This window comes from Streptomyces sp. NPDC051940, from assembly GCF_040680895.1.
In the GTDB taxonomy this organism is placed as follows: Bacteria; Actinomycetota; Actinomycetes; order Streptomycetales; family Streptomycetaceae; genus Streptomyces.
The window spans coordinates 57,672-113,434 of sequence record NZ_JBFAXR010000010.1 but is presented as its reverse complement, the minus strand read 5'-3'; the positions used below and the strand labels follow the sequence as shown (position 1 = coordinate 113,434).

Annotated in this window: 53 protein-coding genes, 1 tRNA gene and 1 pseudogene (2 of these 55 cut by a window edge); 35 read left to right on the top strand and 20 right to left on the bottom strand. The window is 72.0% G+C overall.

What is annotated here, in order from left to right; genetic code table 11:
• A protein-coding gene (locus AB0M28_RS07125) for a class E sortase (RefSeq protein ID WP_365399048.1) crosses the window boundary here: on the top strand, positions 1-329 show its 3' portion. It extends 865 nt beyond the left edge of the window; only the last 329 of its 1,194 coding nucleotides appear in the window; the start codon falls outside the window, past its left edge; it ends in the stop codon at positions 327-329.
• A gap of 102 nt (positions 330-431) precedes the next feature.
• Positions 432-1,088, top strand: coding sequence for a class E sortase (locus AB0M28_RS07120; protein ID WP_365399099.1), 657 nt, complete (start codon positions 432-434; stop codon positions 1,086-1,088).
• A 119-nt stretch (positions 1,089-1,207) separates the two neighbouring features.
• On the opposite strand, the gene AB0M28_RS07115 is transcribed toward AB0M28_RS07120, so the two are convergent.
• Together AB0M28_RS07115 and AB0M28_RS07110 are read right to left on the bottom strand one after the other, a co-directional pair.
• On the bottom strand, positions 1,208-2,638 hold the full coding sequence (locus tag AB0M28_RS07115; protein ID WP_365399045.1) for a DUF2252 domain-containing protein: 1,431 nt from the start codon (positions 2,636-2,638) through the stop codon (positions 1,208-1,210).
• A gap of 64 nt (positions 2,639-2,702) precedes the next feature.
• Positions 2,703-3,095, bottom strand: coding sequence for a helix-turn-helix domain-containing protein (locus AB0M28_RS07110; protein ID WP_365399042.1), 393 nt, complete (start codon positions 3,093-3,095; stop codon positions 2,703-2,705).
• Between the two features lie 129 nt (positions 3,096-3,224).
• Between AB0M28_RS07110 and AB0M28_RS07105 the strand changes: the two genes are divergently transcribed.
• On the top strand, positions 3,225-3,875 hold the full coding sequence (locus AB0M28_RS07105) for an NAD(P)H-dependent oxidoreductase (RefSeq protein ID WP_365399039.1): 651 nt from the start codon (positions 3,225-3,227) through the stop codon (positions 3,873-3,875).
• A 116-nt stretch (positions 3,876-3,991) separates the two neighbouring features.
• On the opposite strand, the gene AB0M28_RS07100 is transcribed toward AB0M28_RS07105, so the two are convergent.
• Together AB0M28_RS07100 and AB0M28_RS07095 are read right to left on the bottom strand one after the other, a co-directional pair.
• Entirely contained in the window at positions 3,992-4,567 is a 576-nt protein-coding gene (locus AB0M28_RS07100) for a TerD family protein (RefSeq protein ID WP_365399036.1), read from the bottom strand.
• A 284-nt stretch (positions 4,568-4,851) separates the two neighbouring features.
• Positions 4,852-5,814: a helix-turn-helix domain-containing protein gene (locus AB0M28_RS07095; protein ID WP_365399034.1), complete on the bottom strand. Its 963-nt coding sequence runs from the start codon at positions 5,812-5,814 to the stop codon at positions 4,852-4,854.
• Positions 5,815-5,928: 114 nt separating this feature from the next.
• Here AB0M28_RS07095 and AB0M28_RS07090 point away from each other — a divergent pair, with 114 nt between their 5' ends.
• Positions 5,929-10,233: a S8 family serine peptidase gene (locus AB0M28_RS07090; protein WP_365399031.1), complete on the top strand. Its 4,305-nt coding sequence runs from the start codon at positions 5,929-5,931 to the stop codon at positions 10,231-10,233.
• Between the two features lie 86 nt (positions 10,234-10,319).
• Here the strand turns inward: AB0M28_RS07090 and AB0M28_RS07085 are convergent, their stop codons facing one another.
• Together AB0M28_RS07085 and AB0M28_RS07080 are read right to left on the bottom strand one after the other, a co-directional pair.
• A complete protein-coding gene (locus tag AB0M28_RS07085; protein ID WP_365399096.1) occupies positions 10,320-11,297 on the bottom strand; it encodes a glycoside hydrolase family 5 protein in 978 nt (325 codons plus the stop codon).
• A gap of 15 nt (positions 11,298-11,312) precedes the next feature.
• Positions 11,313-12,155, bottom strand: a pseudogene (locus AB0M28_RS07080) (carbohydrate-binding protein); the annotation flags it as partial.
• A 323-nt stretch (positions 12,156-12,478) separates the two neighbouring features.
• On the opposite strand from AB0M28_RS07080, the gene AB0M28_RS07075 reads away from it, so the two are divergent.
• The 3 genes from AB0M28_RS07075 (at position 12,479) to AB0M28_RS07065 (ending at position 15,640) form a co-directional block, all read left to right on the top strand.
• Complete coding sequence (locus AB0M28_RS07075; protein WP_365399028.1) at positions 12,479-12,907, top strand: peptidoglycan-binding protein; 429 nt, start codon at positions 12,479-12,481, stop codon at positions 12,905-12,907.
• Positions 12,908-13,186: 279 nt separating this feature from the next.
• Entirely contained in the window at positions 13,187-14,413 is a 1,227-nt protein-coding gene (locus AB0M28_RS07070) for a SpoIIE family protein phosphatase (protein ID WP_365399025.1), read from the top strand.
• A gap of 312 nt (positions 14,414-14,725) precedes the next feature.
• Entirely contained in the window at positions 14,726-15,640 is a 915-nt protein-coding gene (locus AB0M28_RS07065) for a TerD family protein (RefSeq protein WP_365399023.1), read from the top strand.
• Between the two features lie 143 nt (positions 15,641-15,783).
• Here AB0M28_RS07065 and AB0M28_RS07060 read toward each other — a convergent pair whose 3' ends face one another.
• Both AB0M28_RS07060 and AB0M28_RS07055 read right to left on the bottom strand, forming a co-directional pair.
• Positions 15,784-16,473 (bottom strand): hypothetical protein, encoded by a 690-nt coding sequence (locus AB0M28_RS07060; RefSeq protein WP_365399020.1) that lies wholly within the window; start codon positions 16,471-16,473, stop codon positions 15,784-15,786.
• Positions 16,470-17,138, bottom strand: coding sequence for a hypothetical protein (locus AB0M28_RS07055; RefSeq protein ID WP_365399017.1), 669 nt, complete (start codon positions 17,136-17,138; stop codon positions 16,470-16,472). The genes AB0M28_RS07060 and AB0M28_RS07055 overlap by 4 nt, the downstream gene beginning before the upstream one ends.
• Before the next feature lie 258 nt (positions 17,139-17,396).
• Between AB0M28_RS07055 and AB0M28_RS07050 the strand changes: the two genes are divergently transcribed.
• Positions 17,397-17,903, top strand: a complete 507-nt coding sequence (locus tag AB0M28_RS07050) for a hypothetical protein (RefSeq protein ID WP_365399014.1) — start codon at positions 17,397-17,399, stop codon at positions 17,901-17,903.
• Between the two features lie 243 nt (positions 17,904-18,146).
• Here AB0M28_RS07050 and AB0M28_RS07045 read toward each other — a convergent pair whose 3' ends face one another.
• Positions 18,147-18,443, bottom strand: a complete 297-nt coding sequence (locus AB0M28_RS07045) for a helix-turn-helix transcriptional regulator (protein ID WP_365399011.1) — start codon at positions 18,441-18,443, stop codon at positions 18,147-18,149.
• Between the two features lie 153 nt (positions 18,444-18,596).
• Here AB0M28_RS07045 and AB0M28_RS07040 point away from each other — a divergent pair, with 153 nt between their 5' ends.
• Genes AB0M28_RS07040 through AB0M28_RS07030 form a run of 3 tightly spaced genes read left to right on the top strand, consistent with a single transcriptional unit; the run spans position 18,597 to position 21,568 of the window.
• Positions 18,597-19,475 (top strand): hypothetical protein, encoded by an 879-nt coding sequence (locus AB0M28_RS07040; protein ID WP_365399008.1) that lies wholly within the window; start codon positions 18,597-18,599, stop codon positions 19,473-19,475.
• Positions 19,475-21,202, top strand: coding sequence for a hypothetical protein (locus AB0M28_RS07035; protein WP_365399005.1), 1,728 nt, complete (start codon positions 19,475-19,477; stop codon positions 21,200-21,202). Before AB0M28_RS07040 ends, AB0M28_RS07035 begins: the two co-directional genes overlap by 1 nt.
• Positions 21,203-21,241: 39 nt before the next feature.
• The gene (locus AB0M28_RS07030) at positions 21,242-21,568 is read left to right on the top strand and encodes a hypothetical protein (protein WP_365399002.1); all 327 of its coding nucleotides are present in this window, start codon (positions 21,242-21,244) and stop codon (positions 21,566-21,568) included.
• Between the two features lie 92 nt (positions 21,569-21,660).
• Here the strand turns inward: AB0M28_RS07030 and AB0M28_RS07025 are convergent.
• Positions 21,661-21,744 (bottom strand) — tRNA-Leu (locus tag AB0M28_RS07025).
• Between the two features lie 516 nt (positions 21,745-22,260).
• Between AB0M28_RS07025 and AB0M28_RS07020 the strand changes: the two genes are divergently transcribed.
• The 7 genes from AB0M28_RS07020 (at position 22,261) to AB0M28_RS06990 (ending at position 30,999) form a co-directional block, all read left to right on the top strand.
• A complete protein-coding gene (locus AB0M28_RS07020; protein ID WP_365398999.1) occupies positions 22,261-23,073 on the top strand; it encodes a DUF3662 and FHA domain-containing protein in 813 nt (270 codons plus the stop codon).
• 10 nt (positions 23,074-23,083) lie between these two features.
• Positions 23,084-23,593 carry an FHA domain-containing protein gene (locus AB0M28_RS07015; protein ID WP_365398996.1) on the top strand — a complete coding sequence of 170 codons (510 nt, stop codon included), beginning with the start codon at positions 23,084-23,086 and terminating at the stop codon, positions 23,591-23,593.
• Between the two features lie 28 nt (positions 23,594-23,621).
• Positions 23,622-25,013, top strand: a complete 1,392-nt coding sequence (locus AB0M28_RS07010) for a Stp1/IreP family PP2C-type Ser/Thr phosphatase (protein ID WP_365398993.1) — start codon at positions 23,622-23,624, stop codon at positions 25,011-25,013.
• Between the two features lie 23 nt (positions 25,014-25,036).
• Entirely contained in the window at positions 25,037-26,461 is a 1,425-nt protein-coding gene (locus AB0M28_RS07005) for an FtsW/RodA/SpoVE family cell cycle protein (RefSeq protein ID WP_365398990.1), read from the top strand.
• Positions 26,458-27,909: a penicillin-binding transpeptidase domain-containing protein gene (locus tag AB0M28_RS07000; protein ID WP_365398987.1), complete on the top strand. Its 1,452-nt coding sequence runs from the start codon at positions 26,458-26,460 to the stop codon at positions 27,907-27,909. The genes AB0M28_RS07005 and AB0M28_RS07000 overlap by 4 nt, the downstream gene beginning before the upstream one ends.
• A 187-nt stretch (positions 27,910-28,096) precedes the next feature.
• The gene (gene pknB / locus AB0M28_RS06995; protein WP_365398984.1) at positions 28,097-30,046 is read left to right on the top strand and encodes a Stk1 family PASTA domain-containing Ser/Thr kinase; all 1,950 of its coding nucleotides are present in this window, start codon (positions 28,097-28,099) and stop codon (positions 30,044-30,046) included.
• Positions 30,047-30,126: 80 nt separating this feature from the next.
• Positions 30,127-30,999, top strand: a complete 873-nt coding sequence (locus AB0M28_RS06990; RefSeq protein ID WP_365398981.1) for a J domain-containing protein — start codon at positions 30,127-30,129, stop codon at positions 30,997-30,999.
• A gap of 50 nt (positions 31,000-31,049) precedes the next feature.
• On the opposite strand, the gene AB0M28_RS06985 is transcribed toward AB0M28_RS06990, so the two are convergent.
• Positions 31,050-31,523: an Lrp/AsnC family transcriptional regulator gene (locus AB0M28_RS06985; protein WP_365399093.1), complete on the bottom strand. Its 474-nt coding sequence runs from the start codon at positions 31,521-31,523 to the stop codon at positions 31,050-31,052.
• 185 nt (positions 31,524-31,708) lie between these two features.
• Here AB0M28_RS06985 and pdhA point away from each other — a divergent pair, with 185 nt between their 5' ends.
• The 3 genes from pdhA to AB0M28_RS06970 are packed head-to-tail and all read left to right on the top strand — an operon-like array spanning position 31,709 to position 35,207.
• A complete protein-coding gene (gene pdhA / locus AB0M28_RS06980; RefSeq protein ID WP_365398978.1) occupies positions 31,709-32,854 on the top strand; it encodes a pyruvate dehydrogenase (acetyl-transferring) E1 component subunit alpha in 1,146 nt (381 codons plus the stop codon).
• Positions 32,854-33,894 (top strand): alpha-ketoacid dehydrogenase subunit beta, encoded by a 1,041-nt coding sequence (locus AB0M28_RS06975; RefSeq protein WP_365398975.1) that lies wholly within the window; start codon positions 32,854-32,856, stop codon positions 33,892-33,894. The genes pdhA and AB0M28_RS06975 overlap by 1 nt, the downstream gene beginning before the upstream one ends.
• Complete coding sequence (locus AB0M28_RS06970) at positions 33,894-35,207, top strand: dihydrolipoamide acetyltransferase family protein (protein WP_365398973.1); 1,314 nt, start codon at positions 33,894-33,896, stop codon at positions 35,205-35,207. Before AB0M28_RS06975 ends, AB0M28_RS06970 begins: the two co-directional genes overlap by 1 nt.
• An 86-nt stretch (positions 35,208-35,293) precedes the next feature.
• Here the strand turns inward: AB0M28_RS06970 and AB0M28_RS06965 are convergent, their stop codons facing one another.
• On the bottom strand, positions 35,294-36,058 hold the full coding sequence (locus AB0M28_RS06965) for a dienelactone hydrolase family protein (protein ID WP_365398970.1): 765 nt from the start codon (positions 36,056-36,058) through the stop codon (positions 35,294-35,296).
• A gap of 72 nt (positions 36,059-36,130) precedes the next feature.
• On the bottom strand, positions 36,131-36,724 hold the full coding sequence (locus AB0M28_RS06960; RefSeq protein WP_365398967.1) for a TetR/AcrR family transcriptional regulator: 594 nt from the start codon (positions 36,722-36,724) through the stop codon (positions 36,131-36,133).
• 86 nt (positions 36,725-36,810) lie between these two features.
• Here AB0M28_RS06960 and paaN point away from each other — a divergent pair, with 86 nt between their 5' ends.
• Complete coding sequence (gene paaN / locus AB0M28_RS06955; RefSeq protein WP_365398964.1) at positions 36,811-38,496, top strand: phenylacetic acid degradation protein PaaN; 1,686 nt, start codon at positions 36,811-36,813, stop codon at positions 38,494-38,496.
• A gap of 108 nt (positions 38,497-38,604) precedes the next feature.
• Here paaN and AB0M28_RS06950 read toward each other — a convergent pair whose 3' ends face one another.
• The 5 genes from AB0M28_RS06950 to AB0M28_RS06930 form a co-directional block, all read right to left on the bottom strand.
• Complete coding sequence (locus AB0M28_RS06950; RefSeq protein ID WP_365398961.1) at positions 38,605-39,339, bottom strand: hypothetical protein; 735 nt, start codon at positions 39,337-39,339, stop codon at positions 38,605-38,607.
• 127 nt (positions 39,340-39,466) lie between these two features.
• Positions 39,467-40,231: a TrmH family RNA methyltransferase gene (locus AB0M28_RS06945; protein ID WP_365398958.1), complete on the bottom strand. Its 765-nt coding sequence runs from the start codon at positions 40,229-40,231 to the stop codon at positions 39,467-39,469.
• Between the two features lie 65 nt (positions 40,232-40,296).
• Complete coding sequence (locus tag AB0M28_RS06940; RefSeq protein ID WP_365398955.1) at positions 40,297-40,812, bottom strand: DUF4429 domain-containing protein; 516 nt, start codon at positions 40,810-40,812, stop codon at positions 40,297-40,299.
• Positions 40,813-40,924: 112 nt separating this feature from the next.
• Entirely contained in the window at positions 40,925-42,181 is a 1,257-nt protein-coding gene (locus AB0M28_RS06935) for an HTTM domain-containing protein (RefSeq protein WP_365399090.1), read from the bottom strand.
• A 56-nt stretch (positions 42,182-42,237) separates the two neighbouring features.
• The gene (locus AB0M28_RS06930; RefSeq protein ID WP_365398952.1) at positions 42,238-42,939 is read right to left on the bottom strand and encodes a DUF5819 family protein; all 702 of its coding nucleotides are present in this window, start codon (positions 42,937-42,939) and stop codon (positions 42,238-42,240) included.
• Between the two features lie 288 nt (positions 42,940-43,227).
• Between AB0M28_RS06930 and paaA the strand changes: the two genes are divergently transcribed.
• The 6 genes from paaA (at position 43,228) to AB0M28_RS06900 (ending at position 47,968) form a co-directional block, all read left to right on the top strand.
• A complete protein-coding gene (gene paaA / locus AB0M28_RS06925) occupies positions 43,228-44,178 on the top strand; it encodes a 1,2-phenylacetyl-CoA epoxidase subunit PaaA (protein ID WP_365398949.1) in 951 nt (316 codons plus the stop codon).
• The gene (gene paaB / locus AB0M28_RS06920) at positions 44,175-44,462 is read left to right on the top strand and encodes a 1,2-phenylacetyl-CoA epoxidase subunit PaaB (RefSeq protein WP_365398946.1); all 288 of its coding nucleotides are present in this window, start codon (positions 44,175-44,177) and stop codon (positions 44,460-44,462) included. The genes paaA and paaB overlap by 4 nt, the downstream gene beginning before the upstream one ends.
• On the top strand, positions 44,459-45,160 hold the full coding sequence (gene paaC / locus AB0M28_RS06915) for a 1,2-phenylacetyl-CoA epoxidase subunit PaaC (RefSeq protein ID WP_365398943.1): 702 nt from the start codon (positions 44,459-44,461) through the stop codon (positions 45,158-45,160). The genes paaB and paaC overlap by 4 nt, the downstream gene beginning before the upstream one ends.
• Positions 45,157-45,678: a 1,2-phenylacetyl-CoA epoxidase subunit PaaD gene (gene paaD / locus AB0M28_RS06910; RefSeq protein ID WP_365398940.1), complete on the top strand. Its 522-nt coding sequence runs from the start codon at positions 45,157-45,159 to the stop codon at positions 45,676-45,678. The genes paaC and paaD overlap by 4 nt, the downstream gene beginning before the upstream one ends.
• The gene (locus AB0M28_RS06905; protein ID WP_365398937.1) at positions 45,675-46,778 is read left to right on the top strand and encodes a 2Fe-2S iron-sulfur cluster-binding protein; all 1,104 of its coding nucleotides are present in this window, start codon (positions 45,675-45,677) and stop codon (positions 46,776-46,778) included. The genes paaD and AB0M28_RS06905 overlap by 4 nt, the downstream gene beginning before the upstream one ends.
• Positions 46,779-46,870: 92 nt before the next feature.
• Positions 46,871-47,968, top strand: a complete 1,098-nt coding sequence (locus AB0M28_RS06900; RefSeq protein WP_365398934.1) for an acyl-CoA dehydrogenase family protein — start codon at positions 46,871-46,873, stop codon at positions 47,966-47,968.
• Between the two features lie 117 nt (positions 47,969-48,085).
• On the opposite strand, the gene AB0M28_RS06895 is transcribed toward AB0M28_RS06900, so the two are convergent.
• Positions 48,086-48,433, bottom strand: coding sequence for a rhodanese-like domain-containing protein (locus AB0M28_RS06895; protein WP_365398931.1), 348 nt, complete (start codon positions 48,431-48,433; stop codon positions 48,086-48,088).
• 53 nt (positions 48,434-48,486) lie between these two features.
• On the opposite strand from AB0M28_RS06895, the gene AB0M28_RS06890 reads away from it, so the two are divergent.
• From AB0M28_RS06890 to AB0M28_RS06875, 4 genes are all read left to right on the top strand, one after another.
• Positions 48,487-49,326 (top strand): NTP transferase domain-containing protein, encoded by an 840-nt coding sequence (locus AB0M28_RS06890; protein ID WP_365398928.1) that lies wholly within the window; start codon positions 48,487-48,489, stop codon positions 49,324-49,326.
• Entirely contained in the window at positions 49,323-50,735 is a 1,413-nt protein-coding gene (locus tag AB0M28_RS06885; RefSeq protein WP_365398925.1) for a molybdopterin molybdotransferase MoeA, read from the top strand. The genes AB0M28_RS06890 and AB0M28_RS06885 overlap by 4 nt, the downstream gene beginning before the upstream one ends.
• Complete coding sequence (locus AB0M28_RS06880) at positions 50,732-51,814, top strand: potassium channel family protein (RefSeq protein WP_365398922.1); 1,083 nt, start codon at positions 50,732-50,734, stop codon at positions 51,812-51,814. The genes AB0M28_RS06885 and AB0M28_RS06880 overlap by 4 nt, the downstream gene beginning before the upstream one ends.
• Before the next feature lie 76 nt (positions 51,815-51,890).
• Positions 51,891-52,868 carry an NAD(P)H-quinone oxidoreductase gene (locus tag AB0M28_RS06875; protein ID WP_365398919.1) on the top strand — a complete coding sequence of 326 codons (978 nt, stop codon included), beginning with the start codon at positions 51,891-51,893 and terminating at the stop codon, positions 52,866-52,868.
• A gap of 58 nt (positions 52,869-52,926) precedes the next feature.
• Here the strand turns inward: AB0M28_RS06875 and AB0M28_RS06870 are convergent, their stop codons facing one another.
• Positions 52,927-53,736: a hypothetical protein gene (locus tag AB0M28_RS06870; RefSeq protein ID WP_365398917.1), complete on the bottom strand. Its 810-nt coding sequence runs from the start codon at positions 53,734-53,736 to the stop codon at positions 52,927-52,929.
• A 139-nt stretch (positions 53,737-53,875) separates the two neighbouring features.
• On the opposite strand from AB0M28_RS06870, the gene AB0M28_RS06865 reads away from it, so the two are divergent.
• From AB0M28_RS06865 to AB0M28_RS06855, 3 genes are all read left to right on the top strand, one after another.
• A complete protein-coding gene (locus tag AB0M28_RS06865) occupies positions 53,876-54,481 on the top strand; it encodes a PadR family transcriptional regulator (protein WP_365398914.1) in 606 nt (201 codons plus the stop codon).
• Between the two features lie 102 nt (positions 54,482-54,583).
• Positions 54,584-55,321: an ABC transporter ATP-binding protein gene (locus AB0M28_RS06860; RefSeq protein ID WP_365399087.1), complete on the top strand. Its 738-nt coding sequence runs from the start codon at positions 54,584-54,586 to the stop codon at positions 55,319-55,321.
• Between the two features lie 89 nt (positions 55,322-55,410).
• Positions 55,411-55,763, top strand: partial view of an FtsX-like permease family protein gene (locus tag AB0M28_RS06855; RefSeq protein ID WP_365399084.1) — the start only. 2,356 nt of this gene lie beyond the right edge of the window; only the first 353 of its 2,709 coding nucleotides appear in the window; it begins with the start codon at positions 55,411-55,413; its stop codon lies beyond the right edge, outside the window.

Here is a 55,763-nt window from a genome sequence, read left to right as displayed (position 1 = left end):
GCAACTTCGCGATCGCCGGGCACCGCAACACGCACGGCGAGCCGTTCCGCTACATCAACCGGCTGGTGCCGGGCGACCAGGTGATCGTCGAGACGAAGAACACCTACTACGTCTACAAGATCACGAGTTCGCTGCCGTCGACGAGCCCGTCGAACACCTCCGTGATCGACCCGGTCCCGAAGGGTTCCGGTTTCACCGGGCCCGGGCGGTACATCACACTGACGACCTGTACTCCGGAATTCACGTCCAAATATCGCCTGATCGTCTGGGGCGTTATGGTCGAGGAGCTACCGCGGAGCGAGGGCAAGCCGGACGCGCTCGCCAACTGACGATCGGGGCGTGCGGTGACGGTCACGGACAACTCGCGCGACGGCCGTACGGGCCCCAGCTGGGCGCGTGACCCGGCGTCACCCCCGCGGCGCCGGCGGGGCGTGGTCGCGACGGTGGTCGGTTTCGCCGGTGAGCTGCTGATCACCGTCGGGGTGCTGCTGGCGCTGTTCGTGGCGTACTCGCTGTGGTGGACGAACGTCGAGGCGAACCGCGAGGCGGGGCGGCTGGGCGACCGGCTGCGGGAGAGCTGGCAGTCGGACGCGCCGGGTGCGCTGGACACCCGGGGCGGGATCGGGTTCCTGCACGTGCCCTCGATGGCGGACACCGTGCTGGTGCGCCGCGGCACCGGGTCGTCGGTGCTGGACCAGGGGGTGGCGGGCGCGTACACGGAGCCGGTGAAGTCGGCGATGCCGTGGGACAGGTCGGGGAACTTCACCCTGGCCGCGCACCGGGACGGGCATGGGGCGAAGTTCCACAACATCCACAAGATCGAGACGGGTGATCCGATCGTCTTCGAGACGAAGGACACCTGGTACGTCTACAAGGCGTACGCGACGCTGCCGGAGACCTCGAAGTACAACGTGGACGTGCTGGCGCCGGTGCCCCGGGAGTCGGGGAAGGGCAAGCCGGGGCGGTACATCACGCTGACGACGTGCACGCCGATGTACACGTCGGACTACCGGTACATCGTGTGGGGCGAGCTGGTCCGTACGCAGAAGGTGGACGCGGCGCGCACCCCGCCGGCGGAGCTGCGCTGAGCGCCTCCGGCGGGTTGCGAGCGAAGAGATTCCGGGGGCTTCGCCCCCGGACCCCGTGGGAGCAGCCGGTCGCCTGAGTGGGGCGCGTGCGGAGCAGCACCGGACTTCGCCGCGGTTCCTCAGACGCCCCGCTCCGCCGGGAGGCGGCCCGCCGCGACGGCCTTGACCAGGTCCGCGTGGTCGGCTTCGGTGCGGTTCGCGTAGGCGACGGCGAAGGCGGCGACGGCCTCGTCGAGTTCCCCGCTCTTGCCGGCGTAACCGGCGATCAGCCAGGGGTCGACGCTGTGGGCGTGGGCGCGGGCGAGGAGGGCGCCGGTCATCCGGGCGTAGTCGTCGAGCTGGTCGGGGGCGAGCGCGGCGGGGTCGACGCTGCCCTTGCGGTTGCGGAACTGGCGCACCTGGTAGGGCAGCGAGTCGACGGTGGTCCAGCCGAGGAGCACGTCGCTGACGACCTGCATGCGCTTCTGCCCGAGTACGACGCGCTGTCCCTCGTGCGCGACGGGCGGGACGGGGAAGCCGGCGGCCCCGGCGTGCGGGGCGAGGGCGGACGGGCGGGCCTCCTTGACCTGCAGGACGAGGGCTTCGCCGCGGTGGTCCAGGAGCAGGACGACGTACGAGCGGGTGCCGACGCTGCCGGTGCCGACGATGCGGAAGGCGACGTCGTGTACGGCGTGGCGGGCGAGGAGGGGGTGGCGGTCCTCGGGCAGGGTGCGCAGATAGCCGGTGAGGGAGCCGGCGACGGCGGCGGCCTCGGCGTCGGGGACACGGCGCAGGACGGGCGGGGCGTCGGTGAAGCGGTGGGTGCCGTCGTCGAGTTCGACGGTGTTGCCGGCGGCGAACCGGGCGCTGGTGTTGCGGCGGGCCTTCTCGGCCACGCGCTCCAGGGTGCCGGCGAGGTCGTGGGCGTCGGTGTGGGAGACGATCTCCTCGTCGGCGATGGCGTTCCAGGCGTCGAGGGCGGGGAGTTTCGCGAGCCAGCGCATGGTGCGGCGGTAGGCGCCGGCCGCGTCGTGGGCGGCGGCGCGGCAGGTGTCCTCGTCCGCTCCGGTCTCGCGGCCGGCGAGGACGAGGGAGGCGGCGAGGCGTTTGAGGTCCCACTCCCAGGGGCCGTGGACGGTTTCGTCGAAGTCGTTGATGTCGATGGTGAGGGAGCCGCGGGCGTCGCCGTACAGGCCGAAGTTGCCGGCGTGGGCGTCGCCGCAGAGCTGGACGCCGAGGCCGGTGTGCGCCAGCGGCGCCAGGTCGTACGCCATGAGTCCGGCGGAGCCGCGCAGGAACGCGAACGGGGTGGCGGCCATCCGGCCGGTGCGGATGGGGACGAGGTCGGGGAGGCGGCCGCGGGCGGACTCCTCGACGGCGTCGGCGATCTCGGGGCGGCCGGGTGCGGTGGCGAAGCGGGCCTGGTCGGCGCGGGGGAGCTTCTCGCGCAGGGCCTTGCCCTGCTCCTTGGCGGTGGCCCCGGCGGCGGCGCGCGGCGGGGCGAAGCCCTCGATGTGCGGCAGCCGGCCGGTGGCGGTGCGCTGCTGCGGTATGCCGGCGGTCTGAAGCATGGTCCCTCCCCCTCGGCGGGCCCGCCTCGGCGGGCTCCCCGGCGCGCGGCCCGGTCGGTCCGGCTCAGCGACGATACCGCTCGGGGCAGCGTCCGCCATCGGCCAGGTAGGTCTCGGCCCAGGCGCCGAGTTCGCGCAGGGCGGGCTCCATGGCGAGGCCGCCTTCGGTGAGGCGGTAGGAGACGCGCAGCGGTGGTCCCTCGTGGACGGCGCGTACGACGAGTCCGGCGTCGCCCAGCTCCGACAGCCGGTCGGAGAGCATGCGTTCGCTGATGCCGGGGATGGCGCGGCGCAGCTCGGCGAAGTGCGCCTCGCCGTGCATCAGCACCGCGATGATCACGCCTGACCAGCGCTTTCCCAGGAGACGGAAGACGGCGTGCACGTTCTCGCCCACGCCGTTGCAGGCGTGGGCGGTCGCCGACTGGGCTTCGTTGAGTTCCCCCTGCTCGACTGCCATGGATCCAGGGTACTGCCTCGCTCCTACTTGCTGCAGAAAAGTAAGCTGCTACTCTTGCTAAAGCTGCACGGGGAAATGCAGCGACTTTTTTGAGTGATTCGTCCCCTGTCTAGAAACGAGGAGGGCCTGATGGCCACCCTTCTGCACCTCGACTCGTCCGCCATTCCGGAGGGCTCCGCCTCCCGCGAGGTCACCGCCGCCTTCCGTGCCGAATGGCAGGCCGCCCACCCCGGCGGCGCGGTGATCTACCGCGACCTCGCCGCCGACCCGGTGCCGCACCTCGACGCCCACGGCATCACCGCGGCCTTCGTCCCGGCCGAGCACCAGACCGAGGAGCAGCGCCGCGCCCTGGCCCTGCGCCACACGCTCGCCGAGGAGCTGGAGTCGGCCGACGCGGTGCTCATCGGCACGCCCATGTACAACTTCACGATCCCGTCGTCGCTCAAGGCGTGGCTGGACCAGGCGATCATCGTGGGCCGCACCGGCGGCGAGGAGGGCACGGTGGCCGGCAAGCCGGTGACGGTGGTGGCCGCGCGCGGCGGGTCGTACGCGCCGGGGACGCCGCGCCAGGACTACGAGTTCGTGACGAACTACCTGGAGAAGGTGCTCACCGGGATGATGGGCCTGCGGGTCGACTTCATCGTGCCCGAGATGACCCTGGCGCCGGTGAAGCCCGAGCTGGCCCAGTTCATCCCACTCGCGGACGCGTCGCGGGCCAAGGCGCACGACGACGCGAAGACGCGTGCGCGGGAGCTGGCGGGGCAGCTCAGCGCGGTCTGAGGCACCCTGCTGAGGCATCCGCGAGCGGCCCGCACCCGGCCGCGCGGGCCGAGGCAAGCGGAACGGCCCGCCCCCCCGGTCGGGGAGCGGGCCGCTGCGTACTGCCGGCGTGTGCCTCAGACGTTGACGCCGAAGTCCTGCGCGATGCCGCGCAGGCCCGAGGCGTAACCCTGGCCGACCGCGCGGAACTTCCACTCCGCGCCGTTGCGGTACAGCTCGCCGAAGACCATCGCGGTCTCCGTGGAGGCGTCCTCGGAGAGGTCGTAACGGGCGATCTCCGCGCCGCCCGCCTGGTTCACCACGCGGATGAACGCGTTGCGGACCTGGCCGAAGCTCTGCTGCCGGGTCTCGGCGTCGTAGATCGAGACCGGGAAGACGATCTTGTCGACGTCGGCCGGCACGCCGGCCAGGTTCACCTTGACCTGCTCGTCGTCGCCCTCGCCCTCACCGGTGAGGTTGTCGCCGGTGTGCTCGACGGAGCCGTCCGGGCTCTTCAGGTTGTTGAAGAAGATGAAGTTCTTGTCGTTGGCGACCCGGCCGTCGGCGCCGACCAGCAGCGCGCTCGCGTCGAGGTCGAAGTCCGTGCCCGTGGTCGTGCGGACATCCCAGCCGAGACCCACGACGACCGCAGTGAGGCCCGGGGCCTCCTTGGTCAGCGAGACGTTCCCGCCCTTGGAAAGGCTGACACCCATGGTTGATCCCTGCTCCATCCGGCGCGGTCGCGCCGCTTGACTGTGTGACGGTTTACGACTTCTTTGCCCGCCCGTGTTGACCAACGAGTGCCCGCCGGGCGGGGTTCCCGCCGGTCGGCCGAATGAACGGCCGGCCGGCGCGGGTGTTCCATGGGGCGACGCTATCCCCGATCCGCCCGCTGTCCCAGGACCGAAGCGCGACAGGACCTCACGCGGCGTTTCACGTGAAACGTCCGGGTCGGATCCACTGAAACGTCCGGGTCGGATCCACTGAAACGTCTGGGTCAGATCCACCCCCGGCGGGTCGCCATCACGCCCGCCTGGAAGCGGTTCGCGGCGCCCAGCTGCTCGTGCAGCCGGCTCATCCGGCGCCGCATGGTGCGTACCGACCAGCCCAGCTGGCGCGCTATCGCCTCGTCCTTCAGCCCGCTCACCAGCAGCGCCAGCAGCAGCCGGTCGTCCTCGTCGGGGTCCGCCGAGGCGTGGTCGGTCTCCCCGGTCGCCAGCAGCGGCGTGGCCTGGTTCCAGCACAGCTGCCAGTAGTCCATCAGCGCGTCCAGCAGCGACGACGGCCGGATGACCGCCGCGCGGACGTCGGTCAGGTCCAGCGACAGCGGCATCAGGGCCAGCGACTCGTCCGCGATGGCCAGCTTGATCCGCAGCCCCGGCAGGACGCGGGCCTGCTCGCCCCGGTCGACCAGATGCCGGATGTCGTCCAGCACGCCCGGCCACTCCAGGGCCTCCGGGGCGTACACGGCGCGATAGGTCACGCCGCCGCGCATCGCCGTCTCCTCCACCGGATTGGCCGTGGTCAGCGCGTACGGGGGCCGGTCGAGGGTGCGCACCTCCGTCTTGGCCTCCTGCTGCAGGCGTACGAACCAGCGGCCCAGCGCCTCCCGGCCGGCGATGATCTCGACCTCCTCGCCCTCCCCCCGCCGGGCCGCCTCGAACAGCCGCGCAAGCTCCGCGGCGGCCGAACGCACCCGGCCCAGCTCCGCCGTACGCGCCTGGATCAGGGCCTCCACGGCGGGCTGCGGATCGATGGCCGCGTAGCGGCGGCGGGTGCCGGACATCCGGCCGACCAGTCCGCGGTCGTGCATCCGGTCAAGTGCCCGCACCACACGCTCCGATGAGGTGCCGAGCTCCCCCGCGAGCTCCGCGGGCGTGGCCGCCTGACGGGACAGCAGCGCCCGGTAGACCTGCTCGTCGAAGGCGTCGATACCGACGGGGGCCAGCTCCTGTGACATGCCGGGGATCGTGGCCCAACTGTGCCACCGGCAGCAATGGGCCGCGGGGAATCGTTGCTGTTTCCACACCGGGCCCGTTAGGAACCGCCTATGGGGTACTCACACCGAAGAACTGTGCACATAGGTCTGACGGCCGCGGTGCTCGGCGGACTGCTCACATCGGTCCCGTCGTCCATCGCCGCCGCCGAGCCTGCGAACCAGGGCAGCCAGCGCGTCATCGTCGAGCTGACGGGTGACGGCGCGCTCGCCGCGGCGCCCGGGCCGATGAAGAACGCCAGGGCCGCCGACGTGAAGGAGCAGCGGCAGAAGCTGAAGGCCCGCCAGGACGCCTTCCTCGCCGACGCGAAGGACCGCGGCGTCGACGCCCGGTCCGTACGCGAGCTGAACCTGCTGGCGAACGCCGTGGCGATGACCGTCGACGGCGCCGACGTGGCGAAGCTGCGTGCGCTGCCCGGCGTGAGGTCCGTCGTCGAGGACGGCATGAACAAGGCCGCCGTCGCCGAGGCCAACAAGGTCGTCGGCAACCCGGAGGTCTGGCAGCAGCGGGACCCGTCCGGCGCGAACGTGACCGGCAAGGGCACCACGGTCGCCGTGCTCGACACCGGTGTCGACTACTCCCATCCCGACCTGGGCGGCGCCTTCGGCGAGGGCCACAAGGTCGTCGGCGGCTACGACTTCGTCAACGACGACGCCGACCCGATGGACGACCACTCGCACGGCACCCACGTCGCCGGCATCATCGCCGGCAAGGCGGCCGCCGACGGCGGAGTGACCGGCGCCGCGCCGGACGCGCAGATCATGGCGTACAAGGTGCTGAACGCGGACGGCTACGGCCCCGACTCCCAGATCATCGCGGCGCTCGAGGCCGCGGTGGACCCGGCGAACCCGCACCGCGCCGACATCGTCAACATGAGCCTCGGCGACGCGCAGGGCACCGCCACCGACGCGGTGGCGCGGGCCGCGAGCGCCGCCGCCGCGTCCGGTGCGCTGGTGTTCGCCGCGGCCGGCAACATCCCCGGCTACGAGCTGGTCGGCTCCCCCGCCGCCGCCCCCGGCGTGATCGCCGTCGGCGCCACCACCAGCGGCATCCGGCTCCCCGTGGTGGAGGTGCCGGGCGCGGACGAGCCGCTGTCCGTCTACCGCGGCGCCCGCTCCGCCAACCCGCCCGCCGAGCCGGTGACCGCCGAGGTGGTCAACCTGGGCGAGGGCAGCCCCGAGGACTGGGAGCGGGTCGGCGACGTCAGCGGCAAGATCGTGCTGTACCCGCTGCCGCCCGCGCCCGAGAACCCGTACGACGTCTTCGGCTTCGAGCTGGAGGTCTGGCGCGAGGCCGAGAAGCGCGGTGCGATCGCGCTGATCGGCGGCGTCGGCGGGGGCGGCGGCCCGGTCGTGGCCGGCGGCTCCACCCGTGCGAACCCGCTCACCGGGCAGTCGGGGCCTGGCACCAGTGTCGCCCGCGAGGCGGCGAGCGGTGACACCGCGCTCCTCGCCCCCTCCGGGTTCCGCCCGGACGAGTCCGGCGACTCGCTGCGCATGGACAAGCTGGCGATCATGGGCGTCGACCTCGACGGCGCCACCGCCCTGGCCGCCCTCGCCGAGTCCGGCGGCTCGGTCACGCTGAGCGGGCGGGACGACAGCGACTCGTTCGCCTCGTTCTCCTCCCGCGGCCCCGAGCGCGAGGGCCTCACCCTGAAGCCGGAGATCGTCGCCCCCGGTGTGGAGATCCGCTCCACCGTCCCGAAGGGCCTGCGGAACTCTGACGGCAGCGCGGTATGGCCGGACGGATACGCCCACTTCTCCGGTACGTCGATGGCGACCCCGCTCGCCGCGGGCTCCGCGGCACTGCTCCACCAGCTGCACCCGGACCGCCCGCTGGCCGAACTCGGCGCCCAGGTGATCGGCACCGCCAAGCCGCTGGCCGGCCTGGACCTGATGACCCAGGGCAATGGCCGGCTCGACACCGCCGCGGCGGCCGCCACCGCGCTGTCCGCCTCGCCGGCCACGGTGTCCTTCGGCATGACGGACACCGACCGGGCGAAGGTCGGCGGCACCCGCACCGTCACCCTGCACAATTCCGGCGCCACGCCGGTCAGCGGTGCGGTCACGGTCAGCGGCCGCGCCGAGGTCACCCCGGAGCACGTCGACATCCCGGCGGGCGGCTCCGCCGCGGTCACGCTGACCGTCGAGGCCGACGGCCCCGACGCGACGGACGACTCCACCACCCAGATCAGCGGCCGCGTCACCGTCACCCCGGACCGGGGCCCCCGGCTCACCGTCCCGTATCTGATGTTCGCCTTCCCGCTGTACGTGGAGGCGGCCGATGACCCGTCCGTCGACGGCGAGACCCTCATCTACGCCCTGGGGAAGAAGGGGCTGAAGACCCCTCCGGTCCTCACCGTCACGCCGCCGAAGGGCGCCGCGTTCACCGTCACCATGCAGCCGACCGCCGTCGACTGGGTGTACGCGGCGAACCTGACGGGCCTGGACTCCGGTACGTACACGATGTCCGCGTCCGGTGTCTCGGTCGGCGGCGTCAGGCAGACCGGCAGCGGGGCCTTCGAGGTGACCCGCACCGCGTCCAGCGCCAAGCGGTGGAAGCCGATCGGGCCGAACAGCACGGTGGGCACCACCCACCTCGCCCCCGGCGACCCGGACCAGGCCGTGATGACCTCCGGGCTGCGCCCGGGTGCCTGGCTCACCACGGACAAGGGCCGGAACTGGCAGCAGCTGAACCACACGCCGGTGCGTGACGCGCTGTACGCGCCGCAGCTGGTGGTCGACTCCACCGACCCGAAGCGGTGGTGGGAGGTCGTCGTCAGCGGGCATCCGACCGCCTTCCCGGACGGCACCGTGGTGCTGCGCACCGAGGACAGGGGCAGGAGCTGGGAGCGGATGCCGGTCCCGGCCGGACCGGTGGACACCCTGACCGCCGACGACCGGACCCGGGTGCTGCTCGCCGGGGACACCGGGAGCGGCCAGTACTACGCCAGCCGTGACGGCGCCCGCAGCTGGCAGGCGGTCGACCTGGCGGGCATGGGGATCACCGACTGGGTCGGCCAGGTGAAGTTCGGCGGCGACGACCTGTACGTGTGGGCCGGCCAGAAGATCTGGAAGATCCCGGGCTTCGCCACCGGCAACCCGGGGCCTGCCGTCACGGTCTTCGCCGGCAAGATCCGCGAGACGCATCTGCTGGGCTTCGACGTGGACGACGACCTGGTCGTCGTCATGGCGCAGGGCAAGAACGCCGGTGTCCACATTTCGCGGGACGCGGGTGCCACGTTCGAGAAGTCCACGCGTCCCAACAGCGGCCGGGTCCTCGTCGAGGACGGCGAGATCCTGCATGACGCCCTGTTCGGCGGGATCGCCCGGAGCCTGGACGGCGGCAGGACGTGGACGCCGGTCGCCAAGCCCGTCTCCGGCTCGGTGGTCACGGACTACGACCGGTGGGCCGACGGTTCGTACACCCTCGGCCTGTCCTCCTCGGGCCTGTACCGGGGCGACGGAGGTGCGCTGAAGCGGCTCGGCGTCCAGGCCGAGAGCGTCTCCTCGCTCGCCACGGCCGGCGACAAGCTGTTCGCGGCGACCCGCATCGGCACCTACCGCACTCCCGTCGGCTCCGCCGATCCCGAGTGGGGACACGCGGAAGGCGAGGGCACCATCAGCTCCGCCATCGGCGCTCTGCGGACCTCGCCGAAGGAGCCGGGTTCCGTATGGCGGCTGTTCAACGGGTTCACCGGCCTGGCGGTGCAGAAGAGCACCGACGGCGGGGCCACCTGGCAGGACGTCAGCCCCTGGCTCGACGGCTCCGGCCAGGGCTTCATGGTCGACCCGGCGGACCCCGACCGGATGGCGGTGTCGTACCGCAGCATGTTCGGCAGCGGCGTCTACACCACCACCGACGGCGGGGCCACCTGGAAGACCCGCAAGCTGGGCCTGTCGTTCGACGTGATCGAGGCCGACCCGCAGGTGCCCGGCCGGATCTGGCTCGGCAACGCGTACGGGCTGTGGCGCTCCGACGACTTCGGCGCCACCACGCCGGAGCGGATCACGCAGGCCCGGGTCGCCACCATCGAGTTCACCGGCGGGGTCATGCTCACCGGCGGTGACGCGATCCGGCGCAGCACGGACGGCGGGAAGACCTTCACCAACGCCGACACCGGGGTGCTGCCCGTCTCCGTCACCGACATCACCGGCCACGGCGGCACGCTCTACGCCGGCACCGCCGAGTGGTGGGTGGACTTCACCCCGACCGGCGCGCGGGGCGTGCTGAAGTCCACCGACGGCGGGAAGACCTGGCGCAACATCTCCCGCGGCATGCCCGACAAGGACGTGCTGTCGCTGCAGGTGTCGCCGGACGGCCGCTATCTGTTCGCGGGCGTCGACCAGGGGGGTGTGTACCGGCTGGAGCTGGACGACTGATCCCGCGTAAGGCTGAGGGCCGGGTCCGCACCGGGGGTGTGGATCCGGCCCTCTCTGCCGGCCGTTTCGGTCACCCGGTCACCCGGTCACCCGGTCGGGAAGTCGTCCGGTGTGCGGATCCGGTCGCGGACCCAGACCCCGGCGGGCTTCAGCGAGGTCGTGCCGGTCCAGGGGCCGTTCGCGGCGCAGGTGCCGTCCTTGAAGACGGCTCCCGAGCGGAAGTCGTCGGAGTAGTTCCAGTTGACCCAGGAGATCTTCTTGGCGGCCATCAGGTCGAGGTACTGCTGCGACCTGGTGAAGTTGTTGCCGCCGTCGCCCGTGTAGGTCTGGGTGCCGAACTCGGTCACGAACATCGGGATCCGGTCGGCGGCCCGGGACAGGGCGTCGAGGTACTCCTGGCCGTGCGAGGCGGCGTAGAAGTGGAAGGTGTACGCGATGTTGGTCGCGTTCACCGGGTTGTTGACCACCTCGGACTCGGTCGCCCCGGCGGAGACGCCGAGCGAGGAGTACTCCCGGGTGCCGACGAGGACCGGGGTCTCCGGGTCGTTCGCGCGGATCACGGGGATGAGCTCCTCCGCGTACGACTTGATCCGCGACCAGCTCACCCCGCTGGGCTCGTTGGCGATCTCGTAGAGGAGGTTCGTCTTGGCGTTGTGCCTCTGCGCGATGTGGGTGAAGAACGTCTTCGCGCGGGAGAGGTTGTAGTACGGGTCGCCGGGGTCGAGCATGTGCCAGTCGACGATCGCGTACATCCCGCGGGCGGTGGCCTGCTCGATCAGGTTGTCGACCTTGGCGGTGAAGCCGGCCGGGTCGGTCTCGTAGCCGTCCTCCTGGATGTACATCGAGATCCGCATGACGTCGGCGTTCCAGTCGTCGGCCAGGGCGTTCAGCGAGCCCGTGGTCAGGCACTGGTAGTACCACTGCAGGCCGTGGGTGGACATGCCGCGCAGCTGGACCGGGTGGCCGGAGGCGTTGCAGAGCTTGGTGCCGCAGATCCGGAGCTGGCCGTTGATCTCGGCGGGGGTGTCCCCCGTCGGCGGCTGGCCCGGGGCGGTCAGCGCCAGCCGGTCGAGGTTCGGTCCGCCGTTCACCGTGGTCGCCGTGGCGCGGACGGTGTTGGTGCCGGTGTTCAGCGCGGCGTTGAGGGTCTTCGTCGTCCAGCCGGTCCAGGTGCCGGTGGACGGGAAGGACACGGACGGGTTGACCACGGTTCCGTTGACGGTGACGCTCATGGGCCGGTCGGTGGTGGTGCCGTTGGCGTAGCGGAACTCCAGGCCGGCGGTGCCGGCGGCGGCCGCGGTCACGGTGAACTCGACGTAGGAGCCGGTGACGTTGTCGTAGTTGACGAAGCCGGTGCCGGTGTAGCCGGTGTGGTTGGCCTCCACCAGGCCCTGGGAGATGACGGCGTTCTCGGCCTGGTAGTCGGCGCTGGGGGCGGTGACGTCCACGTCGAGGTAGTCGAGGTTGGGCAGTCCCCCGGCGGTGGTGGCGGTGACCCGCACCTTGCTGGTGCCGGCGGGGAGGCTCGCGGTGACGGTGGCGGTGGTCCAGTTGGTCCAGGTGCCGGTGGACGGGAAGGACTTGCCCGCCGCCACGACGGTGCCGTTCACGGCCACGTCCCCGGGGCGGTCGGTGGTGGTGCCGTTGCCGTAGCGGAGCGCCAGGGTCGCGGTGCCGGCGGCGGGCGTGCTGACGGTGAACTCGACGTACGCCCCGGCGACGTTGTCGGTGTTGACGAACCCGGTCCCGCTGAAGCCGGCGTGGTTGGCCTCCACGACGCCCTGCGAGACGGTCGCGCTCTCGGCCTCGTACCGCGTGGGCGCGGCGACGGCGGGCCCGCCCCCGGCCAGGGGCAGCACCAGGGCGGCGATCACCGCCCCGACGCCGACGGCGGTGCGTATCCGTAACCGTGCGGGTCTCATGGGGCCTCCGGTGGGGTGTGGGTCCGGATAGGAAAGTTTCCTAACAGTGGATAGCAGGAGCGGGGGGAGGTGTGCAAGGGGCATGACAATCCGGCCTGGCCGGGCCACACCGGCGCCTTCCGACCGGTCGACCGCCCGCGGCAGCACCGGGGCTCCCTGCAACGGGGAAGGACCCCGCTGAACCGGGGTTCTTCTGCGTGTTTCACCCCTGCCCACATGTCGTGGACAGCCACCGGCCGGACTGTGATGCTCCCTGCGGAATCTGATCGGCGGCGAGCGGCACCTACACCGGACGCGCGTACGTCTACGGGCTCGACTGGCCCGTGGACGACTGGGACAACGAGGGCGTCGTCGACCGGGACACCAACCGGTCCTCCAACGCCACGTGCCTGTGGCAGAAGGTCCTGTGGGCGGACGGCTTCCTTCCCGCCTCCGGCGTCGACGGGGTCTTCGGCGACAACACCTACAAGGCGACCAAGGCCTGGCAGGTGTACCGGAACAAGGCCTACGAGGTGGGCCTCGCCGAGGACGGCTCGGCCGGCCGGGCCACGTGGGGCGAGGCCGGCTACGGCGCGGAGGGCATGGGGATCTACCTGACCGGAAGCGATGCCCCCGGGGCGACCATGACCGGGAACTACATCGGCCGGTACGCCATGTTCAACATGAAGCGGGACGCCGACGGCAACTACCAGTTCATCGACGGCGACGGCGCGTGGCGCAAGGCGGGCTACGACTACCGGACCTGCGGCTGACGCCCCTCGTCCCACGCGAAACCCAGCGCGCTCAGCGCGTGACCCCGGGGGTCCGGAGGCACGCGGTTCCCGCTCGGTGACCGGATGCTCGCCAGGAGGCCCTCGGCTACGGCCGTCGCCGGCACCGGTCCGTGACCGTATCCGCTGTCCGATGGCCGCACCCGGCGGCCGGAAGTACCTGGACCGAGTGTGTGACCTGGCCGAGATCCTGGCCGCGCGTCACCCGGGCGTCACCGTCGCCCGCCTACCGTGAGGGTGATCCGACGAACGGAGACGCGCATGACCAGGCAGGGCATCGACTACCAGGCGGTGTTCCAGGGGCTGCCGGGCATGGTGGCGCTGCTGACGCCTGATCTGGTCTACGCGGACGTGAATGAGGACTTCCTGCGCAACTCCGGCCGCTCCCACGAGGATCTGATCGGCCGCTATCTGTTCGATGTCTTCCCCGACAACCCGAACGACCCCGCAGCGACCGGCGCCCGGAACCTCGCCGCGTCTCTGCAGCGCGTCCTGGCCACCGGCGAGCGCGACACCATGGCGTTGCAGCGCTACGACGTGCGGTCGCTGGAGCGCCCCGACCAGTGGGAGGAGCGCTACTGGAGTCCGATCAACGCCCCCGTCATGGACGCGGACGGCCGCGTGGTGCTGCTGGTGCACCGGGTGGAAGAGGTCACCGAGCTGATCCGGGCCCGCGGCCGGGCCGGAGGCGGCCGGGCACGGGTACTGGAGGCGGAGCTGTACACCCGGTCGCGGGAACTGCAGGAGCTCAACGAGCGGCTGCGACAGGCGCACGCCCGCGAGCGCGAGGTGGCCCTCGCACTCCAGGACGCCATGCTGCCCGCCCCGCGCCTGGCCGACCACCACCGGGCCGCGGTGCGCTACCAGCCGGCCGTCGGCACGCTGAACGTCTGCGGCGACTGGTACGACCTGGTCGAACTCCCCGGCCACCGGATGGCGGTGGCGGTCGGCGACGTCGTGGGCCACGGCCTTGCCGCCGCGGGTGTCATGGGCCAGCTGCGCAGCGCGCTGAGCGCCGCCTCCCGGGTCTCGGCCGGGCCGGCCCGGGCCCTGGAGGTGCTGGGCCTGTACGCCCGGTCGGTCGAGGGCGCGGAATCCACCACCGCGGTGTCCGTGCACGTGGACTGGGACACCCGCATGCTCACCTACAGCAGCGCCGGCCACCCACCGCCCGCGCTGCTGCACACCGACGGCACCGTCGTCTTCCTCGACCAGGCCACCGACCCTCCGCTCGGCGCCCGCCCCGAACACGTCGCCGGTCCCCAGGCCCAGGTCGGATTCGGCGACGGCGACACACTCGTCCTGTACACCGACGGCCTGATCGAACGACGCCACGAGGACATCGACACCGGCCTGACCCGTCTGGGCCAAGCGCTCACCGCCCACCGAGACCTGGGCTCGGAGGACCTCGCCGACGCGCTCCTGCTGGACCTCCTGCCCGCCGCGGGCGCCACCGACGACACCGCCCTGGTGGTCATCGGCCTCTAGCCGCAAGCCAGTACAAGGGGTCGGTCATGGCTGCAGTGCCGGTTCGTCGTGCCGGCCGCGTCCCCAGAGCCAGCAGCGCCACCACCGCCGACACGGCGGCCGGCAGCACGACCAGCCCCGGGTAGCCGCGTGGTGCCGTCTACCTGCCCGCGCCCGCGGGGGCGCCCGGCGGGGAGCCGCAAACGGACGGGGTCGCGCTGCTTGAGGCCGACCTGCTCGACCGGGGTCATCTCCTGTCCGCACCGCTGCGCGAGGCCCTCGCCGCCCGCAGTGCCGCCGCGCTCACTGCAGCGCACCGCTTCCCGGGCGCTGGTGACGCTGCCCCGCGGGAGCGAGCTCCCGCTGCCCGAGGGGCGCCGGCTGCGGCTGTTCCTGCACTGGACGGAGAGCGAGGCGTCGGGGCGTACCGACCTCGACCTGTCGCTGGCGTTCTTCAACGCCTCCTGGGAGCACATCGGCACGTGCGACTACACCCATCTGCGCTTCGGCACGTCGGCCGCGGTGCACTCCGGTGATCTCACCAGCGCCCCGCCGCCGGACGGGGCGAGCGAGTTCGTGGACCTCGACCTGGCCGCGCTGGAGCAGCGGGGGGTGCGGTACGCGGTTGCGGCGGTCTACTCGTACAACAGCGTGCCGTTCACGGAACTCGCCGACGCCTTCGCCGGGTTCATGGTGCGCGGCGACGGCGCCGGTGCGCCCTTCGACCCGGGTGCGGTCGAGCAGCGCTTCGATCTGGCGGGGAGCAACCGGGCCATGGTGCCGCTCGTCGTCGACGTATCCGGGCGCACGATGCGCTGGCTCGACATCATGCAGGGCGTGACCGGCGACCACCACGCCGTACACCGGCATGCCGGGGGTCTGGCGTCGCTGGGCCGCGCGCTGACCGACCTCTTCGCGTCCGGATCGCGGGTGGGGCTGGGCGAGCTCGCGGTCTGGCAGGCCGCGGCGCGGGCCGCCGTTGTCGCGCTGCGGCACGCGGACGGCTCGGTCACCACATACCGCCGCCGATCCGACGAGGACGCCGCCGCCTTCGCGGCCCGCATCGGCGGGCCGGACGCGGACGCCCCGGCGGATCCCGAAGGGGCGCAACTGGCCTACCTGTACCGCGGCGACATCCGCCCCGCACCGGGCGCGGAGGTGTACGCGCTGCACCCGGTCACGCTGGACGCGTCGGTGGTGCGGTTGATAGCGGCAGCGGATGTGGCCGGGACGGGGTCTGAGGCGTGACCGGTGTCACCTGCGGGGGTCGGAGAGCCGGTCGCTGAGGGATGACACGCTCGGTGACCGCGCGCTCACACCCGCGGGGGAACGCAGAAGGACCCCGGCGAACCGGGGTCCTTCGTTTGTGGGGCACCGACGGAAGTCGGTGATCAGGGAGTACGCCGAGGAGATGGGCGCTGATTCCCGCGCTGAATGTGATCGCTTCCCACCGTGAGCCGGCGCTGGGATTCGGTGATCAGAATTCCCAGCAGGATCGCCAGGTCGACCGCACCTTCGGCGTCGTCCGCCCACCGTGTTGCCTGCAGCGGATGCACCTGGCTGAGTGTGACGCCTTCACTGGCCAGGACGAACGCCAGCACCAGCATGGCTGCGCGGGCGACGCCGTCTCCGAAAGGGTGGAAGAACAGGACATCGAGGTAGGCGCGGGCGGCGCGTGATGGGAGTGGGAGCCCCGGCTGGGTAGTCTCGGCGAGGCATTCCTCGAAGCGGAACCGGGTGTGCGGGTTGAGCCCGTAGCGTTCGCGGCCTCCCTTGGCGAACGCCGGCAGGGCGCGGAATCCGACGGCACTGTCGTTCAGGACGATCTGCTGCCAGCCCTGGACAAGCGACAGGCTCAACTCGGTGCCTCGTGCGGCGTCGGTTTGGACCTTCTCGAGTGCGGCTCTGACGCGTGCGGTGCCCTCGGGGTCCCGGCCGCCGCGGGTGGTCAGGAAGAAGTGGTGGAAGCCATCGAGGGTGGGTGCGCTCGGGGATCGGGGGCAGCCAGGCCAGCGGGGCCATGAGAGGGTCCCTCGAATGCCCAGCCAGACGGCCAGGGCGTCCGGGAGCGGCGCGGTCACGGGTTCTGGCTGATGGCTTGGGCGAATCGGGTGCTCACCTCGTCGACCACGGTCGCGTCGGGTGCCATCCAGCTGTCGAAGCGGCCGCCGACGGCCTTCTCGACGATCTGTTCCGCCCGCTCCTCGGAGATGCCGTGGGATGCCAGGAACCAGTGCAGCACTTGCATGCAGTGCCCGTACCAGCCGCTTTCTGCCTCGGTGCGGTCGGCGACCATGGTGACCAGGCGAGTGCAGGCTCTCTCCCAGTGCCAGGGATCCACAGACGCTACTGGAACATCGGTGGGTGGGGCCAGGTCGATGAACCGCTGCCGCAGTTCGTCGAGCCAACTGCGCCATTCGCGCAGCGCTTCGACGACGAGTGGTGCGGTCGCTTCCGGGGTGGTGACGGTGTGAGCTGCGCAGCACCAGGCGCCGACGACTCCTCCGTCGAGATCACCCTCGCCGATCGACCAGTTCCACCCGCAGGCCCACTGCCCATACCGCTGGACGAGGAACTCGGTGACCGCAGTGAGTGGCCAACTGACGTCGTCGATGGTCGAGGCATCGGGCAGCAAGGGGACGACAAGCACCGCCAGTCGATGGGCCGCGTGTTCGTCCAGGTCGAACGGATGGCGGCTCGGATCTACGTCGGCCCAGGTCAGGGAGTACGGCCACAGTTCGCTCACGCCACCCACTCTGCCGTGTTGAGGTGCGGGGGTTCCACTCAATACTGGTGCGCTTGAAACGATCGGGGCAACGGTGGCTTCTGCGCGAGCCGTGATCCTTTCCATCGGCGCCGGCGTTTCTGTTCTGGAAACGGAAATGCCTGGCGGTGAACGATTTCCTTTCCATTTCCGCGATTTCCTTCCGTGCCTCACCTGATTCTTTCCCGGCGATTGCACGTATTGGCACGATCAAGGTTTCCTCTCCGCTACCGTGCCGCCATGACTGAGGAGTTACCCGCGTGGGAGGCCGCGAAGGCCGACCCGGACAAGTATGTGGCGGAACAGGAAGAGAAATTGGAGGAGGTTCGCCGGGAAATGCGTGCGATCCGGGATCGGCTGCGGATCGGGAAACGGCTGCAGACGTGCAAGGCGGACTTGGACTACCTGACCGAGCACGGCATTCCCCGGCCTCGCACCGCATCGGCCGGACCGGAGGACGGTGACGGCCTGGACGACGACGACCTGGAAGGGCACGACGCCGAGGGCGGGATGACGGACATCGGCGCCGAGCTGCCGCGAAAGGCCCAAGTGGAGCGTCTGCTCGGGCAGCGGCCGGAGAAGCGGTGGCGGCTGGACGAGATAGCCGAACTGCTTGGCATCAGCAACGTCAAGAGCCTGCGGACCAGCCTGGACGAGTATGCCCGGGATGGCGTGATCGCCAAGCAGATCGACAATAACGAGCGGACCTACCACGCCCTTCCCGGGGTGGAAAGGGGGCAGTTCTAGCGGATCAGGCTTTCCGGCCGTGGTTTCCTGTCAGTTGTCGCGGCCGGGTGGCCGCCACCGGATATAGGGTCCGGTGGCGACCGTTGACCAGGGATTTCCAGGACCTTGCAGGGCTGGTTTTCCTGTGTCGTGGCCCACCTTACCGGCGTGACTTGTCGCGCGGGCTGCGATGCGGGATTCCGGCTGCCTGCCCCGATTCAGGGGGCGACGAGAATGTCGAGATCGCAGTTCAGGCGCCCGGGGTCAGGGACGTCGGCCGGGCCACAGGTCGGCGTCGAGGGCGAGTTCGAGGCTGGCGATGGTCAGCAGGTCCGGCCAGGTGGAGCCGGCCAGGACGTTGGCGATGGTCTGCCGGTTGACGCCCGCGTCCAGGGCGAGACGCTTCGCGCTGAGCTGGCGGGCGGCCATGGCTTCGGCCAGGCGGCGGGCCAGGGCCTGCGCGACCGCCGCGCCGTGGTGCTCGGCCAGGGCCGCGTTCGGCCAGACGCCGGTACGGGCGAAGGCGCGCGGGGCGAGGGTGCGCGAGGAGTCTCCGGGCATGCCGCCCAGTCTCGCGCACCGAGAAGTTCGACTTCGGCCCCACCGAAGGGTGCTAATGAGCTAGCGTGCGAATTGATTAGCAGCCTTCCGGCCGGTGTCTACCAGTGGCGGTCCGTCATCTCCCGTTACATCGACCACTACACCCCCCATCCCGTGCCGGCGGCCTGGCCGCGCCTTGCCCCGCTGGTCCGCTCCATCGTCAAGGACGCCGACCCACAGGTGACCTACACCGCCCGGGAGTTGCTCGGGCCGCTCGCCAAGCTCGCGGTGTTCGCCGACGGCCAAGGCCTGCCGGCCACCGCCGAGGTGTGGCTGTCCCGCGCGGTGATCGAACGGTTCATCGCCGTCGGCTGCCCGACGGTGGGCCCGGCCAGTCGCGGCAACTACCGCTCGCGGCTGCTGAAGCTGCGCGATGCGGTGCTCGGCCCGGAGCTGGCCGGCGGACCGCCGGTGAAGCTGTCCTCCTCCACCGCGTCGCACCCCTACACCTCGGTGGAGCAGAGTGCGCTGTGGTCGTGGGCCTCCGGCCAGGCCACCGCCCAGTTGCGGCACGGCTGTCAGACGCTGCTCGCCTTGGGACTCGGTTGCGGACTGGACTCGCCGGAGATCGTGCCGCTACGCGCGCACGACATCCGCATCGCGTCGACCGGCACGACGGCTGTTTCGGTACGCGGCCGCCGCGCCCGGCTGGTGGTCTGCCGCCGTCCCTGGGAAACGGTTCTGGCCCGCGCCGCCCAGGAGGCCGAGCACAGCGGCGCGGCATCGTGGCTGTTTCGCCCGAACGCCCACGCCCGGGCGAAGAACACCGTGACCAACTTCCTGGCCCGCACCCAAACCGACCCTGCCTGCCCGCCGCTGGTCATGGGCCGAGCCCGCGCCACCTGGCTGGTCGGCCTGATCAACGCAGGCCTTCCACTGCCTGTCATCCTGGCCGGCTCGGGCGTCGACACCCTGCACGGCCTGTCCCGGCTGCTGCCCCACCTCACCCCGATCCCCGCCCCACGGGCGGCCGAACTCCTGCGCGGCGACTGATGCGCCACCCCCACCCGGCCGGCGCCGAGGCCCGCATCGCCACCGCCGACGTACTGCGCGCCCTGGATGAAGTCTGCGACCAGGCCGTCCTGGACACCCTGACCGCACTGGTGCACCACCCCCTGGGACGGCCCCGGCTCCTGAGCGTCGAGGGACTGTTCGCCGGCATGCAGCTGTGCACCAACCGACACGGCAAGGTCCTGCTGGACCGCACCACGGCGATCTTGCAGTGGGCCATCCCGCCTCAGCTGCGCGAGCGGTTCCTCATCCCCGAACGGCCCGACACCGCCCACGGCTTCGAAGCCTCCTACGCCGTCGTCCGCCGCCTGTTCCACCGGCTCATCGACACCATGGACCCCTCACCGCTGCCCAAGAACCACCGCTTGGACAAGACCCGCGCCGCCCAGCTCCTGGCCGCCAGCCGGAGACCCGTACTCGATGAGCGCGCCGGCCTGCTCCTGACCACCACCAACGCCGTCATCGACGCCTCCCTCGCCGACCTCGCCCCGCACCTGCACCGGAACTGGGACGGCTCGCTCGCCCTGGATGCCACCCCGATCCGCACCTACGCCCGCGGTCTGCGCACCACCGGTCCCGACCTGGCCACGGACCCCGACGCAGGTTGGTACGTCCGCACCGGCGACCATCGCGACCCCGACCTACAGCCGGTCACCGGCACCGGAAAGCCGGGAAAGGAAGGAAAAGCGAAGAAACGCGATCGGCCGGTGAAGGCGATGTTCGGCTACGACGCCACCCTGGCCATCGCCCGCAACCCCGCCCGCGACGGCACTCCCGGCCCGGACCGGGCCAGCGACCCGCACACCCCGCCGGCCGTCGTGGTCGGCTTCACCCTGGACAAACCCGGCCACGCCCCCGGCCCCAACGCCACCCGCGTCCTGACCGACCTGCACGAACGCGGCCACCCGGCCGGATTCCTGGCCGCCGATCGCGCCTACAACAACACCACCCCCGCAGACTTCCAACTCCCCGCCCGCCGCCTCGGCTACCACCTGGTCTTCGACTACCGCCACGATCAACTCGGCATCCAGGCAGGATCACAAGGAGCGCTACAGATAGAGGGGACCTGGCACTGCCCCGCCACCCCTCAGGTGTTGATCACCGCCACCCGTGATCTCCATGACGACACCATCGACCAAGAAACCTGGATCGCCCGCATCGTCGCGCGAACCGCTTTCCAGCTGGTCCCGAAACAGCACCCCGCCCCCGATGGCCGCCAGCGCCTGTCCTGCCCCGCCGCCGCCGGACACCTCCAGTGCCCGATCAAGAAGGACAGCCTCGGCCGAGGCCCTCACATTCCCGTTGCCGACCCTGCACCCAGCCCCACCGGACCCGCCAAGATCTGCACCCAGCAGACCATCACCATCCCCGCCCAGGCCGGCGCCCAACACCACCAGGCCCTGCCCTACGGCAGCGAAGACTGGCAACGCGTCTACTTCCGGCTCCGCAACAGCGTCGAGCACTTCAACGGCTACGCCAAAGACCCCCTCTACGAAGCGATCGAACAGCCCAGCCGCCGCATCCGCGGCATCGCCGCCCAGACCTTCCTCCTGGCCTTCCAGCTCGCCCACACCAACCGTCGCAAGATCAGCCGCTGGCTCGACACCCTCCCCAGTCCCGACCAGCCACCCCGCAGACGCCCCACCCGCCGCAGACCCGTCAAACCGCCCGGCACCTGGACCCCCACCGGCCATCTCGCCCCGGCGTGACAGCGCCCTCGACCCAGACGCAGTCATAGGCTTCCAGTCATGACTGAGCCGCCCACCCGAGACCAGGTCATCGCCCTCCGGGACTTCGTCGACGGCCATCTCTACCAGGTCAGCGCCATGACGCTCTCGCTCAACGGCGAACCCCCGCACCCGCCCGGGTCCGACATGGCGCGCGTCATCGAAGTGGTCCAGGCCCTCTACGGCGTGGTCCGGCAGCTCTCGCAGCAGGTCCTCGAAGAGCCCGACAAGACTTCAAGCGCAGCTCAGACCTCATGGTCCGCACTTGTGACGGCCGTCGCCGTCTGGCGGGACGACCCCACCTTCCCCGCAGAGCTGCGCGACGCTCTCCCCGCGGTCGAGCCGTAGTCCCCGGAGCGAAGATCCAGAAAACCAAGAAAGGCGCCCCGCCCAGCGACTTCCGTCACCGTGACGAGGCACCTTCCGTCGGTGCTTCTTTGTGCGCGAGGGGGGAGTTGAACCCCCACGCCCTTTCGGGCACTGGAACCTGAATCCAGCGCGTCTGCCTATTCCGCCACCCGCGCATTGGGTGTGCCGTCCGCCGACCGGCCTTGTGGGCCGTGCGCCTTCCGACATCCAGAAGATTAGCACGCTGCCCAGGGTGGAATCACATCCGTTTACGGGCGGGGGCCGCGGGCAGGCGGCAGAGGGCTCCGACGCGGGCGCTACGGGTCCGACGGCGGCCAGTGCTCGCCCCGACGGCGGCCGGTGCTCGCCCCGACGGCGGCCCGCGAGGGCTCGGAGAGCCCGCCCGGGGGTACCCGGCTAGCGGCGTACGGGAGCGGGTGCCGGCGATCCGCTGTCCTTGTGCCGCCGGGGTCCTCGGGTACGGGACACTGGTTGTGGGCGCCCGTACCATCTGGTGGGAGCATCAGGTGCGGGGGCGGGCGGTGTGAGAGAGATGACACCGCTGTGAGCGGCGGGAACCGGAACCAGCTGATTCCCCCGTGCGTGGATACGATCAGTAGCCAGTAATAGATGAACGTTCGAGATCCGGGGGCGGACGGCCCCCGGGGGGCCATGACGAAGGGAGGTGCCCGGTGGGTGTACTGAAGCGCTTCGAGCAGCGGCTGGAAGGGCTCGTGAACGGCACCTTCGCGAAGGTGTTCAAGTCGGAGGTGCAGCCGGTCGAGATCGCCGGCGCCCTCCAGCGCGAGTGCGACAACAACGCCACGATCTGGAACCGCGAGCGGACCGTCGTCCCCAACGACTTCATCGTGGAGCTCTCCGCTCCCGACTACGAGCGGCTCGCCCCGTACTCCGGACAGCTCGGCGAGGAGCTCGCCGGCATGGTGCGCGACTACGCCACCCAGCAGCGCTACAGCTTCATGGGCCCGATAAAGGTGCACCTGGAGAAGGCCGACGACCTCGACACCGGCCTGTACCGGGTGCGCAGCCGCACCCTGGCCTCCAGCCAGTCGCAGCACCAGCAGCAGCAGTCGCCGCCGCGCCGTCCCAGCAGCGCCCCCGCGGCCGCCGCCCCGCGCGGCGTCGGCGGCGTGGGCGGCGGGTACCCGGGCTACGACGCCCCGCCGATGCCTCCGGCGCCGCCCCGTGCGCCGGCCGGCCAGCAGCGCCGCTGGGTGGAGATCAACGGCGTACGCCACCAGATCTCCCGCAACTCACTCGTCCTGGGCCGCTCCACCGAGGCCGACGTCCGCATCGACGACCCGGGGGTTTCCCGGCGTCATTGCGAGATCAGGGTCGACGTGAGCCCGGCGACGGTGCAGGATCTGGGGTCGACGAACGGGATCGTGGTGGACGGGCAGCACACCCTGCGCGCTACGCTCCGCGACGGCTCACGCATCGTCGTGGGCTCGACCACCATCATTTTCCGGCAAGCCGAAGGGTGAAGCGGGGGCAATGTCAGAGCTGACCCTCACGGTCATGCGGTTGGGTTTCCTCGCCGTACTGTGGCTGTTCGTGATCGTGGCCGTCCAGGTCATCCGCAGTGACCTCTTCGGCACCCGGGTGACCCAGCGCGCGGCCACGCGCCCGCAGGCGGAGCGCCAGCCGCAGCCCCCGCGCCAGGACCGCGGCCGCGCCGCCGCCAACAACAACCGCCGGGCCGGCCGTGGCGCCCCGACCAAGCTCGTCGTCTCCGAGGGCTCGCTCACGGGTACGACCGTCAGCCTGCAGGGGCAGACCATCACCCTGGGGCGGGCACACGATTCGACAATCGTGCTGGACGACGACTACGCCTCCTCCCGGCATGCCAGGATCTACCCGGACCGTGACGGGCGGTGGATCGTCGAGGACCTCGGCTCCACCAACGGCACGTATCTCGACCGGACCCGGCTGACCACGCCGACACCGATTCCGCTGGGCGCGCCGATCCGTATCGGCAAGACCGTCATCGAGCTGCGGAAGTAACACCGACCATGACCGGAGGGTGGGCACCATGCGGATGTACCCGGAGCCGACGGGCGAGGTGCGCATGAGCCTTTCCCTGCGCTTTGCGGCCGGCTCGCACGAGGGCATGATCCGCGAGCACAACGAGGACTCCGGCTACGCCGGTCCCCGTCTGCTGGCGATCGCCGACGGCATGGGCGGCCAGGCGGCCGGCGAGGTCGCCTCCTCCGAGGTGATCTCCACCATCGTCGACCTCGACGAGGACATCCCCGGCTCCGACATCCTCACCTCCCTCGGCGACGCCGTGCGCCGCGCGAACGACCGGCTGCGCGACATGGTCGAGGAGGACCCGCGCCTGGAGGGCATGGGTACGACGCTGACGGCCCTGCTGTGGACCGGCCAGCGCCTCGGGCTCGTGCACGTCGGCGACTCCCGCGCGTACCTGCTCCGCGACGGCCGGCTCACGCAGATCACCCAGGACCACACCTGGGTGCAGCGCCTGGTCGACGAGGGCCGGATCACCGAGGAGGAGGCCACCACGCACCCGCAGCGCTCGCTGCTGATGCGCGGGCTCGGCACCGGCGACCATGTGGAGCCGGACCTCTCCATCCGCGAGGTGCGGGCGGGTGACCGTTATCTCATCTGCTCCGACGGGCTCTCCGGCGTCGTCAGCCACGAGACCCTCGAGGACACCCTCGCCAGCTACCAGGGCCCGTACGAGACGGTGCAGGAGCTGATCCAGCTCGCGCTGCGCGGCGGCGGCCCGGACAACATCACCGTGATCGTCGCCGACGTCCTCGACGTCGACGACAACGACACCCTGGCCGGCCAGCTCAACGACACCCCGGTCGTCGTCGGCGCGGTCGCCGAGAACCAGCAGCAGTTCGGCGGCCCGGCCACCATGCAGACCCCCGCCGGCCGCGCGGCCGGCCTCGGCCGCCCCGCGCCGCCGCAGGCGGGGGGCTTCGGCCCGCCCGACGAGGACGGGGCGGACGCGTACGGGCTGGCGTTCAACGACGAGGACTTCGTCAAGGCGCCGCCCCGGTTCCGCTGGCTGAAGCGGTTCCTGCTGCTGGCGATCGTGCTGGGCGGGCTGGGTTACGGCGGCTACAAGGCGTACGAGTGGACGCAGGACCAGTACTACGTGGGAACCGACAACGACCGCGTGGCCATCTACCGGGGTATCGAGCAGAAGCTGGCCTGGATCTCGCTCTCGGACGTCGCCGAGGACACCGGTATCGAACTCAAGTACCTGCCGGACTACCAGCAGAAGAAGGTCGAGAAGACCATCCCGGCGGACGACCTGGCCGACGCCCGGGAGACGACCGCCGGCCTGCAGAAGCAGGCCGACGCCTGCGAGGCGAAGCAAGCAGCGGAGGGGAAGAACGGCCCCGCCCTCTCCGCGGCGCAGCAGCTGCTCGCCGAGAACTGTACGAAGTAGTTGTGGGGGCCTGAGAAGCAGTCATGAGCAGTCCAAGTCACACCACGTCCACCATCGGGGTCGCGGGGGCGCCGAGCCGCCGCAACACCGAGCTGGCGATGCTCGTCTTCGCCGTGCTGATCCCGGTGTTCGCCTATATCAACGTCGGCCTGGCCAAGGACGGATCCGTCCCGGCCGGCGCCCTGGGGTACACCCTGGGCCTGGGCTGTCTGGCAGCCGTCGCGCATCTCGCGGTGCGCAAGTTCGCCCCGTACGCGGACCCGCTGCTGCTGCCGATCGCCACCCTCCTCAACGGCCTCGGCCTGGTGCTGATCTGGCGCCTGGACCAGGAGCCGTCCATCACCACCGCGCAGCTGGGCGGCGCGATGGCGCCCGGGCAGCTGCTGTGGTCGACGGTGGGCATCGGGCTCTTCGTCGGTGTGCTGGTGCTGCTGAAGGACCACCGGATCCTGCAGCGCTACACGTACATCTCGATGATGGCGGCGCTGGTGCTGCTCCTGCTGCCGATGGTCCCGGGCATCGGCCGGAACGTGAACGGCGCGCGGATCTGGATCTCCATCCCCGGCGTCGGCTCGCTGCAGCCGGGTGAGTTCGCCAAGATCGTCATCGCGATCTTCTTCGCCGGCTATCTGATGGTGAAGCGGGACGCGCTGGCCCTGGCCAGCCGCCGCTTCATGGGCGTCTACCTGCCGCGCGGGCGCGACCTCGGGCCGATCCTGATGATCTGGGGTCTGAGCCTGATGATCCTGGTCTTCGAGACCGACCTCGGATCGTCGCTGCTGCTCTTCGGCCTGTTCGTGATCATGCTGTACGTCGCGACCGAGCGGACCAGCTGGATCATCTTCGGTCTGCTGCTGTCCGCGCTGGGCGCGGTGACGGTGGCCTCCTTCAACGACCACGTGGGCCTGCGCGTCGACCGCTGGCTGGACCCGCTGGCCCGGGTGCCCGACGGTCAGGGCGGCATGGGTGTGACGGAGACCGCCCAGGCGCTGTACTCCATCGGCTCGGGCGGCATGCTCGGCTCGGGCCTCGGCCAGGGCTACTCCCGGCTCATCGGCGGTATCGCGCCGAAGTCCGACTACATCCTCGCGACCGTCGGCGAGGAGCTGGGCCTGACCGGCTTCATGGCCATCATCATCCTGTACGGCCTGCTGGTGCAGCGCGGTATCCGCACCGCGCTGGCCGCCCGCGACCCCTTCGGCAAGCTGCTGGCCGTGGGCCTGTCCGGCGCGTTCGCGCTGCAGGTCTTCGTGGTGGCCGGCGGTGTCACCGCACTCATTCCGCTGACGGGTATGACGATGCCGTTCCTCGCGCAGGGTGGCTCGTCCGTCATCGCCAACTGGGCACTGGTCGCGATCCTCCTCCGGATCAGCGACACCGCCCGCAGACCGGCCCCTGCCCCGGCCCCGAACCCCGATGCCGAGATGACACAGGTGGTCCGCTCGTGAACAAGCCCCTGCGCCGTGTGGCGATCTTCACCGGTCTGCTGATGGTGGCCCTGCTGATCCGCGTCAACTGGCTGCAGTTCGTCGAGGCCGACGAACTCGGCACGCACGAGGACAACCGCCGCGTCGCCATCGAGCGCTACTCCGTCCCGCGCGGCGACATCATCGTCGGCGGCAAGGCCGTCACCGGGCACGCGGAGACGACCGGCAGCGACTTCAAGTACAAGCGGACCTGGAAGGACGGCCCCCTGTGGGCGCCGGTCACCGGGTACTCCTCGCAGGCGTTCGGCGCCTCGCAGCTGGAGTCGATCAACGACGGCATCCTCACCGGCACCGACGACCGGCTCTTCTTCAACCGCACGATCGACATGATCACCGGCGAGGAGAAGGAGGGCGGCGACGTCGTCACGACGATCAACGCCGCCGCGCAGAAGGCCGCGTACGAGGGGCTGAAGGGCAAGAAGGGCGCGGCCGTCGCCATCGACCCGGAGACCGGGGCGATCCTGGCGCTGGTCAGCACTCCGTCGTACGACCCGTCGTCCTTCGCCGGGAACTCGCAGAGCGACTCCGAGGCGTGGACGAAGCTCAACAGCGACAAGAACAAGCCCATGCTCAACCGGGCGCTGCGCGAGACCTACCCGCCCGGCTCGACGTTCAAGGTCGTCACCGCCGCGGCGGCGCTGGAGAACGGCAAGTACGACATCGACCAGAAGACCGGCTCCGACCCCGAGCGCTACAAGCTGCCGCTGTCCTCCGACACCATCCCGAACCCGATCCCGGGCAAGTGCGACGACGTGTCGATGGAGGTCGGGCTGCAGTGGTCCTGCAACACCGTCTTCGCCAAGGTCTCCGACGAGGTCGGCAACGAGAAGATGATCGAGCAGGCCGAGAAGTTCGGGTTCAACGCCGAGCAGTTCGTGCCGATCCGGTCCGCGAAGAGCGTCTTCCCGGAGATGGACCGCCCGCAGAACGCCATGGGCGGCATCGGCCAGTCCTCGGTGCGGGCCACCCCGCTGCAGATGGCCATGGTGGCCGCCGCGGTCGCCAACGACGGCAAGCTGATGAAGCCGTACCTGGTCGACGAGCTGCGCGCCCCCGACCTCGACACCATCGAGAAGGCCGACCCGGAGGAGCTGAGCCAGGCGGTCTCCGAGGAGAACGCCAAGAAGCTCCAGCAGGGCATGGAGACCGTGGTCCGCGAGGGCACCGGCGCCCCGGTCCAGATGGACAACGCCACCGTGGGCGGCAAGACCGGTACCGCCCAGCACGGCGCGAAGAACGAGGCCCTGCCGTACGCCTGGATGATCACCTACGCCAAGGGTGACAACGGCAAGGACGTCGCCGTCGCGGTCGTGGTGGAGGACGGCAGCGCGGACCGCGAGCAGATCTCCGGTTCGGGCATCGCCGGTCCGATCGCCAAGGCCGTGATGCAGGCCGTGGTCGGCAAGTAGCGGTGGGTGACGGGTATGGCAGAGCGCCGTTTCGCGGCACCCGGAGCGTCCGATACCGGTCGGATATCAGCTGTCCCACCCGGTCCGGTGGCGACACGCTTGCCCGGTACGGTATGCCGAGCAGCACAAGTCGACGATCCCACCGGCCCGTGGCGGGCCGAGCACAGTCAGAGGGCTGGAGAGAGCTATGGATGAGCCGCGTCGCCTAGGCGGCCGGTACGAGCTGGGCCAGGTGCTCGGCCGCGGCGGCATGGCCGAGGTCTACCTTGCCCACGACACCCGGCTGGGCCGTACCGTCGCCGTCAAGACGCTGCGCGCGGACCTGGCCCGCGACCCGTCGTTCCAGGCCCGGTTCCGCCGTGAGGCGCAGTCGGCGGCCTCGCTGAACCATCCGGCGATCGTCGCCGTGTACGACACCGGCGAGGACTACATCGACGGCGTCTCCATCCCGTACATCGTGATGGAGTACGTCGACGGCTCCACCCTGCGTGAGCTTCTTCACTCCGGGCGGCGGCTGCTGCCCGAGCGGGCGATGGAGATGTGCGTCGGCATCCTGCAGGCGCTGGAGTACTCGCACCGCAGCCAGATCGTCCACCGCGACATCAAGCCGGCGAACGTCATGCTGACGCGCACCGGCCAGGTCAAGGTGATGGACTTCGGCATCGCGCGGGCGATGGGCGACTCGGGTATGACGATGACCCAGACCGCCGCCGTCATCGGCACCGCCCAGTACCTCTCCCCGGAGCAGGCCAAGGGCGAGCAGGTGGACGCCCGCTCCGACCTGTACTCCACGGGCTGCCTGCTGTACGAACTGCTCACCAACCGGCCTCCGTTCGTCGGCGACTCCCCGGTGGCCGTCGCGTACCAGCACGTGCGCGAGGAGCCGCAGTCGCCGTCGGTGTACGACCCCGAGATCACGCCGGCGATGGACGCGATCGTCCTCAAGGCGCTGACCAAGGACCCCGACTACCGCTACCAGTCCGCCGACGAGATGCGCGCCGACATCGAGGCGTGCCTCGACGGCCAGCCGGTCGCGGCCACGGCCGCGATGGGCGCGGCCGGCGGCTACGGCTACGGCGACGCCCCGACGGCGGCGATCACCCCGCAGCAGGGCTACGGCCAGCACACCTCGATGCTGCCGCCCATGCGGGACGACGACGGCGGCATGGGTTACGACGACGGCCCGCCCTCGCGCCGCCGCCAGCAGCCGCAGCGGCGCAACGGCTCCACCTCGACGGTGCTGCTGGTGCTCGCGGGCATCCTGGTGCTGGTCGGCGCGATCTTCATCGGCCAGGCGGTCTTCGACCAGAAGCCGAACACGTCGAAGGAAGCGCCGAGCGTGGTGGGCCTGACCAAGGCCGATGCGGAGCAGCAGGTCACCAACGCGGGTCTGGTGTTCAAGGAGGGCGCGGGCAAGTCCTGCGAGCTCGCCAAGAAGAACCTGGTCCTGGAGCAGACCCCGACGGCGAAGGCGCCCGTCGAGGACGGCGACACGATGACGGTCGTGCTGTGCACGTCCGTCGCCAAGGTCGAGGTGCCGGACGTCGTCGGTGACGACTACGACGACGCGAAGGACGCGCTCGAGGAGGCCGGCTTCGAGGTGAAGCGGGAGGACAAGCCCTCCAACGAGGTCGAGCCGGGCAAGGTCATCTCGCAGGACCCGAAGGGCGACCGGAAGCTGGAGCCGGGCAAGACGGTGACGCTGACGGTGGCGGCGGAGCCGGAGACGGTGGCGATCCCCGACGTGAAGGGGATGAACCCCGACCAGGCCGAGCAGACGCTGCGGGACAAGGGCTTCACCAACATCACCCGGGCCGAGGAGCAGAGCAACGAGCAGCCCGAGGGGACCGTCACCCGCACCGACCCGGCCGCCCTGCAGGAGGTCAAGAAGGAGCGGCAGATCACGATCTTCGTCGCCGCCAAGAAGGACCAGAGGGTCCAGGTGCCGGAGCTCAAGACGCAGACCGTGGCCGCCGCCCGCGCCGCGCTGCAGCAGCTCGGACTGGGCCTCCAGGCGCAGAGCCTCATCAACGGCCAGCAGCCCGGCGAGGACTGGATCATCCAGGGCAGCAACCCGCCGGCCGGCAGCGAGATGCGGCCGGGAGAGACGGTGACGGTCTTCGTCACGCCTCCGTAAGCCGGGACCTGCACCCGTAGCGAGCACGAATCCAAGGGCCGCGGACGTACCGTCCGCGGCCCTTGGCCTACCCTGACCCCGTGACGTCGACAGATGCGAGCAGCAGCGGGGACAGCGAGGGCGTGGCGCGGCTGGAGCGGGCCGTGCGCGCGGCGGAGGACGCCCTGATCGAGTACGAGATCGCGGTGGAGACCTTCCAGATCGAGGTGGACAACTTCTCCCGCCTGCACCACCAGCGGCTGGGCCCGGTGTACAGCCGGCTGGACGAGCTCGACGCGCTGATCGCCGAGGCGGTGGCGGCGAAGACCGGCGATCCGGCGGACCTGGACAAGGCGCGGGAGCTGCGCGCCCAGGTGATGCCGATGCCGAACGTGGAGGAGCTGTTCAACGGCTGGGTGACGGACGAGGGCGTCGTCCCGGACGCGGCGGCGATGCTCACCGGCCAGTCGGCCCGTACACCACCGCGGGTGCGGCCGAGTGAGGAGTGCCGCCGGCTGTACCGCGAACTCGCCCGCAAGGCCCATCCGGACCTCGCGCAGGACGACAATGAGCGCGACCGGCGCGGGGAGTTCATCACCCGCGTCAACCAGGCGTACGCCAACGGGGACGAGGCCGCCCTGCGCGCGCTGACCGAGGAGTGGGAGGCCGGGCCCGCCCTCGTGCTGCCCGAACTCACCCGCGCCGAGGAGCTGTACGCCCGGCTGGAGTGGCTCGCGGCGCGCAAGGAGCTGCTCACGATCAGGGCCAGGGAGCTGGAGGAGTCGGCGATCGGCCAGATGCTGCTGATGGCGCCCGACGATCCGGACCGGCTGATCGAGGAGGTCGCGGAGGAGCTGCTGGCCCGGGTGGAGCGCCGGGAGGCGGAGCTGGCGGGCATGGCCGCGGGGGGTGCGGGGGCTTCGGACGCCGAAGGGGCTTCGGACGCCGAGGGGGCCGAGGGGGCTCAGGGCTGAACACCGGGCGGGCTCGCGCCGATTGACCGGCGCGCGGCCCGCCCGTCCGCTTACGCCTCCTGCAGGTCCGTCTCCTCGAAGACCAGCAGCGTGCGCGTCGACAGGACCTCCGGTATGGCCTGGATCCTCGTCAGCACCAGATCGCGCAGGGCGCGGTTGTCCGCCGTGTGGACCAGCAGCAGTACGTCGAAGTCGCCGCCGACCAGGGCGATGTGGGCGGCGCCGGGGAGGCGTTCGAGCTGCTCGCGGACCGCGCGCCAGCTGTTCTGGACGATCTTCAGCGTGATGTACGCCGAGGTGCCCTGCCCCGCCCGCTCCTGATCGACCCGCGCGGTGAAACCGCGGATCACCCCGTCCTCGATCAGCCGGTTGATCCGCGCGTACGCGTTGGCGCGCGAGACGTGCACCTGCTCCGCGACCGAGCGCACCGAGGCGCGGCCGTCCGCCCGCAGGATGCGGATGATGGCCCGGTCGACCTCGTCCAGGGGACGCGCCTGCTCCGCGTCCCGCGCCGTGTCGGCCATCTGTTCGCCAGCCACCCTCTCAGCCTCCCCTGCTTGGACGCAATGCTTCCATTCCAGGCTGTGCAGAACCGTTTGTCCACAGGCTATCGGCGCCCGTAGCCAAAATGCCCGCTCAACCGAACAATCGGTAGGTGAGGACCACCACGTCCTCACCACGTTCATGCCCCCACAAGGAGGTGGAAGTCATGACGGTCACCGAGCAGCCCGGCCGTGCCACGCAGACGGCCCCGCCGGTGCCCCCGCCGGCCTGGCGGCCGCGCACGGATCCGGCGCCCCTGCTCCCGGACCCCGAGCCCTACCGGGTGCTGGGCACCGAGGCGGCGGCGAAGCTCGACGCGGAGCTGATGCGGGAGCTGTACGCCGAGCTGGTCCGCGGCCGCCGGTACAACCAGCAGGCCACCGCGCTGACCAAGCAGGGCCGGCTCGCCGTCTACCCGTCCACCACCGGCCAGGAGGCCAGTGAGATCGCCGCCGCCAAGGTGCTGCGGGACCAGGACTGGCTCTTCCCCTCCTACCGCGACACCCTCGCCGCCGTCGCCCGGGGCCTGGACCCCGTGCAGGCCCTCACCCTGCTGCGCGGCGACTGGCACAGCGGCTACGACCCGCACGAGCACCGCGTCGCCCCGCTCTCCACCCCGCTGGCCACCCAGCTCCCGCACGCCGTGGGCCTGGCCCACGCCGCCCGGCTCAAGGGCGACGACGTGGTGGCGCTCGCCATGGTCGGCGACGGCGGCACCTCCGAGGGCGACTTCCACGAGGCGCTGAACTTCGCCGCCGTCTGGCAGGCCCCGGTCGTCTTCCTCGTACAGAACAACGGCTTCGCCATCTCCGTACCCCTGGCCAAGCAGACGGCGGCCCCGTCGCTGGCCCACAAGGGTGTCGGCTACGGCATACCGGCCCGCCTCGTCGACGGCAACGACGTCGCCGCCATGCACGAGGTGCTGAGCCAGGCCATGGAGCGCGCCCGCAGCGGCGGCGGCCCGACCCTGATCGAGGCCGTCACCTACCGCGTCGACGCCCACACCAACGCCGACGACGCCACCCGCTACCGCACCGACGGCGAGGTCGAGACCTGGCGGGCGCACGACCCGATCACGCTGCTCGAGCGGGAGCTGAAGGACCGCGGCATCCTGGACGAGGACGGCATCGACGCCGCCCGCGCCGCCGCCGAGGAGATGGCCGCCGCGCTGCGCGAGCGGATGAACGCAGACGCGGAGCTGGACCCGATGGACCTCTTCACCCATGTGTACGCCGAACCCACCCCGCAGTTGCGCGAGCAGGAGCTGCAGCTGAGGGCCGAGCTGCAGGCCGGCGCCGAGGGAGAGCACTGATGGCCACCGCAGTCGGGACCAAGGCCGCCAAGGCCAAGCAGACCACCATGGCCCAGGCCATCAACCGCGCGCTGCGCGACGCGATGGCCGAGGACCCCACGGTGCACATGATGGGAGAGGACGTCGGCACGCTCGGCGGCGTCTTCCGGATCACCGACGGTCTCGCCGCCGAGTTCGGCGACGACCGCTGCACCGACACCCCGCTCGCCGAGGCCGGCATCCTCGGCACGGCGGTCGGGATGGCGATGTACGGGCTGCGGCCGGTGGTGGAGATGCAGTTCGACGCCTTCGCCTACCCGGCGTTCGAACAGCTCATCAGCCATGTCTCGCGGATGCGCAACCGGACCGGCGGCGCCATGCCGCTGCCCCTGACGATCCGCGTGCCCTACGGCGGCGGCATCGGCGGCGTCGAGCACCACAGCGACTCCTCCGAGGCGTACTACATGGCCACCCCCGGCCTGCGCGTCTACACCCCGGCCACGGTCGCCGACGCGTACGGCATGCTGCGCGAGGCCATCGCCTGCGACGACCCGGTGGTGTTCCTGGAGCCCAAGCGGCTGTACTGGTCGAAGGCCGACTTCGCGCTGGACGCCCCGCAGACCGTGCCGCCCGTCGGCCAGGCGGTCGTGCGGCGGCCCGGCACCTCGGCGACGCTCATCACGTACGGGCCGTCCGTGCCCGTGTGCCTGGAGGCCGCCGAGGCGGCCACGGCGGAGGGCTGGGACCTGGAGGTCGTCGACCTGCGCTCCCTGGTGCCCTTCGACGACGCCACGGTCGCCGCGTCGGTACGGCGCACCGGCCGCGCGGTCGTGGTGCACGAGTCGACGGGCTTCGGCGGTCCGGGCGGCGAGATAGCGGCGCGGGTGACGGAGCGGTGCTTCCACCACCTGGAGGCACCCGTGCTGCGGGTGGCCGGGTTCGACATCCCGTATCCGCCGCCGATGCTGGAGAAGCACCACCTGCCGTCCGTGGACCGGATCCTCGACGCGGTGGCGCGGCTGCAGTGGGAGTCGGAGTACGTGTCCGGCGGAGGTGAGTGATGGCGGAGGTACGCGAGTTCGCCCTGCCCGACCTCGGTGAGGGACTCACCGAGGCCGAGATCGTGCGCTGGCTGGTGGAGGTCGGCGACGTCGTCGCCATCGACCAGCCGGTGGTGGAGGTCGAGACGGCCAAGGCGATGGTCGAGGTGCCGTGCCCCTACGGGGGTGTGGTCACCGCCCGGTTCGGGGAGCCGGGGGAGGAGGTGCCCGTCGGGGCCGCGCTGGTGACGGTGGCGGTGGGGGCTTCGCAGGCCTCGTCCGTGGCGGCTCCCGCGTCCTCGGCCGACGCCGCTGACGAGGGCTCGGGGAACGTGCTGGTCGGCTACGGCACCAGCGCGTCCGGTGCCGCGCGCCGACGGCGGGTGCGGCGGCCGGCCGAGGCCGCCGCTGCCGCGCCGGTGAAGGCCGCGGCTGCCGTCGTGACTGCTGCTCCGGCCGAGGCGTCCGCCGCCGTTGCGGTCATCTCCCCGCTCGTGCGCCGGCTGGCCCGTGAGCACGGGCTGGATCTGGCGTCCGTGCCGGGGTCCGGTCCCGAGGGGCTGATCCTGCGCGCCGATGTCGAGAAGGCCGTGGCGGCCGCCCATACCCCCGTGGCCGTGGCCGTGGCGGCGGCGCCCGTCGCCGGGGCCGAGCGGATCCCGCTGCGCGGGGTGCGCGGCGCGGTCGCGGAGAAGCTGTCGCGCAGCCGCCGCGAGATACCGGACGCCACGACGTGGGTGGACGCGGACGCCACGGAGTTCATGGCCGTACGCCGCGCCATGAACGCCGCCGGTGGCCCGAAGGTCTCCGTCCTCGGGCTGCTGGCCCGGATCTGCACGGCGGCGCTCGCCCGCCACCCCGAGCTGAACGCCACCGTCGACCTGGCCGCCCGGGAGATCGTGCGGCTGCCCGCGGTCCACCTCGGCTTCGCGGCGCAGACCGAGCGGGGGCTGGTCGTCCCCGTCGTCCGGGACGCGCACACGCTGAGCGCGGCCCGGCTGACGGCGGAGATGGGCAGGCTCACCGACTCCGCCCGCGCGGGCACGCTGTCGCCGGCGGACCTGACGGGCGGGACGTTCACGCTGAACAACTACGGCGTGTTCGGGGTCGACGGTTCGACGCCGATCATCAACCACCCCGAGGCGGCCATGCTCGGCGTCGGCCGGATCGTGCCGAAGCCGTGGGTGCACGAGGGCGAGCTGGCGGTGCGCCAGGTCGTACAGCTGTCGTTCACCTTCGACCACCGGGTGTGCGACGGCGGTACGGCGGGCGGCTTCCTGCGGTACGTGGCGGACTGCGTGGAGCAGCCCGGGGTGCTGCTGCGGGATCTTTGACGGACGGGCTGCCCGGCCGGCGCGTGCGCGCGGGCCGGGCAGCCGAGCCGGGCTCACACACCGGCCGGGCAGCCCGCGAACCGTCCTCAGGCCGTGGCCTGCTTGATGAACGCCTTCACCCGCTGCCAGACCTCCGGGTAGGTCTCCAGCAGGAAGTTGCCGTGCTCGCCGGCGTCGACCAGCTCGAGCTTCTTGCCCTTGGCGGACTTCAGCGCCTTGTCGAGCTCCTTGGCGTTCTCGGCGAAGCGCCCGTCCGCGCTGCCCGCGATCAGATACACGGGCATCGTCAGCTTCGGCGCGGCAGCGAGCGCGTCGACATCCCCGTACGTCGTGGGGCCGGACACCGAGACCACCGCGGACACCGGCGGGTCGATGACCGCGGCTGCGGCCAGGGAGCCCGTACCCCCCTTGGACGCACCCATCAGGACGATCTTCGTCGCGCCCTTCTCGCGCAGCAGCTTCGCTCCCGCGACCGCCTCGTCGACCTCGTTGGCGCTGCTGTTGACGGCCAGCACCCGGTAGCCGTCCTTGGCCAGTTCGTCGGCGGCGGGGACCCACGAGCACACGTCGAGGTTGGACTGGTGGGCCAGGACGATGCCGGTCGTGCCCGAGCCGGTGAGGTAGCCGTCGACCGGGCTGCCGTCGGCGAGCTCGAAGGTCGTCGAGCCCTTGAGCTGCTCGCCCTCCAGACAGGCGAAGTCGTTCGGTCCGGAGCTCTGCGCCGCGGCCGGCGGCGAGCTCTCGGCGGCCTTGCTGCCGCCGTCGCCCGAGTCCCCGTCGCCGCACCCCGCCAGCACCAGCAGGGACACGGACACCATCGCCGCCACCGAACCCACCCGCGTACGCGTCATGACCCCGGATCGTCCCGGTCCGCGGCCACGGGGGTCAACGGCGGAATGATCGACTCCCGGCAACGATTGGGCTCAGCCGGTCCGCAGGCCCGCGAACGCCAACCGCACCACGGCGTCCGCCACTTCGGCGCCGTGGTGCGCGCCGCGGGCGTCCGGGCGGTACCACTCGGACACCGAGTTGATCATTCCGAAGAGCAGCCGGGTCGCCAGCCGCGGATCGACGTCGTCCCGGATGTCACCGTCCGCAGCGGCCAGCCGCACCAGCTCCGCCACCCGGTGGTCGAACTCCCGCCGCCGCTCCATCGCCCAGCGCTCGGTGTCGGTGTTTCCCCGTACGCGCAGCAGCAGCGTGACGTACGGCAGATCGGCCATCAGCACCTCGGTGCTGCGACGCGTGACGTACTCCAGACGGTCGACCGCGCGCCCCTCGCGCGCCTCTTCGTCCTCCAGTACGCCGAAAAGTCCGTCGAGGGCCCGGCTGACCGCGCGGTGCAGCAGCTCTTCCTTGCTGCGTACGTGGTGGTAGATGGACGATTTGGAGATGCCGGCCGCCTTGGACAGGTGCTCCATGGACGTGCCGTCGTAACCGCGTTCGATGAACACCTCCACCGCCACGGCGAGGAGGGACTCGGGGGTGTACGTGTCCCGCTTCGCGACGCTCGTCACAATCCACAGCCCCTCTTGAACCGACCGATCATTCGGTTACTCTAACCGCGACCCGACATTCCCTCCAGCTCGACGAGGAGTTGGCCATGACGACCACCACCCTGAGTCACGACGCCCTGACCGAGCGGCATCGCCCCACCCTCGAGCAGGCGCTGGAGGCGATCCGTACCCGCGCCTACTGGTCCCCGCACCCCGAGCATCCCAAGGCGTACGGCGAGACGGCGCCCGCGGACGGCCAGGCGGCCTTCGAGGCCCTGCGCGGCACCCGGCTGGACCTCGGCCAGCCCGGCACGGACGGCTGGGCGGGCGGCGAGGTCTCGCCGTACGGCGTCGAGCTCGGCGTGGAGTACCCGCACCCGGACGTGGACGTGCTGCTGCCCGCCATGCGGGCCGGGATGGCGGACTGGCGGGACGCGGGGCCCGAGCTGCGCGCCCTGGTCTGCCTGGAGATCCTCGCCCGGATCAGCGCCCGGACGCACGAGTTCGCGCACGCGGTCATGCACACCTCCGGCCAGGCGTTCATGATGGCGTTCCAGGCCGGCGGCCCGCACGCGCAGGACCGCGGGCTGGAGGCCGTGGCGTACGCGTACGCCGAGCAGATCCGTACGCCGCTGGTGGCCGACTGGTCCAAGCCGCAGGGCAAGCGGGACCCGCTGGAGCTGCGCAAGGCCTTCACCGCCGTGCCGCGGGGCATCGCGCTGGTCGTCGGGTGCAACACCTTCCCCACGTGGAACGGCTACCCGGGCTTCTTCGCGTCCCTCGCCACCGGCAACCCGGTGCTGGTCAAGCCGCACCCCCGGGCCGTGCTGCCGCTGGCGCTCACCGTCCAGGCGGCGCGCGAGGTGCTGGCGGAGACCGGCTTCGACCCGAACCTAGTCTGCCTGGCCGCCGAGCTCCCCGGCGAGGGCCTGGCGAAGACCCTCGCGGTCCGCCCCGAGATCAAGCTGATCGACTACACCGGCTCCACGGCCTTCGGCGACTGGCTGGAGACCAACGCCCGCCAGGCGCAGGTCTACACGGAGAAGGCCGGCGTCAACACGGTCGTCGTCGACTCGACGTCGGACTACGCCGGCATGCTCTCCAACCTGGCCTTCTCCCTCTCGCTGTACAGCGGCCAGATGTGCACCACCCCGCAGAACCTCCTCATCCCCCGCGACGGCATCGCCACGGACGCGGGCCACAAGTCGTACGACGACGTGGTCGCCGACATCGCCGGCGCGGTCGGCAAGCTCCTCGGCGACGACGCCCGCGCCAACGCGCTGCTGGGCGCGATCGTCAACCCCGGCGTACGCGAGCGCCTGGACGCGGCGGCGGGCCTCGGCGAGGTGGCCCTGGCGTCCCGCGAGGTCGCCAACCCCGACTTCCCGGACGCGGTGGTCCGCACGCCGGTCATCGTCAAGTTCGACGGGGCCAAGCCCGACGCCGAGGCGGCGTACATGTCGGAGTGCTTCGGCCCGGTGTCCTTCGCGGTGGCCATGGACTCCACGGCCGACGCGGTGGAGCTGCTGCGCCGCACGATCCGGGAGAAGGGCGCGATGACGGTCGGCGCGTACACGACCTCGGCGGAGGTGGAGCGCCGGATCGAGGAGGTCTGCTTCGAGGAGTCGGCCCAGCTCTCCCTGAACCTCACCGGCGGCGTCTACGTCAACCAGACCGCGGCGTTCTCCGACTTCCACGGCTCCGGCGGCAACCCCGCCGCGAACGCGGCCCTGTGCGACGGCGCGTTCGTCGCGAACCGCTTCCGGGTGGTGGAGGTGCGGCGGCAGGCGTGAACCTCCGGTGCCCTGTGAAAGAGCTTCGCGATAAAGCTCTTTCACAGGGTGACCTGTGGATAACTCACTTCGATAAACTTCAATGTGAAGTTTATCGATATGCCCTGATCAGCGCTGTGTGCCGCGACGTCGTCGGGGAGCTCCGACATCCCGGCGCAGACGCACGAAGTCGCGGCGGAGTTCGGACACCTCCGTCCGGAGTCCGCCCACGTCGGCCGTGACGTCCTCACGGAGTTCGGCCATGTCGGTCCGGACGTCGGCGATGTCCGTCTGGACGTCGGCGAGACGGACGCTCATCGCGCAGACGAGCTCGGTCTGCGCCGCCATGCGCTGGTTCAGCTCGCCGAGCTGACCCATCACGGGGATGAGGATGTGTTCCAGCGTGTGACCGCCCGGGCGCTGGGGCGGGACCCAGGCGTTGGCGCTCGCTTCGGTTCGGGTGCTCTCCTCGGCGTCGAGGAGGTAGTGGCGGACGCGCTGGGCGATCGCGCTGTCGCGCAGGAGCATGCCGGCGCAGAGGATGGCGCGCCGAGGCCAGAGGGCCAGACGACGAGCCTGTGGATAACTTGTGTTCGTAAGCTTCAGGTTGAAGCTTACGAATTCCTGCAGGTCGGCGCCTTGCAATACGGAGAGTCCGCAGGCGATCAGCTCCTCCCGGTGCCGCCCGAGCAAGTTGTTCACAGCCTTCTCGGTGACTTCGTAGTAGTCCGCGACCTGTGGTGTCGATGCGTGCACGCCATCAGGCATCAGCACGAGCGCTTTGACCTTGTCGAGGACATCGGTTCGATGGCTCAGACCGGAGCGCAGGCTTCGCGACTCCAGCAGAGCGGCTTCCGTGATCACGGATGGGCCTTCCACGTGTGGGGGGTGATGGACACGCGGAGGTGCTGCCTCCCGGCACTTCATCAGCTCCGCGCGAATGGCCCAACGAGCCCATTATCAGAAGGTCACGTTCCAAGGTGGCGAGCCGCTACACGGCGTGAGGTCCTCCCCAGTGGAAGAGGGTCATCGCGACGCTCGTGGCGAGGTTGTAGCTCGAGACCTGGGGGCGCATCGGGAGGGCGACCAGGTGGTTCGCCCTTGTGCGTAGGGCTGGGGACAGGCCGTGCCGCTCCGTGCCGAAGGCCAGGAGGGCGTCGTCCGGGAGGGTGAGGCCGCGGATGTCGTCGCCCGTCGGGTCGAGGGCGTACAGCGGGCCCGGGGGGAGGTCCGCCAGGGCCAGGCGCTCCACCGCCGTCGCGTAGTGCAGGCCCGCCGCGCCGCGGACCGCGCTGGGGTGCCACGGGTCGGCCGGGCCCGTCGTGACCACGCCCGTCGCGCCGAAGCCGGCGGCGAGGCGGATCACCGCGCCGATGTTGCCCAGGTTGCGGGGGTCCTCCAGGACCACGACGGGGGCGGGGCGCGGGCGCGCCCGTAGCGCGGCGAGGTTCGCCCCGCGCGGCGGGCGGGCCGCCAGGGCCGCGACCCGGGTGGGGTGGAGGCGGGGGACGAGGGTGCCGAGGTCCGTCTCGGGGATCTCCGCGAGGAGGCCGGCCAGCCGGTCCGTCAGGTCGGGGGCCAGCTCCCCGGCCAGGGCGAGCGTCTCCTTCACGTCCGCCGTCACGGCGAGGCGGACGTCCGCGCCGAAGCGCAGCGCGTGCTTCAGGGCGTGGAAGCCGTCGAGGAGGACGGTGTCCTCCCCGGCGGGGTCTTGTTGCCGGAGCCTGCGCCAGGTGTCGGTCGCTGTGTCGGTCATGGGTCCATCTTCGGGCGTGGCCCCCGCAGCCGGAGCCACCGCACCGCCCCGGAACGGTCCGCCCGTCACCGCCCCAGCAGTCGTTCCTTCGCCCGGTCGAACTCCTCCGGCGTGAGGATCCCGCGCGCCGCGAGGTCGCCCAGGGTCGTCAGATCGCGGACCAGGGAGCCGGCCGGCTCCGTCGGGTCCTCCGGCGGCGCGGGCAGGGGCGCCGCGTCGACCGGCCCGGGCGGGGGTCCGGCCGCCGCCGCGACGGCCGCGCGGACCGCGTCCCTGAGGTCCTCGAACTCCTGCCGGCGGCGCCAGGCGAACAGCACGGCGTCCTCGTCCCACGCAGCGTGCTGCACCGGTCCGCCCCGGACGAAGTCCGGCTCCTCGTCGTCCGGCCCCGCGAACTTGATGTACCCGAGCTGCATGGCCGCCCGCGGCTCGTGCCAGCGGACCTCCGCGATCTCGGACACGTGCATCCTGCGCTGCCCCACGCCCACGGTGCGCGCCGCGGCGAGACCGGACCGCGTGATCACGACGTACTGGCCGTCGAAGGTGACGTCACCGTTCTGGCCCTCGGCTTCCAGCCGCATTCCGCCCCCAAAGGCATCGCATCCGTATGCCCCGCACCGCTCGCCGCGATCCTGCCAGAGCGGACCCGCCCGGGCCATGGGCGAGATGGCACCGGTTCGGGGCGGCGGTGCCTCAGGTCGACGGCCGGACGTCCTCCGCGGCCTCCCGGTCGTCGGCCGGTGCCGACTGCTGCGGCAGCCACGCCTCCCCAGCCGCCTCCCCGGCCGCTTCCCCGGCCGGCTCCGCGGCGCGCTCCCGGCGCAGCAGCCGGTCCCGCCCCCGCCCCAGCACCGCCGCGGCCCACACCAGGAACACGGTCGGCAGGAACACCGCGTCCGCGGAGATCATGGCGAGGGAGAAGAACGGCAGCCCCAGCAGCACCGCGATGCTCAGATGCTCGACGATCATCAGCGCCAGCAGGGCGTTCTTCAGCCGCCGGTTGAACAGCGTGAAGGGGAAGGCCACCTGCACGAACACCGTGCCGTACGTGATGATCATGACCATCGTGCCGTTGGCGGTGACCAGCTCGCCCAGCCCCGGCCACGGGGTGAAGTAGTCCAGGTTCAGCGGGTAGTACGAGGCCGTGCCGTCCTGCCAGCGCGAGCCGCTGACCTTGTACCAGCCGGCGGTGGCGTAGATGAAGCAGACCTGCACGATGATGATCAGCAGCCCCGCGTTGTGCGCGATGTTCGCCAGCGCGTCGCACACCGCCCGCGCCTGCGACGCCCCGCGCCGGTCCAGCCACCACCACAGCCCGTGGACGGCCAGCAGCGCCCAGAAGAACAGCGCCCAGCCGGCGCTCAGCTCGCCGAACGTGGTGAACAGCACCAGGAAGAAACCCAGCACCGACCAGAGCCACACGCCCGCCAGGTCCAGCCCCGGATCGGGCTCCGCCCCGCCGGCCGCCGCCCGTCGCCTCGCCCGTCGCGCGTCCAGCGACCACACCTGCCCGCAGCGGGTGAGCACGAGATACCCGGCCATCAGATGGATGACGTTGTCGCCGCCGTCGCCCATGAAGACGCTGCGGTTCATCAGCGAGAAGACGCCCACCATGAACAGCACGGACATCGCCCGGGTCCGCCAGCCCAGCAGCAGGCCCACGCTCGCCAGCATCGCCAGCGCGTACACGACCTCGAACCACAGGGTGTCGCCGGACCACAGCAGCAGCGAGAAGGGGTGGTGCAGCTCGGTCTGCCGCTGGGCCAGCTCCAGGCTCCACGGCGAGTCGGGCCCGTACAGCTCGTGGCGGTGCGGGAACTCCCGGAGCAGGAAGCCGAGCCAGGTCAGCGCGAAGCCGATCCGTACGACGGCCGTCTGGTAGGGGCCGAAGGCGGTGCCGGTGACCCGGTCGATACCGCGGGCCAGGGCGCCCTCGGCGCGCCGGAGCAGCGCCCGGGCGGAGGGCGGCGAGGAAGGGGTGGGTGGTGGGGTGGGGGCGGTGGTGGTCACTGGTCCGCGTCCTCCCAGCGCCGCAGATCGTCGTCCTGCAGATCCTCGGGGTCCACCTGCCACCAGGACAGGGTGCGGTAGGTGGTGTCGGTGCCGGTCTTCTCACCGCTCCAGGACGGCGCGGCCACCGGGGTGTACGAACCGCGCAGCTGGACGCTCTCGATCCGGCCGCCGTCCGTCTCGGGGCCGAGGCGCAGCATCACGATCCGCTTCATGTACGCCTTGGAGAGGGCGCCGCGGTCGCCGAGGGGTTCGTTCTTCTCGTTGTGGGTGTTGACGTAGAACTCCCAGGCCCGGCGCAGCTCGTTCTGCTCGGTGTGGCTGGGGAACGGGTTGTGCGCGATGGCGTCGGCGTCCTGGGCGGAGAGGTCCGTCCAGCCGGTCTCGTGCAGTCCGTCGGCACCGCGGACGCGGGCGCGGACCTCGACGTGGATGTTGGTCTGCAGCGGGTTCGGGGCGAACAGCTTCCAGTTCTGCTCGAACTCCGGATAGATGTAGTCGCCGATCAGCTCCTGGTGCTTCTTGCTCACCGTGTTCGGCGGCGCCACGTGCAGGAACACCATCCCCAGATGCACCGCCACGGCCACGGCGGCGCCCGCCAGGGCGACCGCTATGACGACGCGGGAGACCGTGGACAGCTGCGGTGGCGCGGTCTGCTCCCCCGCGGCGGCCTCAGCGGGCCGATCGTGAGCTTCCATGCCCGCCCCGGTTTCCGTTCTTCGTGAGTGGTCGCGTGCTCGTGTGTGGTCGTGTGCTCGCGCGCTCGTACGTGGTCGCGCGGCACGCTACCGAAAGCGGGCCGCTGTGCGCATCGCCCGGCGGATACCGATTCGGGGGCGCGCCGGTGAAGGGCGGGTGGCGGTGGTCGGCCGCCGCCCCGACCTTGACAGGGTACGGTGCACCCCGGACCATGGAACCGAACGATCGGTCGGTCGGTGCGGGTCCCGCGGGGCCCGGGCCGGATCTCGGATGAAGGGCTGGCGCCAATGACGGCGACGATCGGAGAGGCCACGGCCCAGGAGGCGTTCGATGCCGCCATCGCGGCGGACGAGCGCATCGAGCCGCGCGACTGGATGCCGGACGCGTACCGGGCCACCCTGGTGCGCCAGATCGCCCAGCACGCGCACTCCGAGATCATCGGCATGCAGCCCGAGTCCAACTGGCTCACCCGCGCGCCCTCCCTGCGCCGCAAGGCGATCCTGATGGCGAAGGTCCAGGACGAGGCCGGCCACGGGCTCTACCTGTACAGCGCCGCCGAGACCCTGGGCGTCGGCCGCGACGAGCTGCTGGACAAGCTGCACTCCGGCCGCCAGAAGTACTCCTCGATCTTCAACTACCCCACGCTGACCTGGGCGGACGTCGGCGCCATCGGCTGGCTGGTGGACGGCGCCGCGATCATCAACCAGGTGCCGATCTGCCGCTGCTCCTACGGCCCGTACGCGCGCGCGATGGTCCGGGTCTGCAAGGAGGAGTCCTTCCACCAGCGCCAGGGGTACGAGCTGCTGCACACGCTCAGCCACGGCACGCCGGAGCAGAAGGCGATGGCCCAGGACGCCGTGGACCGCTGGTGGTGGCCGTCGATGATGATGTTCGGCCCGCCGGACGACGAGTCCACGCACTCCGCCCAGTCCATGGCCTGGAAGATCAAGCGGCACTCCAACGACGAGCTGCGCCAGCGCTTCGTCGACATCTGCGTCCCGCAGGCCGAGATCCTCGGCCTCACGCTCCCCGACCCGGACATCCGGTGGAACGAGGAGCGCGGGCACCACGACTTCGGAGCCATCGACTGGTCCGAGTTCTGGGACGTGCTGAAGGGCAACGGTCCCTGCAACGAACAGCGCCTGAGCCAGCGGCGCACGGCGCACGAGAACGGCGCGTGGGTGCGCGAGGCGGCTGCCGCGTACGCGGCGAAGCACGGAGAGGCTGAGAACGCATGACCCGTACCGACTGGCCCCTGTGGGAGGTCTTCGTCCGCAGCAGGCGCGGCCTGTCGCACGTGCACGCGGGCAGCCTGCACGCGCCCGACGCGGAGATGGCCCTGCGCAACGCGCGCGACCTGTACACCCGCCGCCAGGAGGGCGTCTCGGTGTGGGTGGTGCCGTCCGCGCAGATCACGGCCTCCTCGCCGGACGAGCGCGACCCGTTCTTCGAGCCGGCCGCCGACAAGCCGTACCGCCACCCCACTTTCTACGAGCTCCCGGACGGAGTGAAGAACCTGTGACCGCAGCACTGGCCCTCGGGGACGACGCGCTGGTCCTGTCCCACCGGCTCGCCGAGCTGTCCGGGCACGCCCCGGTGCTCGAGGAGGAGGTGGCCCTCGCGAACATCGCCCTCGACCTGCTCGGGCAGGCGCGGGTGCTGCTCTCGACGGAGGGCGACGAGGACGAGCTGGCGTATCTGCGCGAGGAGCGGTCCTTCCGCAATCTGCAGCTGGTCGAGCAGCCGAACGGCGACTTCGCGCAGACGATCGCGCGGCAGCTGTACTTCTCGGTGTACCAGGAGCTGCTGTACGGGCGGCTGGCAGTCGTCGACGGGCCCTTCCGGGGCATCGCGGCGAAGGCCGTGAAGGAGGTCGCGTACCACCGCGACCACGCCGAGCACTGGACGCTGCGGCTCGGCGACGGCACCGCGGAGTCGCACGAGCGGATGCAGGCCGGGCTGGACGCCCTGTGGCGCTACACCGGCGAGATGTTCCGGCCGGTGGAGGGGCTCGACGTCGACTGGGCGGAGCTGGAGAGCGTCTGGCTGGCGCGGATCACGGACGTCCTCGAGCGCGCCACGCTCACCCTGCCCGAGGGCCCGCGCACCGGCGCCTGGACGGCCGGTGCGGGGCGGCAGGGGCTGCACACCGAACCGTTCGGGCGGATGCTCGCCGAGATGCAGCACCTGCACCGCAGCCACCCGGGGGCGTCGTGGTGACCGTCCGGAGCTCCCTCGAGGAGCGGCTGCTGGAGCTGGCCGGCGCCGTCCCCGACCCCGAGCTGCCCGTGCTGAGCCTCGCCGAGCTGGGCGTGGTGCGCGGCGTGCACGTGTACGCGCCGGGCCGGGTGGAGGTCGAGCTGACCCCGACGTACACCGGCTGCCCGGCGATCGAGGCGATGTCCGCTGACATAGAGCAGGCCCTGCGGGAGACCGGCGGGATGGAGTCGGTGCAGGTGCGGGTGGTGCTGGAGCCGGCGTGGACGACCGACGACATCACCGAGGAGGGGCGGCGCAAGCTGCGGGAGTTCGGCATAGCCCCGCCCCGTACCAGCCGCGAGAGCGGTCCGGTGCTGGTCCAGCTCGGTCCCGCCCGCTACGACGAGCCGGTCCGCTGCCCGCGCTGCGGCTCCGCGCAGACGACGCTGCTGTCCCGCTTCTCCTCCACCGCCTGCAAGGCCCTGCGCCGCTGCGACAGCTGCCTGGAGCCGTTCGACCACTTCAAGGAGCTCACGTGACCGCGCCCGCGCCCGTGGCCCCCCGGCAGCACGCCGCCTTCCACACCCTGGCCGTCGCCCGCGTGGCGCGGCTGACGGAGGACTCCGTCGCGGTCACCTTCGCCGTGCCGGCGGAGCTGCGCGAGGCGTACGCCTTCCGCGCCGGGCAGCATCTGGCGGTACGGCGGCCCGGCGGCAACGGGCACGGGGCGGTGCGCCGGACGTACTCCATCTGCTCGCCCGAGTCCGCGGACCCGGCGGAGCTGACCGTGGGCGTGCGCGAGGTGGCGGGCGGCGCGTTCTCGACGTACGTCAACCAGGAGCTGGCCGCGGGCGAGGTCCTGGAGGTCATGACCCCGGCCGGGCGCTTCGGGCTGCGCGAGACGCCGCGCCCCGGCGGGTACTGGGCGGCGGTCGTCGGCGGCAGCGGCATCACCCCGGTGCTGTCGATCGCGGCGACCCTGCTGGAGCGGGACCCGGACGCGCGCTTCTGCCTCGTCCGCAGCGACCGTACGGCGCTGTCGACGATGTTCCTGGAGGAGGTCGCCGATCTGAAGGACCGGTATCCGGCGCGCTTCCACCTCGTACAGACGCTGTCGCGTGAGGAGACGCAGTCCGGGCTGGAGTCCGGGCGGCTGGACCGGCAGCGGCTGGCGGGGCTGCTGCCCGCGCTGCTGCCGGTGGAGGACGTCGACGGCTGGTTCCTGTGCGGGCCGTACGGGCTGGTGCAGGGCGCGGAGCAGGCGCTGCGGGGGCTGGGCGTGAAGCGGGGGCGGATCCACGAGGAGATCTTCCACGTGGACGACGGCTCCACGCCCGCCGCGCCGCCGGTCGTCGCGCCCGACCGGGCCTCGGTCACCGCGAAGCTCGGCGGGCGGTCCGGCAGCTGGCCGGTGCAGCAGGGCGAGACGCTGCTGGAGACGGTGCTGCGCAACCGGGCGGACGCGCCGTACGCCTGCAAGGGCGGGGTGTGCGGCACGTGCCGGGCGTTCCTGGTCGAGGGCGAGGTGCGGATGGACCGCAACTTCGCGCTGGAGCCGGACGAGGTGGAGGGCGGTTACGTCCTGGCGTGCCAGTCGCATCCGGTGACGGAGAAGGTGGAGCTGGACTTCGACCGGTAGGGCGTGGGGTCACGTCGTGCGGTCAGGGCCCCTTCAGGTCGTGCCGTCACGGGCCTTCCCTCTTGGTAGAACCTGTTCTACCTTCCGCTGCCATGGACTTCACCTTCAGCGAGGAACAGCAGGCCGCCGCAGAGGCGGCGAAGGCGGTGTTCTCCGGCGTCCGGCCGGACGCGGTGCCCAGCCCCGCGCTCGTGCCGGGCGCGGTGGCGGACGACTTCGACCGGCCGCTGTGGCGCGGCCTGGCCGCGGCCGACCTGATCGGGCTGCAACTGGACCCGGAGCACGGCGGGTCGGGTCTCGACCTGCTCGCGTTCTGCCTGGTGCTGCGGGAGTCCGCGCGGGTGCTGGCGCGCGTGCCGCTGCTGGAGACGGGGGCCGCGGCGCTGGCCCTGCAGCGGTACGGGGCCGACGCGCCCGGTGCCGCGGAGCTGCTGGGCCGCGTGGTGCGCGGCGAGTACGTGCTGACCGCGGCCGCCGCGGGCCGTACCGGACACGATTCGGCGGCGCTCGCCGTGTCGGCGCGGCGCGACGGTGAGGGCTGGCTGCTGGACGGCGCGCAGACGGCGGTGCCGTGGGCGCAGTCGGCCGACGCGGTCCTCGTGCCGGCGCACGCGGCGGACGGCCAGCCGGTGCTCGCGCTGGTGCCGCGCGACGCGGCGGGCCTCACGCTCGCGGACCAGGTCTCGACGAGCGGCGAACGGATGGCTGAGGTGCGGCTGTCGGCCGTACGCCCGCAGCTGGTGCTGGACGCGGACGGCGCGTGGGAGTGGCTGCGCTCGGTCCTCGCCGTCGGCACCTGCGCGCTGGCGCTGGGCCTCGGGCAGGCGGTGCTCGGCATGACGGGCGAGTACGCCTCGAAGCGCGAGCAGTTCGGGCACCCCATCGCGACGTTCCAGGCCGTCGCGGTCCAGGCGGCGGACCGCTACATCGACCTGCGGGCGATGGAGGTCACCCTGTGGCAGGCGGCGTGGAGTCTGGCGCCCGCGGACGTGGCGGTGGCGAAGATCTGGGCCTCCGACGGCGTCCGCCGGGTGGTGCAGACGGCCCAGCACCTGCACGGCGGCTTCGGCGCGGACACGGACTACACCCTGCACCGCTACCACGCCTGGGCGAAACACCTCGAGCTGTCCCTCGGCCCGGCGGCGGCCCACGAGGAGGCACTGGGCGAACTGCTGGCCGCCGAGGCGTGAGGGCCCGGGCGGGCGTCGCCTGTGGATAACCGGCGGATCCGTCGGTGCCGGCCGATAGCCTGGAAAGGGCGTGGCCCCCGGGCGGGCGGGGTCTGTCCGCGCGAGGGTGCCCGCGTCCTACAGCACCGCCCCCGGCTGCCCCGCCCCGTCCACCACCGGGCGGCCCGAGACCGCCCACGCCTCCATGCCGCCGGCGACGTTCACCGCGTCCATGCCCTGCTGGCCGAGGTACATCGCCACCTGGGCGGAGCGGCCGCCCGAGCGGCAGATCACGTTGATGCGGCCGTCCTGGGGGGCGGCCTCCGTCAGCTCGCCGTAGCGGGCGACGAACTCGCTCATCGGGATGTGCAGCGCGGCGGGGGCGTGGCCGGCGTGCCACTCCTCGTCCTCGCGCACGTCGAGCAGGAAGTCGGCGTCGGACAGCTCGTCGACGCGGACGGTGGGCACATGAGAACCGAAGACCATGCCACCGACGCTACCTGACCGGGCGCCGTGACCCGGCCCGCATACTGGAGCCCATGGCGTACGACGCTGTGGTGCTCACCGGCGGGGCGGCCCGCCGGCTCGGCGGTGCCGACAAGCCCTGGCTGTCCGTGGGCGGCCGGCCGCTGGCCGAGCGGGTGGTCGCGGCCTGCCGCGGGGCCGGGACGGTCGTGGTCGTCGGCCCGCGGCGGGAGACCGCCGCCGACGTCGTCTGGGCCCGGGAGGACCCGCCCGGCGGCGGCCCCGTGGCCGCGCTGGCGGCGGGCCTCGCGGCGGTACGCGCCGGGGTCGTCGTGGTGCTCTCCGGCGACCTTCCGTTCCTCGAACCGGGCATCGTGCGGCAGTTGACCGGCGCCCTGGGGGACGGGGAGGGCGCGCTGCTCGTCGACGAGGACGGCCGCGACCAGCCGCTCGTCGCGGCGTACCGCACCGACGCCCTGCGCGACGGACTCGCGCGGCTGGCGAAGGAGCACGGCACGCTCGCCGGACTCCCGCTGCGGCGCCTCGTCCGGGGACTGCGGCTGAACCGGATCGCCGCCGGCTCCAGTGCTTTCGACTGCGACACCTGGGAGGATCTCGCCGTTGCCAGAGCGAGGATCAGGGAGCATGGGACCGTGCTGGATGAATGGCTGACTGCAGTCAAGAACGAGCTGGGCATCGAACTGGACGTGGACACCGCCGTCCTGCTCGACCTCGCCCGCGACGCCGCCCACGGCGTGGCCCGGCCGGCGGCGCCGCTGACGACGTTCCTGGTGGGCTACGCCGCGGCGGCCAAGGGGGGCGGCCCCGAGGCCGTCGCCGAGGCGGCCCGCAGGTGCGCGGAGCTGGCGGCGCGCTGGGCGGCGGAGGACGGCGAGTCCGGGGCGGGCGGATGACGCCGCGGCGCGGGGCCGTCGAGCGGGACGAGTTCGACGAGGCGCTGTCGCTCGGGAACGCGCATCTGGCCGCGCCCCGGGGCGAGGAGTACGGCGACGCGTTCACGCTGGACCGCGAGGAGCCGGAGCCTTTCACGGCGCCCCATCAGACCCATCAGACCCATCAGACCCACCAGGCCCACCAGGCCCACCAGGCCCACCAGGCCCACCAGGCCCACCAGGCCCACCCCCACGCGGCAACGCCCTGGCCCGAGGCCCACCGCCTGGCCACCCGCGCCGCCCGCCCCCTCACCCCCGTGCCGCGCGCCCTGGCGCAGGCCGTCGGCCACGTCCTGGCGGCCCCGCTCCAGTCCCTCGCCGACCTGCCGCCCTTCGACACCTCCGCGATGGACGGCTACGCCGTCGCCGGACCCGGCCCCTGGCAGCTCGCCGAGGGCCAGGGCATCCTCGCCGGCGCCGCGGACGCCGCGACCCTGGAGGACGGCGGGGCGGTCCGTATCGCCACCGGCGCCCGCGTCCCCGCCGGGGCGACGGCCGTCGTCCGTTCCGAGCACGCGGCGGTGCGCGCCGACGGCACGCTGCACGCGCGTGACGTACGCACCGGCCAGGACATCCGCCCGCGGGGCCAGGAGTGCCGCTCCGGTACGCCGCTGCTGGCGGCCGGCGCCGAGGTCACCCCGGCGGTCGCCGGGCTGGCGGCGGCCGCCGGGTACGACGAGCTGAGCGTGTACCCGCGCCCGCGCGTCGAGGTGCTGGTGCTGGGCGAGGAGCTGCTGCACCGCGGGCTGCCGTCCGGGGGCCGGATCCGCGACGCGCTCGGCCCGATGCTCGCGCCGTGGCTGCACGCGCTGGGCGCCGACGCGTTCGTCACCCGCCGCCTCGGCGACGACGCGGAGCTGCTGTACGAGGCGGTCGCCACCAGCACCGCCCAGCTCGTCGTGACCACCGGCGGCACCGCCGACGGGCCGGTCGACCACGTGCACGGCACACTGCGCCGGCTCCACGCCGATCTGCTGGTCGACGGCGTCCAGGTGCGCCCCGGCCACCCCATGCTGCTGGCCCGGCTGCCCAACGGCGCCCATCTGGCGGGGCTGCCCGGCAACCCGCTCGCCGCCGTCACCGGCCTGGTGACCCTGGCCGAGCCGCTGCTGCGCGCGCTGCGCGGGGCCCCGCCGCGGGCGGAGACGAGGGCCGCGCTGACGGAGGACGTCACGGGCCATCCGCGGGACACGCGCGTCGTCCCCGTGGCGTACGACGGAGCGGGCCGCGCCCGCCCACTGCACTTCACCGGCCCCGCCATGCTCCGCGGCCTGGCCTCGGCGCAGGCGCTGGCCGTCGTGCCGCCCGGCGGCGCGCGGGCCGGTCAGGACGCGCTGCTGCTGCCGCTGCCGTGGAGGACGGGGGAGTGAAGCTCCCCGACGCCGGGGAGCCCGCGGACGGCGCCCGGCAGCCCGACGAGCAGCCGGACACCGCCAGGCCGACGCTCGCCGAACGCGTCGTGCTGCCCACGCACATCTCGGGCCCGATGCGGCAGGTCGGCACACGGCTGCTGATGGCGCTGCTCCTGCTGCTGATCACCACGCTGGTGGTGTACGTCAGCCGCGACGGCTACACCGACAACGCCGACGGATCGCTGTCCTTCCTGGACGCGGCGTACTACGCCACCGTGTCGCTCTCCACCACCGGGTACGGGGACATCGTCCCGGCCACCGACGGCACCCGGCTGACGACCATCCTCGTGGTGACGCCGCTGCGCGTCCTGTTCCTGATCATCCTGGTCGGCACGACGCTGGAGGTGCTCACCAAGCACACCCGCGATCAGTGGCGGATCGAACGCTGGAGGTCCAGATTGCGCGATCACACGATCGTCGTCGGCTACGGCACGAAGGGGCGTTCCGCCCTGCAGACCCTGTGTACGACCGGTCTCTCCAAGGACGGCGTCGTGGTGATCGACAACAGCGCGAAGAGCATCAGCGCCGCCAACGCGGACGGTTTCGCGGGCGTCGTCGGCGACGCGACGCGCAGCGAGGTGCTGCGGCGGGCGGAGGTCGAGCGCGCCCGGCAGATCGTGATCGCCTCGCAGCGCGACGACACCGCGGCGCTCGTGATCCTCACGGCCCGGCAGCTCAACCCGCGGGCGAACATCGTCGCCGCGGCCCGCGAGGAGGAGAACGTCCCCCTGCTGCGCCAGTCCGGCGCGAACGCGGTGATCACCAGCGCCTCGGCCGCGGGCCGCCTGCTGGGCCTGTCGGTCCTCAGCCCCGCCGCGGGCTCGGTGATGGAGGACCTGATCCTCCAGGGCTCGGGCCTGGACCTGGTGGACCGCCCGGCCACCCGGGCGGACGCGGGCCGCTCCCCGCGCGAGGCGGACGACCTGGTGGTGGCGGTGGTGCGCGGCCACCGGGTGCTCCCGTACGACGCCCCGGAGGCCCAGGCCATCCAGCTGACGGACCGCCTCATCACGATCAAGCGCGCCCCGGTCGCGTGACCTCCGCGCGGCGGACCCCGGGAAAGGTTCGGGGACGGGGGACGCGGAGGGCGGGTGCGGGAGTACCGTCTGAGGCATGTTCGCGATCACCATCCCCGTGGCCGGTGGACCCGAGGCGCTGACCTGGGCCGAGGTCCCCGATCCCGTACCCGCGCCCGGCGAGGTGCTCGTCGAGGTGGCCGCAGGCGCCGTGAACCGGGCGGACATCCTGCAGCGCCAGGGCTTCTACGACCCGCCCCCCGGCACCCCGCCGTACCCGGGGCTCGAGGTCTCCGGCCGGATCGTCGGCCTCGGCGAGGGCACCACCGGCTGGCAGCTCGGCCAGGAGGTGTGCGCCCTGCTCAGCGGCGGCGGTTACGCCCAGAAGGTGGCCGTCCCCGCCGGCCAGCTGCTCCCCGTACCGCAGGGCATCGACCTGGTCACCGCCGCGGCGCTGCCCGAGGTCACCTGCACGGTCTGGTCCAACGTCTTCATGATCGCCCACCTGCGGCCGGGCGAGACCCTGCTGGTGCACGGCGGCGCCAGCGGCATCGGCACGATGGCGATCCAGCTGGCCAAGGCCGTCGGCGCCCGTGTCGCCGTGACGGCCGGCAGCCCCGCCAAACTGGAGCGGTGCCGCGAGCTCGGGGCCGACATCCTCATCGACTACCGCGAGCAGGACTTCGCCGCCGAGCTGCTCAAGGCGACGGACGGCGCGGGCGCGGACGTCATCCTCGACATCATCGGCGCCAAGTACCTGGCGCAGAACGTCAAGGCCCTCGCCGTGAACGGCCGTATCGCCGTGATCGGCCTGCAGGGCGGCGTGAAGGGCGAGCTCAACCTCGGCGCCCTGATGGCCAAGCGCGCCGCCATCACCGCGACCACGCTGCGTGCCCGCCCCGCGGGGGAGAAGGCGGCCATCGTGGCGGCCGTCGCCGAGCACGTCTGGCCCCTGCTGGAGAGCGGGCGCATCCACCCGGTCGTCGACCGGGCCGTGCCGATGCACGAGGCGGAGGAGGCCCACCGGGTGGTGGAGTCGGGGGCGCACGTGGGGAAGGTCCTGCTGCTCAACTGAGCCTGCGCCCCGGCGCCCCGGCGCCCCGGCGCTCCAGGCCGGTCGGGCCCCCGGTGACCTACCAGCCCCCCGGCGGTCTGCGGCGCAGCCGCAGTCCGATGAAGCCCAGACCCAGGCCCATCAGCACCATCCCCGTCCCGAACGGCAGCACCCGCTCCGCGGCCGCCGCCGCGCGCTGGTGCCGCATCGCCCGGGGCGAGGCGGACTCCTCCGCCTCGAGGATGTACGTCAGCGTCTGCTCCGGCGCCGAACCGGGCGGCAGCAGCGGCGCGGACGGCTCCTCCTCGGCGTAGGGCGGGGTGACCGGTCGCGGGGTGAGGTGCGGGCGGGGGGCGGACGGTTTGCGGGGGCGGGACCCGGCGGTGGGATGTCCGCTCCCGGGTCCGGCGGCCGCCGCCTCGGACTCCCGTACCGGTGGGGGCGAACCGGACGGCGTCGCCTCCGGTACGGCGCCGCTCGCAGTGGCGCCGGGGGAGCCCTCGGCCGGGGGCGCACTGCCGGCCGGTGCCGCGCTCATACCCGTTCCCGCGTCCGCGGACGGACCTCCTCCGGCCTCCGCGGCCGGCGGCTGCGAAGCCTCGGCGGCCGGGACGTCCGACGCCTCCGGAACCGGGGGCACGGATGCCTGCGCGCTCTCCTCGCCCCGCCCCGGACGCGTCCGCCCCTCCCCCGCCTGGCTGCCTGCCAGCCGGTCCGGGGGCGGTGAGAACGGGTCGGCCTCCGCCCGTACTCCGGAGCGCAGGCCGCCTCCGCGCCCCTCCGCGAGTCCGAGCGCCGCTTCCGGCGCGACCACCGGCAGCACACCGGCCAGCACCGCCGCGGCGGCCAGCCGAGCGGCCGCGCGGTGCGGGCGGAGTACGTGGACCACGGCCCTGCCCCTTTCCCGTACCGGGAACGCCGAGTGACAGAACGAGCGTCACATGTGAGGCAAACCGGGGCATTTCCGAGTGACCTGATCGGGTAGGGGTGCTTGCCGAGGCGCTGCATACTCGGTATACATACCGAGTATGTCGATCCGCCACGGACTTCTCGCCCTCCTCGAACCGGGCCCCCGCTACGGCAATCAGCTCCGCGCCGAGTTCGAGGCCCGCACGGGCGCCACCTGGCCGCTGAACGTCGGCCAGGTGTACACGACGCTGAGCCGGCTGGAGCGCGACGGCTTCGTCACCCCGCACGGGGCCGACGACTCCGGCCACCCGCTGTACGCCATCACCGGTGAGGGCCGCGCCGAACTGCGCTCCTGGTACGCCACGCCCGTGGACCGCCAGCGGCCCGCGCGCGACGAGCTGGCCATCAAGCTCGCCATGGCCGTCGGCGCGCCCGACGTCGACATCAAGGACGTCATCCAGCGCCAGCGCCACCACACGCTCAAGGCAATGCAGGACTACACGCGGCTGAAGGTGGAGGCCCTGCAGGCGGTGGAGGAGGGGGACGCGGGCAGCGACGCCGTGGCCTGGCTGCTCGTACTGGAGCAGCTGATCTTCCAGAGCGAGGCCGAGGCCCGCTGGCTGGACCACTCGGAGTCACGGCTGGTCCGCCTCTCCCACCGCACGCCGAAGCGGCAGCCGCAGCCCGGCGAACCCGTCCGCGCGCACTCCGACTCCGCCGGCTGAACGCCAGGACCGGCACCCGATGAACGCCAGGACCAGCACCCGATGAACACCGGAACCAGCACCGGGCCCGACGCCCGGACGACGAACCACCAGGGGGAAACCATGTCCGGCCAGGAGCAGCGCCCCGTGCTGCAGTTGCGGGCCCTGACCCGCACCCACGGCACCGGGGCCACCGAGGTGCACGCGCTGCGCGGCATCGATCTGGACGTGCACGCCGGCGAACTCGTCGCCGTGATGGGCCCGTCCGGCTCCGGCAAGTCCACCCTCCTCACGCTGGCCGGCGGGCTGGACACGCCCACCTCGGGCGGCGTGTTCGTGGAGGGGACCGACATCACCGCGGTGAGCCGGCGGCGGCTGGCCGCGCTGCGCCGCCGCTCCATCGGCTACGTCTTCCAGGACTACAACCTCATCCCGGCGCTGACGGCCGCCGAGAACATCGCGCTGCCCCGCGAACTCGACGGCGTACGGGCGGGGAAGGCCCGCAAGGAGGCCCTCGCCGCGCTCGAGGAGATGGGGCTGGCGGAGCTCGCCGACCGCTTCCCGGACGAGATGTCCGGCGGTCAGCAGCAGCGCGTCGCCATCGCCCGCGCGCTGGTCGGCGACCGCCGGCTGGTGCTGGCCGACGAGCCGACGGGCGCGCTGGACTCCGAGACCGGCGAGGCCGTGCTCGGGCTGCTGCGCGAGCGCTGCGACGCGGGCGCCGCCGGGGTGCTCGTCACCCACGAGCCGCGCTTCGCGGCCTGGGCGGACCGGGTGGTGTTCCTGCGCGACGGCTCCGTCGTCGACCAGACCCTGCGCGGCGGTGCCGAGCAGCTGCTGGCCGGTGAGGGAGTCCGGTGAACGCCTGGCTGCGCGGCTGGCGCGCCTCGTTGCGGATCGCGCGCCGTGACGCCGTCCGCAACAAGGGCCGCAGCCTGCTCGTCCTGTCGATGATCGCCCTGCCCATCATGGGCGTCGGGGCGGCCGACATCACCGTGCGCTCCACCGATCTCACCATCGAGGAGCAGCTGACCCGCGAACTCGGCGCGGCGGACGCCCTGGTGACCCCCGGCTGGTCCGGTGGCGAGCCGATCTACCAGGCGCCCGACCCGCGCGAGGGCGGCATGGCCCCCGTGAACATCGACGACGAGCCCTCCGGCGGCGAACCGCCCAAGGCCGTCGACGTGCCCGCGCTGCTGCCCGCCGGGGCCACCGTCGTCACCAACTCCGAGGGGTACGGTCGCGCCCGCACCAGGCACGGCATCCTCTACACCTCGCTCCGCGAGCTGGACACCGCCTCGCC

What these genes read in the sequence shown, in the direction of transcription:
- AB0M28_RS07105 (WP_365399039.1), top strand. Translation starts at nt 3,225, where the DNA reads ATGGCCACCCTTCTGCACCTCGACTCGTCCGCCATTCCGGAGGGCTCC.
- AB0M28_RS06930 (WP_365398952.1), bottom strand. Translation starts at nt 42,939, where the DNA reads ATGGAAGCTCACGATCGGCCCGCTGAGGCCGCCGCGGGGGAGCAGACC.
- AB0M28_RS06975 (WP_365398975.1), top strand. Translation starts at nt 32,854, where the DNA reads ATGGCCACCGCAGTCGGGACCAAGGCCGCCAAGGCCAAGCAGACCACC.
- AB0M28_RS06965 (WP_365398970.1), bottom strand. Translation starts at nt 36,058, where the DNA reads ATGACGCGTACGCGGGTGGGTTCGGTGGCGGCGATGGTGTCCGTGTCC.
- pknB (WP_365398984.1), top strand. Translation starts at nt 28,097, where the DNA reads ATGGATGAGCCGCGTCGCCTAGGCGGCCGGTACGAGCTGGGCCAGGTG.
- AB0M28_RS06945 (WP_365398958.1), bottom strand. Translation starts at nt 40,231, where the DNA reads ATGACCGACACAGCGACCGACACCTGGCGCAGGCTCCGGCAACAAGAC.
- AB0M28_RS06890 (WP_365398928.1), top strand. Translation starts at nt 48,487, where the DNA reads ATGGCGTACGACGCTGTGGTGCTCACCGGCGGGGCGGCCCGCCGGCTC.
- AB0M28_RS07010 (WP_365398993.1), top strand. Translation starts at nt 23,622, where the DNA reads ATGCGGATGTACCCGGAGCCGACGGGCGAGGTGCGCATGAGCCTTTCC.
- AB0M28_RS07005 (WP_365398990.1), top strand. Translation starts at nt 25,037, where the DNA reads ATGAGCAGTCCAAGTCACACCACGTCCACCATCGGGGTCGCGGGGGCG.
- AB0M28_RS06860 (WP_365399087.1), top strand. Translation starts at nt 54,584, where the DNA reads ATGTCCGGCCAGGAGCAGCGCCCCGTGCTGCAGTTGCGGGCCCTGACC.
- AB0M28_RS06875 (WP_365398919.1), top strand. Translation starts at nt 51,891, where the DNA reads ATGTTCGCGATCACCATCCCCGTGGCCGGTGGACCCGAGGCGCTGACC.
- AB0M28_RS07115 (WP_365399045.1), bottom strand. Translation starts at nt 2,638, where the DNA reads ATGCTTCAGACCGCCGGCATACCGCAGCAGCGCACCGCCACCGGCCGG.
- AB0M28_RS07095 (WP_365399034.1), bottom strand. Translation starts at nt 5,814, where the DNA reads ATGTCACAGGAGCTGGCCCCCGTCGGTATCGACGCCTTCGACGAGCAG.
- AB0M28_RS07050 (WP_365399014.1), top strand. Translation starts at nt 17,397, where the DNA reads ATGACTGAGGAGTTACCCGCGTGGGAGGCCGCGAAGGCCGACCCGGAC.
- paaB (WP_365398946.1), top strand. Translation starts at nt 44,175, where the DNA reads ATGACCCGTACCGACTGGCCCCTGTGGGAGGTCTTCGTCCGCAGCAGG.
- AB0M28_RS07030 (WP_365399002.1), top strand. Translation starts at nt 21,242, where the DNA reads ATGACTGAGCCGCCCACCCGAGACCAGGTCATCGCCCTCCGGGACTTC.
- AB0M28_RS06900 (WP_365398934.1), top strand. Translation starts at nt 46,871, where the DNA reads ATGGACTTCACCTTCAGCGAGGAACAGCAGGCCGCCGCAGAGGCGGCG.
- AB0M28_RS07045 (WP_365399011.1), bottom strand. Translation starts at nt 18,443, where the DNA reads ATGCCCGGAGACTCCTCGCGCACCCTCGCCCCGCGCGCCTTCGCCCGT.
- AB0M28_RS06940 (WP_365398955.1), bottom strand. Translation starts at nt 40,812, where the DNA reads ATGCGGCTGGAAGCCGAGGGCCAGAACGGTGACGTCACCTTCGACGGC.
- paaA (WP_365398949.1), top strand. Translation starts at nt 43,228, where the DNA reads ATGACGGCGACGATCGGAGAGGCCACGGCCCAGGAGGCGTTCGATGCC.
- AB0M28_RS06970 (WP_365398973.1), top strand. Translation starts at nt 33,894, where the DNA reads ATGGCGGAGGTACGCGAGTTCGCCCTGCCCGACCTCGGTGAGGGACTC.
- AB0M28_RS06895 (WP_365398931.1), bottom strand. Translation starts at nt 48,433, where the DNA reads ATGGTCTTCGGTTCTCATGTGCCCACCGTCCGCGTCGACGAGCTGTCC.
- AB0M28_RS06985 (WP_365399093.1), bottom strand. Translation starts at nt 31,523, where the DNA reads ATGGCCGACACGGCGCGGGACGCGGAGCAGGCGCGTCCCCTGGACGAG.
- AB0M28_RS06865 (WP_365398914.1), top strand. Translation starts at nt 53,876, where the DNA reads ATGTCGATCCGCCACGGACTTCTCGCCCTCCTCGAACCGGGCCCCCGC.
- AB0M28_RS07110 (WP_365399042.1), bottom strand. Translation starts at nt 3,095, where the DNA reads ATGGCAGTCGAGCAGGGGGAACTCAACGAAGCCCAGTCGGCGACCGCC.
- AB0M28_RS07070 (WP_365399025.1), top strand. Translation starts at nt 13,187, where the DNA reads ATGACCAGGCAGGGCATCGACTACCAGGCGGTGTTCCAGGGGCTGCCG.
- AB0M28_RS07035 (WP_365399005.1), top strand. Translation starts at nt 19,475, where the DNA reads ATGCGCCACCCCCACCCGGCCGGCGCCGAGGCCCGCATCGCCACCGCC.
- AB0M28_RS06885 (WP_365398925.1), top strand. Translation starts at nt 49,323, where the DNA reads ATGACGCCGCGGCGCGGGGCCGTCGAGCGGGACGAGTTCGACGAGGCG.
- AB0M28_RS07100 (WP_365399036.1), bottom strand. Translation starts at nt 4,567, where the DNA reads ATGGGTGTCAGCCTTTCCAAGGGCGGGAACGTCTCGCTGACCAAGGAG.
- AB0M28_RS07015 (WP_365398996.1), top strand. Translation starts at nt 23,084, where the DNA reads ATGTCAGAGCTGACCCTCACGGTCATGCGGTTGGGTTTCCTCGCCGTA.
- pdhA (WP_365398978.1), top strand. Translation starts at nt 31,709, where the DNA reads ATGACGGTCACCGAGCAGCCCGGCCGTGCCACGCAGACGGCCCCGCCG.
- paaN (WP_365398964.1), top strand. Translation starts at nt 36,811, where the DNA reads ATGACGACCACCACCCTGAGTCACGACGCCCTGACCGAGCGGCATCGC.